This window comes from Nostoc sp. NZL (assembly GCF_015714705.1).
In the GTDB taxonomy this organism is placed as follows: domain Bacteria; phylum Cyanobacteriota; class Cyanobacteriia; order Cyanobacteriales; family Nostocaceae; genus Nostoc; species Nostoc foliaceum_A.
Map to the genome: position 1 here is coordinate 1 of NZ_WBKL01000115.1, position 57,671 is coordinate 57,671.

Annotated in this window: 53 protein-coding genes, 1 other RNA gene and 1 pseudogene (1 of these 55 running past the window's edge); 19 read left to right on the forward strand and 36 right to left on the reverse strand. The window is 43.3% G+C overall.

Annotation, left to right across the window (positions count from 1 at the left end; all coding sequences use genetic code 11):
• Positions 1–110: 110 nt before the first annotated feature.
• The 4 genes from rnpB to groL form a co-directional block, all read right to left on the reverse strand.
• An RNA gene (gene rnpB / locus F8R90_RS15440) (RNase P RNA component class A) lies at positions 111–538 on the reverse strand.
• A 45-nt stretch (positions 539–583) separates the two neighbouring features.
• Positions 584–1,279 carry a hypothetical protein gene (locus F8R90_RS15445; protein ID WP_190892347.1) on the reverse strand — a complete coding sequence of 232 codons (696 nt, stop codon included), beginning with the start codon at positions 1,277–1,279 and terminating at the stop codon, positions 584–586.
• Positions 1,280–1,343: 64 nt separating this feature from the next.
• Complete coding sequence (gene corA, locus F8R90_RS15450; RefSeq protein ID WP_196511467.1) at positions 1,344–2,486, reverse strand: magnesium/cobalt transporter CorA; 1,143 nt, start codon at positions 2,484–2,486, stop codon at positions 1,344–1,346.
• A gap of 430 nt (positions 2,487–2,916) precedes the next feature.
• Positions 2,917–4,590, reverse strand: coding sequence for a chaperonin GroEL (groL, locus tag F8R90_RS15455; RefSeq protein WP_196511468.1), 1,674 nt, complete (start codon positions 4,588–4,590; stop codon positions 2,917–2,919).
• Positions 4,591–4,748: 158 nt separating this feature from the next.
• On the opposite strand from groL, the gene F8R90_RS15460 reads away from it, so the two are divergent.
• The gene (locus tag F8R90_RS15460; protein ID WP_190892352.1) at positions 4,749–5,831 is read left to right on the forward strand and encodes an MraY family glycosyltransferase; all 1,083 of its coding nucleotides are present in this window, start codon (positions 4,749–4,751) and stop codon (positions 5,829–5,831) included.
• Positions 5,832–6,090: 259 nt separating this feature from the next.
• Here the strand turns inward: F8R90_RS15460 and fabG are convergent, their stop codons facing one another.
• Positions 6,091–6,837, reverse strand: coding sequence for a 3-oxoacyl-[acyl-carrier-protein] reductase (gene fabG / locus F8R90_RS15465; RefSeq protein WP_190892354.1), 747 nt, complete (start codon positions 6,835–6,837; stop codon positions 6,091–6,093).
• 591 nt (positions 6,838–7,428) lie between these two features.
• Here fabG and trxA point away from each other — a divergent pair.
• From trxA to F8R90_RS15485, 4 genes are all read left to right on the forward strand, one after another.
• The gene (gene trxA, locus F8R90_RS15470; protein ID WP_190892356.1) at positions 7,429–7,746 is read left to right on the forward strand and encodes a thioredoxin; all 318 of its coding nucleotides are present in this window, start codon (positions 7,429–7,431) and stop codon (positions 7,744–7,746) included.
• Positions 7,747–7,960: 214 nt separating this feature from the next.
• Complete coding sequence (locus F8R90_RS15475; RefSeq protein ID WP_196511469.1) at positions 7,961–8,125, forward strand: hypothetical protein; 165 nt, start codon at positions 7,961–7,963, stop codon at positions 8,123–8,125.
• Positions 8,126–8,337: 212 nt separating this feature from the next.
• On the forward strand, positions 8,338–9,267 hold the full coding sequence (locus tag F8R90_RS15480) for a hypothetical protein (RefSeq protein WP_196511470.1): 930 nt from the start codon (positions 8,338–8,340) through the stop codon (positions 9,265–9,267).
• Positions 9,268–9,286: 19 nt separating this feature from the next.
• Positions 9,287–10,219: a GUN4 domain-containing protein gene (locus F8R90_RS15485; RefSeq protein ID WP_196511471.1), complete on the forward strand. Its 933-nt coding sequence runs from the start codon at positions 9,287–9,289 to the stop codon at positions 10,217–10,219.
• Here the strand turns inward: F8R90_RS15485 and F8R90_RS15490 are convergent.
• The 5 genes and pseudogenes from F8R90_RS15490 to F8R90_RS15510 form a co-directional block, all read right to left on the reverse strand.
• Positions 10,208–10,588 carry a hypothetical protein gene (locus tag F8R90_RS15490; protein WP_230966340.1) on the reverse strand — a complete coding sequence of 127 codons (381 nt, stop codon included), beginning with the start codon at positions 10,586–10,588 and terminating at the stop codon, positions 10,208–10,210. The two genes, F8R90_RS15485 and F8R90_RS15490, sit on opposite strands and share 12 nt — an antisense overlap.
• Positions 10,589–10,794: 206 nt before the next feature.
• Complete coding sequence (locus F8R90_RS15495; RefSeq protein WP_196511472.1) at positions 10,795–11,553, reverse strand: isoprenyl transferase; 759 nt, start codon at positions 11,551–11,553, stop codon at positions 10,795–10,797.
• A 17-nt stretch (positions 11,554–11,570) separates the two neighbouring features.
• A pseudogene (locus F8R90_RS15500) lies at positions 11,571–12,530 on the reverse strand (ferritin-like domain-containing protein).
• A gap of 205 nt (positions 12,531–12,735) precedes the next feature.
• Positions 12,736–12,894, reverse strand: a complete 159-nt coding sequence (locus F8R90_RS33860; RefSeq protein WP_196511522.1) for an element excision factor XisH family protein — start codon at positions 12,892–12,894, stop codon at positions 12,736–12,738.
• Positions 12,895–12,965: 71 nt separating this feature from the next.
• Positions 12,966–14,222, reverse strand: coding sequence for an alkaline phosphatase PhoX (locus F8R90_RS15510; RefSeq protein ID WP_196511473.1), 1,257 nt, complete (start codon positions 14,220–14,222; stop codon positions 12,966–12,968).
• 239 nt (positions 14,223–14,461) lie between these two features.
• On the opposite strand from F8R90_RS15510, the gene F8R90_RS15515 reads away from it, so the two are divergent.
• Complete coding sequence (locus tag F8R90_RS15515) at positions 14,462–14,860, forward strand: hypothetical protein (RefSeq protein WP_196511474.1); 399 nt, start codon at positions 14,462–14,464, stop codon at positions 14,858–14,860.
• A gap of 345 nt (positions 14,861–15,205) precedes the next feature.
• Positions 15,206–17,611, forward strand: coding sequence for a tetratricopeptide repeat protein (locus F8R90_RS15520; protein ID WP_196511475.1), 2,406 nt, complete (start codon positions 15,206–15,208; stop codon positions 17,609–17,611).
• Here F8R90_RS15520 and F8R90_RS15525 read toward each other — a convergent pair.
• From F8R90_RS15525 to F8R90_RS15535, 3 genes are all read right to left on the reverse strand, one after another.
• A complete protein-coding gene (locus tag F8R90_RS15525) occupies positions 17,578–18,192 on the reverse strand; it encodes a HEAT repeat domain-containing protein (RefSeq protein WP_196511476.1) in 615 nt (204 codons plus the stop codon). The genes F8R90_RS15520 and F8R90_RS15525 overlap by 34 nt on opposite strands.
• Before the next feature lie 62 nt (positions 18,193–18,254).
• Positions 18,255–20,249: an eCIS core domain-containing protein gene (locus tag F8R90_RS15530; RefSeq protein WP_196511477.1), complete on the reverse strand. Its 1,995-nt coding sequence runs from the start codon at positions 20,247–20,249 to the stop codon at positions 18,255–18,257.
• A gap of 206 nt (positions 20,250–20,455) precedes the next feature.
• Complete coding sequence (locus F8R90_RS15535; protein ID WP_196511478.1) at positions 20,456–22,243, reverse strand: hypothetical protein; 1,788 nt, start codon at positions 22,241–22,243, stop codon at positions 20,456–20,458.
• A gap of 73 nt (positions 22,244–22,316) precedes the next feature.
• On the opposite strand from F8R90_RS15535, the gene F8R90_RS15540 reads away from it, so the two are divergent.
• The 3 genes from F8R90_RS15540 (at position 22,317) to F8R90_RS15550 (ending at position 24,482) form a co-directional block, all read left to right on the forward strand.
• Complete coding sequence (locus F8R90_RS15540; RefSeq protein ID WP_196511479.1) at positions 22,317–22,616, forward strand: hypothetical protein; 300 nt, start codon at positions 22,317–22,319, stop codon at positions 22,614–22,616.
• A 520-nt stretch (positions 22,617–23,136) separates the two neighbouring features.
• Complete coding sequence (locus F8R90_RS15545; protein WP_196511480.1) at positions 23,137–23,793, forward strand: DUF2301 domain-containing membrane protein; 657 nt, start codon at positions 23,137–23,139, stop codon at positions 23,791–23,793.
• A gap of 158 nt (positions 23,794–23,951) precedes the next feature.
• On the forward strand, positions 23,952–24,482 hold the full coding sequence (locus F8R90_RS15550; RefSeq protein ID WP_331000663.1) for an ElyC/SanA/YdcF family protein: 531 nt from the start codon (positions 23,952–23,954) through the stop codon (positions 24,480–24,482).
• A 127-nt stretch (positions 24,483–24,609) separates the two neighbouring features.
• Here F8R90_RS15550 and F8R90_RS15555 read toward each other — a convergent pair whose 3' ends face one another.
• Entirely contained in the window at positions 24,610–25,689 is a 1,080-nt protein-coding gene (locus F8R90_RS15555) for an alpha/beta hydrolase (RefSeq protein WP_230966342.1), read from the reverse strand.
• 259 nt (positions 25,690–25,948) lie between these two features.
• On the opposite strand from F8R90_RS15555, the gene dprA reads away from it, so the two are divergent.
• Positions 25,949–27,064, forward strand: a complete 1,116-nt coding sequence (dprA, locus tag F8R90_RS15560) for a DNA-processing protein DprA (protein WP_196511483.1) — start codon at positions 25,949–25,951, stop codon at positions 27,062–27,064.
• A gap of 71 nt (positions 27,065–27,135) precedes the next feature.
• Here dprA and F8R90_RS15565 read toward each other — a convergent pair whose 3' ends face one another.
• The 4 genes from F8R90_RS15565 to F8R90_RS15580 all read right to left on the reverse strand — a co-directional run bounded on the left by F8R90_RS15565 (position 27,136) and on the right by F8R90_RS15580 (position 30,854).
• The gene (locus F8R90_RS15565; protein ID WP_196511523.1) at positions 27,136–27,669 is read right to left on the reverse strand and encodes a hypothetical protein; all 534 of its coding nucleotides are present in this window, start codon (positions 27,667–27,669) and stop codon (positions 27,136–27,138) included.
• Positions 27,670–27,776: 107 nt separating this feature from the next.
• A complete protein-coding gene (locus tag F8R90_RS15570) occupies positions 27,777–28,286 on the reverse strand; it encodes a MarR family winged helix-turn-helix transcriptional regulator (RefSeq protein ID WP_196511484.1) in 510 nt (169 codons plus the stop codon).
• A gap of 85 nt (positions 28,287–28,371) precedes the next feature.
• Positions 28,372–29,943, reverse strand: a complete 1,572-nt coding sequence (locus tag F8R90_RS15575) for a serine hydrolase (RefSeq protein WP_196511485.1) — start codon at positions 29,941–29,943, stop codon at positions 28,372–28,374.
• A gap of 170 nt (positions 29,944–30,113) precedes the next feature.
• Positions 30,114–30,854 carry an RNA methyltransferase gene (locus F8R90_RS15580; RefSeq protein WP_190892406.1) on the reverse strand — a complete coding sequence of 247 codons (741 nt, stop codon included), beginning with the start codon at positions 30,852–30,854 and terminating at the stop codon, positions 30,114–30,116.
• Between the two features lie 163 nt (positions 30,855–31,017).
• Between F8R90_RS15580 and F8R90_RS15585 the strand changes: the two genes are divergently transcribed.
• A complete protein-coding gene (locus F8R90_RS15585; protein WP_196511486.1) occupies positions 31,018–33,570 on the forward strand; it encodes a penicillin acylase family protein in 2,553 nt (850 codons plus the stop codon).
• 35 nt (positions 33,571–33,605) lie between these two features.
• Here the strand turns inward: F8R90_RS15585 and F8R90_RS15590 are convergent, their stop codons facing one another.
• From F8R90_RS15590 to F8R90_RS15605, 4 genes are all read right to left on the reverse strand, one after another.
• Complete coding sequence (locus F8R90_RS15590; RefSeq protein WP_196511487.1) at positions 33,606–34,313, reverse strand: class I SAM-dependent methyltransferase; 708 nt, start codon at positions 34,311–34,313, stop codon at positions 33,606–33,608.
• A gap of 82 nt (positions 34,314–34,395) precedes the next feature.
• The gene (locus F8R90_RS15595) at positions 34,396–34,998 is read right to left on the reverse strand and encodes a hypothetical protein (RefSeq protein WP_196511488.1); all 603 of its coding nucleotides are present in this window, start codon (positions 34,996–34,998) and stop codon (positions 34,396–34,398) included.
• A gap of 845 nt (positions 34,999–35,843) precedes the next feature.
• The gene (gene secA, locus F8R90_RS15600) at positions 35,844–38,636 is read right to left on the reverse strand and encodes a preprotein translocase subunit SecA (protein ID WP_196511489.1); all 2,793 of its coding nucleotides are present in this window, start codon (positions 38,634–38,636) and stop codon (positions 35,844–35,846) included.
• Positions 38,637–38,922: 286 nt separating this feature from the next.
• Positions 38,923–39,495, reverse strand: coding sequence for a diheme cytochrome c (locus tag F8R90_RS15605; RefSeq protein WP_230966343.1), 573 nt, complete (start codon positions 39,493–39,495; stop codon positions 38,923–38,925).
• A gap of 104 nt (positions 39,496–39,599) precedes the next feature.
• On the opposite strand from F8R90_RS15605, the gene F8R90_RS15610 reads away from it, so the two are divergent.
• Positions 39,600–39,767 carry a type II toxin-antitoxin system YhaV family toxin gene (locus F8R90_RS15610; protein WP_196511490.1) on the forward strand — a complete coding sequence of 56 codons (168 nt, stop codon included), beginning with the start codon at positions 39,600–39,602 and terminating at the stop codon, positions 39,765–39,767.
• A gap of 142 nt (positions 39,768–39,909) precedes the next feature.
• On the opposite strand, the gene F8R90_RS15615 is transcribed toward F8R90_RS15610, so the two are convergent.
• From F8R90_RS15615 to surE, 4 genes are all read right to left on the reverse strand, one after another.
• Positions 39,910–40,818, reverse strand: coding sequence for an AAA family ATPase (locus F8R90_RS15615; RefSeq protein WP_196511491.1), 909 nt, complete (start codon positions 40,816–40,818; stop codon positions 39,910–39,912).
• A gap of 122 nt (positions 40,819–40,940) precedes the next feature.
• Positions 40,941–42,023 carry a bifunctional riboflavin kinase/FAD synthetase gene (locus tag F8R90_RS15620; protein ID WP_196511492.1) on the reverse strand — a complete coding sequence of 361 codons (1,083 nt, stop codon included), beginning with the start codon at positions 42,021–42,023 and terminating at the stop codon, positions 40,941–40,943.
• 497 nt (positions 42,024–42,520) lie between these two features.
• Positions 42,521–43,417: an MBL fold metallo-hydrolase gene (locus F8R90_RS15625; protein WP_196511493.1), complete on the reverse strand. Its 897-nt coding sequence runs from the start codon at positions 43,415–43,417 to the stop codon at positions 42,521–42,523.
• Between the two features lie 287 nt (positions 43,418–43,704).
• Positions 43,705–44,502 (reverse strand): 5'/3'-nucleotidase SurE, encoded by a 798-nt coding sequence (gene surE / locus F8R90_RS15630; RefSeq protein WP_196511525.1) that lies wholly within the window; start codon positions 44,500–44,502, stop codon positions 43,705–43,707.
• Between the two features lie 344 nt (positions 44,503–44,846).
• Here surE and pheS point away from each other — a divergent pair, with 344 nt between their 5' ends.
• From pheS to F8R90_RS15645, 3 genes are read left to right on the forward strand one after another with little or no spacing between them, the layout of a single operon-like run.
• Positions 44,847–45,839 carry a phenylalanine--tRNA ligase subunit alpha gene (pheS, locus tag F8R90_RS15635; RefSeq protein WP_190892424.1) on the forward strand — a complete coding sequence of 331 codons (993 nt, stop codon included), beginning with the start codon at positions 44,847–44,849 and terminating at the stop codon, positions 45,837–45,839.
• Between the two features lie 45 nt (positions 45,840–45,884).
• Entirely contained in the window at positions 45,885–46,100 is a 216-nt protein-coding gene (locus F8R90_RS15640; protein WP_069074154.1) for a hypothetical protein, read from the forward strand.
• The gene (locus tag F8R90_RS15645) at positions 46,097–46,381 is read left to right on the forward strand and encodes a type II toxin-antitoxin system RelE/ParE family toxin (protein ID WP_196511494.1); all 285 of its coding nucleotides are present in this window, start codon (positions 46,097–46,099) and stop codon (positions 46,379–46,381) included. Before F8R90_RS15640 ends, F8R90_RS15645 begins: the two co-directional genes overlap by 4 nt.
• A 75-nt stretch (positions 46,382–46,456) precedes the next feature.
• Here F8R90_RS15645 and F8R90_RS15650 read toward each other — a convergent pair whose 3' ends face one another.
• Positions 46,457–46,615, reverse strand: a complete 159-nt coding sequence (locus tag F8R90_RS15650) for a hypothetical protein (protein ID WP_196511495.1) — start codon at positions 46,613–46,615, stop codon at positions 46,457–46,459.
• 494 nt (positions 46,616–47,109) lie between these two features.
• On the opposite strand from F8R90_RS15650, the gene F8R90_RS15655 reads away from it, so the two are divergent.
• Entirely contained in the window at positions 47,110–47,403 is a 294-nt protein-coding gene (locus tag F8R90_RS15655) for a DUF433 domain-containing protein (RefSeq protein WP_196511496.1), read from the forward strand.
• 82 nt (positions 47,404–47,485) lie between these two features.
• Here the strand turns inward: F8R90_RS15655 and F8R90_RS15660 are convergent, their stop codons facing one another.
• Positions 47,486–48,706, reverse strand: coding sequence for a chromate transporter (locus F8R90_RS15660; RefSeq protein WP_196511497.1), 1,221 nt, complete (start codon positions 48,704–48,706; stop codon positions 47,486–47,488).
• Between the two features lie 145 nt (positions 48,707–48,851).
• Here F8R90_RS15660 and F8R90_RS15665 point away from each other — a divergent pair, with 145 nt between their 5' ends.
• The gene (locus F8R90_RS15665) at positions 48,852–49,277 is read left to right on the forward strand and encodes a beta-lactamase hydrolase domain-containing protein (protein ID WP_196511498.1); all 426 of its coding nucleotides are present in this window, start codon (positions 48,852–48,854) and stop codon (positions 49,275–49,277) included.
• A 120-nt stretch (positions 49,278–49,397) separates the two neighbouring features.
• Here the strand turns inward: F8R90_RS15665 and F8R90_RS15670 are convergent, their stop codons facing one another.
• From F8R90_RS15670 to F8R90_RS15685, 4 genes are all read right to left on the reverse strand, one after another.
• On the reverse strand, positions 49,398–49,700 hold the full coding sequence (locus F8R90_RS15670; RefSeq protein WP_190892701.1) for a PadR family transcriptional regulator: 303 nt from the start codon (positions 49,698–49,700) through the stop codon (positions 49,398–49,400).
• 206 nt (positions 49,701–49,906) lie between these two features.
• Positions 49,907–51,796: a S9 family peptidase gene (locus tag F8R90_RS15675; protein WP_196511499.1), complete on the reverse strand. Its 1,890-nt coding sequence runs from the start codon at positions 51,794–51,796 to the stop codon at positions 49,907–49,909.
• A gap of 354 nt (positions 51,797–52,150) precedes the next feature.
• Positions 52,151–52,489, reverse strand: coding sequence for a hypothetical protein (locus F8R90_RS15680; protein ID WP_196511500.1), 339 nt, complete (start codon positions 52,487–52,489; stop codon positions 52,151–52,153).
• Positions 52,434–53,879, reverse strand: coding sequence for a RecQ family ATP-dependent DNA helicase (locus tag F8R90_RS15685; protein WP_196511501.1), 1,446 nt, complete (start codon positions 53,877–53,879; stop codon positions 52,434–52,436). Before F8R90_RS15685 ends, F8R90_RS15680 begins: the two co-directional genes overlap by 56 nt.
• A 164-nt stretch (positions 53,880–54,043) precedes the next feature.
• On the opposite strand from F8R90_RS15685, the gene F8R90_RS15690 reads away from it, so the two are divergent.
• Positions 54,044–54,481, forward strand: a complete 438-nt coding sequence (locus F8R90_RS15690) for a GNAT family N-acetyltransferase (protein WP_196511502.1) — start codon at positions 54,044–54,046, stop codon at positions 54,479–54,481.
• A gap of 326 nt (positions 54,482–54,807) precedes the next feature.
• Here the strand turns inward: F8R90_RS15690 and F8R90_RS15695 are convergent, their stop codons facing one another.
• The 4 genes from F8R90_RS15695 to F8R90_RS15710 all read right to left on the reverse strand — a co-directional run.
• Positions 54,808–55,479, reverse strand: coding sequence for an ester cyclase (locus tag F8R90_RS15695; protein ID WP_196511503.1), 672 nt, complete (start codon positions 55,477–55,479; stop codon positions 54,808–54,810).
• A gap of 189 nt (positions 55,480–55,668) precedes the next feature.
• Positions 55,669–56,529, reverse strand: a complete 861-nt coding sequence (gene dapF / locus F8R90_RS15700) for a diaminopimelate epimerase (protein ID WP_196511504.1) — start codon at positions 56,527–56,529, stop codon at positions 55,669–55,671.
• A 48-nt stretch (positions 56,530–56,577) separates the two neighbouring features.
• Entirely contained in the window at positions 56,578–57,057 is a 480-nt protein-coding gene (locus F8R90_RS15705; RefSeq protein ID WP_196511505.1) for a GNAT family N-acetyltransferase, read from the reverse strand.
• 132 nt (positions 57,058–57,189) lie between these two features.
• Positions 57,190–57,671, reverse strand: the 3' end of a protein-coding gene (locus tag F8R90_RS15710; RefSeq protein WP_196511506.1) for a 2-isopropylmalate synthase. It continues 1,123 nt past the right edge of the window; only the last 482 of its 1,605 coding nucleotides appear in the window; its start codon lies off the right edge, out of view — the gene reads right to left on this strand; its stop codon occupies positions 57,190–57,192.

The window sequence follows — 57,671 nt, forward strand, 5'->3', positions numbered from 1 at the left end:
AGGGGGCAGGGGGCAGGGGAAAAATACTAACTTCTGACTCCGAACTCTTAACTCCTGTACAGACGCGATTAATTGCGTCTCCTAACTCAGCACTCAGCACTAAAAAAGGGGGAGAGAGCAGGACATAAGCCGGGTTCTGTTCTCTTGTGAGGGCAGTTATCTATCTGGGACGCCTGTTACCAGACGCCTCAAGCGGCTCTCGTTGAGCGGAACTGGTAAAAGACCAACCGTAGTTCCTATCGCCTTGCTCCCAACCGGGGTTTACCGAGCCAGTACCTCTCGATACTGCTGGTGCGCTCTTACCGCACCTTTGCACCCTTACCAGATCAATTAAAAATGTAAAATTAAAAATTAAAAATTGATTGCTCATTTTACATTTTTAATTTTTAATTTTTAATTGTCCTGGCGGTATCTTTCTGTGGCACTATCCTCACGATCGCTCGCACTGGACGTTATCCAGCAAGTTTGGTCTTTCGGGAGTCCGGACTTTCCTCAAACCAGTAACTATGACTGATCTGCAACCGCCTGCGCCTACTCTCTCCTTAGATCCAGTTTACTGTTGACGTAGCATGTTGACATGGCATTACTTTTTTTTATTCCAAGGTAGAGCGTAAGTCCAAGGTAGTTTCCTAATTGTGAAAGGACAATTGATAATGCTAATGGGAGGAAAATCACGACCTGGGGCTAGACCTAAACGCACCTCAGATATCCGTAGCACCAGTTGTAAGGAAAAGTCCAACTCCTTTCTTCTGTTAATAAAGTCGTTGTACAACTTTTTTTGCCCTTTTTGTAGCCCATTGATATCAATTAGTGGTTTTTTTGCTGAATAGGTTCCAGCGACTTGATCGCGCTCGAAAACATCTTCTGCTGTTACCGTTTCAGAAAGTGTTTTCTTGGGGGCAATTAGGCTAGGACTTTGGGGTACTGCTAAGTCGCGGGTTAAGTCTGGTGATTTCCGAATTACGCGGCGCGATTGCTTGCTATGTTCAACTACTAGAGAACTGTTGTCCCAGTCAACGTATACAGCAACATTATCAGATTTATTTTCAATGCTAATTCCTAAATCTTTCAAATCGTCAATTGGGTATGAAGATTTGAGTTTAAAGGAAATCCCAATTTTATCGTCGAGATTTTGTTCTTTGAGTTGTTCGTCAACGATTCCTTTTTTAAACTCAAATTTAATTTGGTCATCTATGGATTCAACCATGCGGTTAAAAACGTAGGAAATACCGATAATATAAATCGTCAAAACTACTAAATTCTGGTCGCTACTCCTCATAACTCAGAATCTTAACTCCCGGTGCTAATGAATATATATTTGACCCACCGTCCATCTACAATCTTTAATTACGCTTGATTGTTACAGAATTTTGTAGCCAGCCCCGTCGCCAAAAAAAGAATAGCAAACCAAGTGCGATCGCTCCCATCACTGCCAAGCTAATTGGGTAGCCCCAATACCAATTCAACTCAGGCATATTATATGGCGATTTTTCAGTATTGAAATTCATACCATATATTCCTGCAACAAAAGTTAGTGGGATAAAAATTGATGAAACCACCGTTAGCACCTTCATGATTTCATTCATTTTGTTGCTCACTGCCGAAAGGTACACATCCATTAATCCAGATGCTAGCTCTCGATAAGTTTCCACCATATCCATCACTTGCACTGTATGGTCATAACAATCTCGCAGGTAGATTCGTACCTCTTCGCCAATCAGTTCGCTACCATCTCGAATTAAAGAATTAATTGCATCTCGCTGGGGCCAGATAGCACGACGCAGTTGCAGTAATTCTCGCCTAATTTTATAAATATTTTGTAGTGTTTGTGGGGTAGGTTTAACTATTACTTCCTCCTCTAACTCTTCGATTCGCTCCCCATAAAGCTCCAGTACTGGGAAAAAGCCATCAATAATTGCATCTAACACGGCGTAAGCTAAATAATCCGCTCCCTGTTTACGGATGATTCCTTTGTTTTTTTCAATCCGCGATCGCACCGCTTCAAAGCAATCATGTTCTGGTTCTTCTTGTACTGTCAACAAATAATTTTTCCCTAAGATCAAACTCACTTGTTCGCTGTGAAAACCACAAGTTCTTTCCTTTGGTACTACCATGCGAGCAATGAATAGCAATTGGTCTTCATAATCCTCTGTTTTAGGACGCTCCGGTACATTAACTATATCTTCTAAAACTAGAGGATGTAACTCAAAAACGTTACCCAATCGTTGTAATATGTCTTGACTGCCTAAACCTTGTACGTCTACCCAAGAAATTGATTCGCTATCAAGATATGGGATACATTCTTCTGGAGTTACTATTTGTTTATGGATGAAATTGGTTTGATTATAGTCAATCAAGAAAATTATCGGTGGTGGAGCATCTGCATCAATAAAAATGGTTCCAGGTATAGTCCCTGGTTGGTGATAGAACTCATCTTCATATGGTCTATTTACTACTTTGGGAAGGCGACGCAGTTTTCGTGCCATGCAATATTACCTAATAGTTATTAGTTATTAGTTATTAGTCATTGAGTAAAAATAATTGACTCGTAGCAACTGATAACTTACACACAATTTTACAAAAATTAATACAAAGAGGGCAATTTCTAGATTAAGCAATTATTTAGGTTGCTAATTTGGTCATCAACATTTTTTTGGTAGTTAGTTGTACTCATAACTAAGCACTGAAAAGTTTCATAATTACAGCTATTTTCAGTTGTAAGGGCAAAGCAATGCTGTACCCCGACAATACGTGTGCTTTAAATAGATGAAAACTGCTGTAAGTTTATTTGTGTTCAGTGAGTTACCAGCAATACAGATAACATATTGCTTCTGAATCAGCAATGGTCAGTATAAAAAAACAGTTTGCCTTGGCAAGACAAACTGCTTAAAAAATATTTATCTGGGTGAGCAGAAGTTAGAACATGCCCATGCCGCCCATGCCGCCCATGCCACCCATGCCGCCCATACCGCCCATACCGCCCATATCAGGGGCAGCAGCGGCGGATTTCTTCTCCGGCTTTTCAACAACGATCGCTTCGGTGGTTAAGACCAAACCAGCAATGGAACCAGCGTTTTGCAAAGCTGAACGCACGACTTTGGCAGGGTCGATAATCCCGGCAGCGATCAAGTCTTCAAATTCTCCGGTAGCAGCGTTGTAGCCAATGTTGAAGTCGCTATCTCGGACTTTTGAGACGATAACAGAACCTTCTGCACCAGCGTTATCTGCTATTTGACGCAAGGGAGCTTCTAGCGCTCGTTGGACTATATCAGCCCCAATTTTTTCTTCTTCGTTTTCTAAGCTGTTTTTAATCGCTTCTACCGTCTTAGCTAAGTGAATTAAGGTCGTTCCACCACCAGGAACAATACCTTCTTCCACGGCGGCTTTAGTAGCGTTCAGCGCGTCTTCAATCCGCAGTTTACGGTCTTTGAGTTCGGTTTCGGTTGCCGCACCCACTTTAATCACTGCCACACCGCCAGCGAGTTTGGCGATGCGTTCTTGCAGTTTTTCTTGATCGTACTCAGAATCGGTTTCTTCCAACTGCCTGCGAATTTGAGCAATCCGCTTTTGTACTTCTGGCTTAGTGACACTGCCAGCTACAATGGTGGTGCTTTCTTTGTCAATAGTGATTTTGCGAGCAGTTCCCAGCGCTTCTAGAGAAGCGGTATCCAAGCTTAAGCCAATTTCTTCAGAAATCAACTGTCCATCGGTGAGAATAGCAATATCTTCTAACAAAGCTTTGCGGCGATCGCCAAAGCCAGGCGCTTTAATTGCAGCCACAGCAAGTACACCCCGCGCTTTGTTCACTACCAAAGTTGCCAAAGCATCACCTTCGACATCTTCCGCGATGATCAGCAAGGGCTGACCAGAACGGGCGACTTTTTCCAACACTGGTACTAAATCTTGGATGCTGCTGATTTTTTTGTCAGTAACCAAGATGCGGGCGTTTTCAAATTCGACTATTTGCCGCTCGTTGTTGGTGACGAAGTAGGGTGAAATGTAACCCCTGTCAATCTGCATCCCCTCAACTACTTCTAGTTCTGTGGTGAGGGATTTAGATTCTTCAACGGTAATGACACCATCTTTGGTGACTTTTTCCATTGCTTGGGCTAACATTTGGCCAACTTCTTCATCGTTACCAGCAGAGACAGTTGCAACTTGAGCGATCGCACTTCCTTCTACTGGCTTGGCTACCCTGGCAATTTCTTTTACCAGTGCCTCAATAGTTTTGTCGATCCCGCGTCTCAAGCTAACCGGGTTACTACCTGCCGCGACGTTCTTCAAACCTTCCCGAATCAAGGCCTGTGCTAAAACTGTGGCAGTGGTTGTACCATCCCCAGCGACATCTTTAGTTTTTGAGGCCACTTCCTGGATGAGTCTTGCACCAGTATTTTCCAAAGGATCTTCTAATTCAATTTCCTTGGCAACAGTGATACCATCGTTGACAATTTGAGGTGCGCCAAATTTTTTCTCTAAAAGGACATTGCGACCTTTGGGCCCCAAGGTGATTTTTACGGCATCGGCAAGGGCGTTAACACCCCTTTCTAGAGCTCGCCGCGATTCCTCGTCAAATGCAATAATTTTCGCCATGTTTTATTTCTCTAGCGCTTCCATTAGACAATTTAGCACTCACAGAGCAAGAGTGCTAATCTTCCAAGCGGCTCAAGTTACAAATGGAAATAAAAAAAATTGATTAATATACAGGTGATGCTCATATTAGATACAGGCAGTAATGCTTGAATTGGGAGATGAATCTAGACAACTCCCTTAAGTTCCTTGGTATTGCCGACCCTAGCGGCACCGGCTGGTTGGCGGTAGTATTTACGTTTCTCTTGGCTTGGCTTGTAACGTGGCGTTTAATTCCGACAGTACGCAAATTCGCCTTGCGGGTAGGTTGGGCGGACCAACCCAACGCACGACGGCTCAATCGAGAACCTTTGCCCAATGCAGGGGGGCTAGCTATCTACGCAGGTGTGATTGCCGCGCTGGTATTAGCTAGCCTCTTACGACCTATCGAACTGCAAAATGTACTGGCTCAGGTGCTCACTATTCTGTTGGGGGGTTCGATATTAGTCCTTGTGGGCTTTATCGACGATCAGTTCGGCTTACCGCCCTCTGTTCGATTGTGGGCGCAAATTGTTACGGCACTGTTGCTAGTAGCTAATGGCATTAGTGTCCAAGTTATGTTTGGTACACCCATTGACTCGCTCCTGTCCATGTCGCTAACCGTGCTATGGGTGGTAGGAATTACCAACGCCATCAACTTGATGGATGGTATGGATGGCTTGGCAGGAGGAATCAGCTTTATTACCGCCATGAGTTTGTTGGGGGTTGCAGCCCAATTTAACAATCGTGCAGCGGCAATCTTGGTACTTGCAGCCTTGGGGGGTGCAGCACTAGGCTTTTTGCGCCATAACTTCCATCCATCACGGATTATTATGGGTGATGCCGGAGCATACTTTTTCGGCTATGTGCTGGCAGCAACTAGTATTTTAGGCAAACTGCAACAAAACACAGTTTATGCACTAATTCCCACGGTTTTATTTCTGTTGTTACCAGTGCTAGACACCACTCAAGTATTTGTGCGGCGGCTACTAGCAGGAAATAACCCTCTCAGTACTCCAGGGAAAGATCACCTGCATCACCGCTTACTTGCCTGGGGACTCTCCCAGCGCCATGCTGCGTTCACGCTTTGGTCAATTACCTTAGTTTTCAACTTGCTGGCAATGAGAATACAAGGCATGAGTTTGGCTGTGATGCTGGCTACCGCCAGTAGCATTATCCTTCTTTTGGGTTTTACTGTTTGGCAAAGGATACGCCAACAGCCTTAGTTGCTTGTAGGGTGAGCATTGCAATGCTAGCCCTACTATGGATTATTCTCTGTATGGCAGCGATATTTATGACGGGCTATTCGGTCATACACAATTGTGCCTTGATCTAATTTTAGATTTTAAATTTTGGATTTTAGATTGAAAATTCAATTGCCCTGAGTTCGCGCAGGTGCACTTTGCTTGTGTCGTTGCAACTTCAGTCGCCAGATAAAATCGGTGCGTTACACCGAAGGCTAACGCACGCTACGAAAATTACTATTTAGGCCATCACCATGCCACCATCGACGTTAAAGACTTGTCCGGTGATGTAGTTGGCGGCGGGATCGGCAGCGAGGAAACGCACCATCCCAGCGACTTCTTCGGGCTGACCGAAGCGACCGAGGGGGATGTATTTCAGAATATCTTCGGGGTTGTTGAGATCGCTGGTCATGTCGGTGGTGATGAATCCAGGCGCGACGGCGTTAACGGTGATACCGCGTGTAGCTAGTTCTTTGGCAACGCTTTTGGTGAATCCGATTACACCTGCTTTGGCGGCGCTGTAATTAGACTGACCTGGGTTGCCCATTTGCCCAGCAACGGAGGTAATGTTGATGATCCGTCCCGATCGCTGCTTCAGCATGATTTTACTGACGGCGCGTGTACATAAGAAAACACCAGTTAAATTAAGGTCTATCACAGCTTGCCAATCTTCTGGCTTCAAACGCAAAAGCAGTGTGTCGCGCGTAATACCTGCGTTATTGACCAAAATATCCACGCGGCTAAACTTTTCCATGACGGCGTTAACTAGTGCGTCTACTTGATCGCTTTTAGAAACGTCAGCCTGGATAGCGATCGCCTGACCTCCCGCATTTGTAATTTCTGTAACAACTGCCTCAGCAGCTGCACTCGAACTGGCATAATTGACAACTGCGATCGCTCCCTGTGTGGCTAATTCAACTGCGATCGCTCGGCCAATTCCTCGTGATGCACCTGTGACAATTGCGACTTTATCTTGTAATAGTGTCATTTAATGTTCCTCAATCTTAGAAATACCGCGCTAATTATCTTAGGGTGATTTAGGGAACATCTGAATATTGTCTCGATCAAATATCTATAGTTATTTCTCTGTTATCTAGATGAATAACTTGAAGCAATACAAGTAAATCGGCGTAAATAATTGTCGCGGGGATAAGGCAAGAGGCAATAGTTATAAGGGTTAAAACCCTTGTTCATTTTTCTTCATATAGTTTGATTTTATTGTGCCAACTTACTTATTGTTGATTTAATTTATAGCTGGGATGCCGAGTAGCCTGTCGTCATCGCCCGACTGCATAGACTAGGAAGTGTTGCAGCTACAACCGTCGTAGACATTACTTTCGTGAATGCCCTGTATAGTTAGTTATTTGATTGGTCAGCATAAGTTTAAATACATATCTAATGCATATACACAAACGAGAATAATATATATATTTTATTATAATTATTTAAGATTTTTGTTTGTAAATCAATCTACATTGACTAATCTAATCCTTTCCCAACAAAAACCCATAAACCTATACCGATTTTATTTTCTAAGAATTACTATTGAAACAAACAATTGAAAATCGGTGTCTGTCACATGGCAACTAAAAAGCAATTTAACAGCTTTGAAGAGATGCTGTCTGCTTCTGATGTACCTGTATTAGTAGATTTTTACGCTGACTGGTGTGGCCCATGCCAAATGATGGTGCCAATTTTAGAGCAAGTCAATGCCCAACTCAAGGATCGCCTACGAATTGTCAAAATTGACACGGAAAAATACACTGATTTAGCCACGCAGTATAAAATTGCCTCTCTCCCAACCTTAGTACTGTTTAAGCAGGGTCAGCCTGTGGATCGGATAGAGGGAGTGATGCAAGCACCGCAGCTGGTTCAATATCTACAAACAAAGATTTAATACCATTAATAATTTGGATTTTAGCTGCCAGAGGCGCGAAAGATCGCGTCTTTTTTAGTGGGGCGCACAGCTAGCTGTAGCCCTACAAATCACCGAGTAAAATCTTAAGTAAATGTTAAGCATATCTACTTATACGTCTAGAGAAAGTAGTTTAGAAATTGAGGCGGCTATATTGTATAGATATAACAAAATATCTTGACAAGCAAAGCAATCTATGAGTAAGAAGCAGGAAAGGCCTGACAAATCCTATATTTGGGTAAATATTGATTTTGATAAAGTTCAACATAGAATAAATGCGGTGACTGGCCAGATTGAGCGGGTTATACAAAAGCACCAACTTTCAAATCAAGCTGGTAAATCAGGCAAAAGAAATAATTAGGTTATCTGTAGGGCGATGCCTACGATGGGCTTAGGGTTATTCACTTTGTTTTTAGTGTAGCGATTGATTGCACTAGTTTTGGACAACAGATTTTGGACAAAGCAACTATATTTTTGTAAAACACCAATATTATTCGATAATCGTCCACCGAATTTCTACTTATTTATTAGTAATTATTTTATCCTCGACACTCCTAAAAAGGAGTGTTATTTTTGGGAGGATATCTGCTTGCTAATTATGCTGTGAAAGGGTGTGAAGAAATGATGGGATGGCTATTTGGAAGCCTTGTTAAACAATTTGAAGGTGCAGCTAAAGAAGTTGTAAGAGAGAGTAGTAAAGAAATAGCTGACTTGTTTGATGACAAACTTTATCCTTTAGCCGACAAGCTTGATTATATAGCTCAAGAAAGCATTAATCATGCAATAGAAAGAACTGAGGAATTAGAAAGTAAGGTTAAAGCTGACATTGAATATCTGTTGAATACAGCAGATGAAAAAGTTAAATATAACCTGGAGAAAATAGATAAAATTCGTGAAAAAGCCCTCACGGAGACTATTAGTAAAACTAATTTTTATCTAGAAAACAGAATTAATCAAATGTCATTAGCTGTAATGCAGGCGATTAGCTTGTCTCAAAACAGCATTGAGCAGAGTTTGCAGAGAATAGAATATTTGGAAAATAAGTTATTTCAAGATGCTAATCAAATAGTTGATAAAATATCCAAACTCATAGATGGCAAACTTGAACTAATTCGGAATGAGTTAAAAAAATATTTAATTCACGGTTTACCCAGTCCTCTTGATAAATGTAGACAAAGGCTCAAAATAGCATGGAAGCCGGGTGGTCTATTTTCTGATATTGAGCTTTATGAGTTAAGCGAGTGCTATGAACTGAGTAAGCTAGATGAGAAAACATCTATTGACGAGGTATTAAAGATTTATGGACAATTACAACAAAATGCCGCTATGATGGCTGCTTTAGTAAGAAATTCTCCAGAATTGAAAAACCGAGCTATTAAAAACTGGATAAAATATGGTTTGCTTTGTAAATTTTGGCGTAGAATAATGAACAATTATGACTTTGAAAATAATTTCATATTAGAGTATAAGTCTTCACAAATATTTTTAATAGATAATCAATAAAATAAACAAACTTTTATTTATGTTCAAAGCAGGTAATGATAGCTGGAAAACACCATTAGGTTATTACGAAAAAGCAATTGAAGAACTCAGGCGTAGCCGTGAAGAGTTGCAGGATATGAAAGCAAATAATAATAATTTGCATAATATTGAATCAAATCTTGCAAGCTTTCAAACGGAAATAAAGGAATTAAAATCTGAGCTTCAGACTATGCAGGAACGATTGGCAAATACTGAAGAAACGGCAATAAAAGCTCAGATAAATTTAGCTGAGACTCAAAAAGCCTCACTAGCTGCTCAAGCTGAACTACAAGCTTTGAAAGAAATTATGACTGATGAACAAAAGTCGAATTATAGAATTATCGAAGAATTAGTTCAAATTAAAGAGCAAATATCTCAATTGCCATCTCAAGTTGTGGAGACAGATTCGCAAACATCAATTATTAAATCTTTATCAGATGTGCAGTTACATCTGTCTCAATTGGCAACAGAATTAACTCTTGTATCTCATACTTCTGGTATTGATTACAGAAAATTGCAGGAATTCCTAGCAGAACAAAAATGGCAGGAAGCTGATAAAGAAACCTACTGTACTATGCTCAAAATATGTGAGCGTGAAGAAGAAAGCTGGTTAGATGATGGAGAAATAAAAAGATTTCCTCGTCATGACCTTTATATTATTAATAAGCTCTGGGTTCAATATAGTGAAGGTAGATTCGGTTTTAGCGCCCAACAACGTATTTGGCAAGCCAAAAAAGATTGTAAGCGCTTTGCTTATAAAGTTGGATGGCTAGCAAGTCTTGCCAATAATGAATGGGTTAAATATGAAGAATATACTTTCAGTTTAGACGCACCTAAAGGACACTTTCCATCTATATCTCGGTTAGTGGGTTTAGATTCTACAAACCTTGGTGGGGTTCAGCATCGAGTAAAGATTTTTTTGTCACGATACTAGTACTTGACTACTAAAGATAGCCTGGTTCTCTGTAAGGATGTACAACGTATCGGCAGGATAAGCAATGAAATGGATGATGCTGGTTTCAGGCATGGGGCGATAGTTTGCCATTGCAAGGAGGGTATCGACCATACCACCAAAGCTTAAACCGTTTTCATCGGGTGCAAAGATTGGTTTTGTAAACAGAAAGCTTGCCCATAGATTCCTGTGGCTGAAAAGGTCAGTAATTACTTCTTCACCATCAAACTCATTGAACCGACGCTGCCAAACCAAGGCAGCAAAGAGTTCTTGGGGAGAATAGGATTTCGCAATCGATTGGATTTTGCCTAAATCAAGCATCACATTGACGGTAAGTAATATTTTTAACAAAACATTTGTAACTACCCTTGCAGTTTATTTACCCAGTGGCTGCTATTCTTATAGTTACTTCGGTCTGTCATAGCAGATAGATTATCCTCAATAATGTTTTAATTTATGAGCGCTCATATACCATCGTGGTAATGTGGGTGCTTTTACTTTATCGCTCATGGCAAAAATCCGGTTGAATTTTGAGGCGATGTCTGGTGTTTAATACACTAAGCTGACAGTGAAGCTTTAACTTGACCAAAACGGCGATCGCGACTTTGGTAGCTCAACAAAGCCTGATAAAATGCTTCTCTATTAAAATCTGGCCAAAGAATATCGGTGAAATACATCTCTGTATACGCCATTTGCCATAAGAGAAAATTACTCAATCGCATCTCACCACTGGTACGAATCAGCAAATCGGGTTCTGGAGTATCTGCTGTGTAGAGATGTTGTTCTACAAGACTTTCATTCACTTCTTGGGGACTGAGTTCGCCCTGTTGCACGAGTTGAGCGACTTGACGACAAACTCTGGTAATTTCGTTGCGGCTACCGTAGTTGACTGCAACAGTGAAGTGGATTGCTTGATTGTTCAACGTCTCTGTCATTGAACGTTCCATTTCCGTCTGTAGAGACTTGGGTAAAGCGGATAAATCTCCAATAAACGAGATTCGTACTCCTTCACGATGCATCTGAGCTAACTCGCGGTGTAGTAATCGCTCAAACAACAGCATCAGAAAATTCACTTCTTCAACGGGACGCTGCCAATTTTCTGTTGAGAAAGCATAGGCTGTCAACGCTTTAACTCCCCAATCCTTGCAGCAACGCAATAGTTCTTTGAGCGTTTTTGCTCCTTGGCGATGTCCGGCGATGCGCGGTAATCCTCGACTGTTTGCCCATCGTCCGTTACCATCCATGATCACGGCGATATGTTGGGGTATTTTTTGGGGGTTTAAATTGGTGGGTAAATTTGATTTGTTATTTGTCATTTGTCCTTTATTTTTAACTAATTTCTAATTTCAAATAAATCTTGCAAATACTCTGGTGTGAGGCTATTATTCCAACTCCACAAACGATGCATTGTGTAGGTGAAGGTGAAGAAGAGAGTTGTTTTGTTGGTTAATGACCAAGCATTCCAGTTGAGGGTAGCCATCATTCGGCGGAGAGTACGCATGAGGTTATTACGCTGATAGTTTTGCGTTAGCGAAGCTCACCGAAGGTATCGCGTTTTGATCAGCGTGCGTCCAATTCGCATCAACCCAGTATCAGGAAAAGCCCAGACTCCAAACCCCCAGAATTTGGTCATGTGGTTGATTTCATCCTGTGCTAGTTCCTCTAAAACATCCTGGAGTGCGCCAGTAGTGTGAGCCATCAACCAAATATAAAGACAGGTAGCACCGTATTCTGTGGCAATGCGGTGTAAACCGTGGCGATATAAGTCTTCGTAAGCGTCATCTGTAGGAAGATAGCTTCTAACAGTCCGAAGTTTTGGAGTAATTTTCTCGCCTGTTAATTGGGTGTAGATTTTGATTAATGCAGGTGTGTGCTGACGTTCTTCCTTTTCCCACAAACCAAGTTCTAGCAGTTCACCATCTTCACCGACAGTTCCACCAACAAACCGAGCCATTTGAGGATGCAATTTTTCCAAATACTGCCGACTTGTTTGGGTATAGCCGCGAATCGGAGCTTCTGTGTCCATCGCACCTATCAAGATAGATAAAAATACCTCTGCATCTAAGCCGATAATTTGATTGCGGTTAATCGTTTGCCAATCAATGGGTTTCCAGGGACGCGGTTGGGGATTAGCAAACTGTATCAGTAAATCTTCTAGACGGTCATGTAGTTTTTCGACTGTAATATATTTGTTTATGAGTGAATCAATGCGGCGCTGTGTTTGCGAGTAATGAGGACTGGAATAGCTTTGACCTGCTAAGTCTTCTGCGATTGGGCTGTTGTTCTTAAGCATATTTTTATACTTAAATTTTTATCTCTATGCCCAATAGCCTAAGCGATCGCACTTTGTTTTGTCAGTCGGCTGAAGTCGGCAGTTTTATGTGATGCAGTTGCAAAAGTCGGGGAAAAAGTCTTTAGTGTCGTTGTAGTAACCTGCAATTATAAATGCCTAAATCTGCAATCAAGGTATTTTCAAACCAGGATTAACGGACTCTTAATCAGCAACGCCAGACATACTGTCCCAGTACTTTTTCTAAATTTTTTACGTCAGACTGTCTGACAAAACTTTTCACTTCAACAACAATTCTTTGAAATCCCTTCTCGGCACTTATAAGGCGTTCTGCTCCCAAATCAGCCGATAAACTCTTTTTCCCGATTTGAAGTCACGATAAGAGCCTAGTCAGGGCGATCGCTCTCTCCCCTGACTAGGCTGAAACAGGACGTAGCGTTACCAGGGCCCCCAGATAGCAAAGGTTATTCCTGGACTCTGTGTGTTGACAAACATCGTCTGACCATCGGGAGAGAAGCAGACACCGGCGAACTCTGATGTGTTGAGGGCATTCTTAGCAAACTTATAAAGACTGCCACTAGGAGTAATGCCCAGAATGTAATCCGTTCCATCCCCATCTTCACAGAGGAAGATGTCCCGGTTGGGGAAAACCACAAGATTGTCTGGATTGTCTAGGACACTAGAATTGTTGGGTTCAATATAGAGTTCAACGCTATTATTAGCGGGCGAATAACGCCAAATCTGCCCATTTCCAGAACTACTACCACTCTTGCAGGTGAAGTAGACATAACCACCACCATAAAAGATGCCTTCCCCACCTGAAAACCTGGCGGCACCGCTGTTATACCCTGCTGTTCTGACAGTATCAGATGTGGGATCAGGATTGCTAATCTGTACCCAGTTCACTGTCCTAGGCGTATTTTTTGGGAAACCCGTAGCTGTGTTGATTCCAGACGACCCTATAATCCTTAAAGCGTATAGCGAGCCGCCAGCACTCAGGTTGTTGGTTTGGTTGGGAATGAAGCGGTAGAAAAGCCCATCACTCCGGTCTTCTGTCATGTAGATATACCCTGTGTTGGGGTCTACAGCAGCAGCCTCGTGATTAAAACGCCCCATAGCGGTTAGTGGGACGGGGGTGACAAAAGTATTTGCACTACTAGGAACTTCAAACACATAACCATGCTTCTTGCCGTTATTGGTTTCAAAAGTTTCCTCGCAGGTTAACCATGACCCTGAAGGCGTAGGGCCACCGGCACAGTTACGAATAGTTCCCGCTAGAACACCCCGATGTTCTACCAGGTTACGGGAAGAATTAACAACCAATTTAGTACAACCGCCCCTCCCATTTGTGTTGTATTTGCTGCCATTGGGAGCGCCCACACCATTGCCAGAAGTACCGAGTTCATGATTGCGAATTAGAATCGTATTGCCATTAGACCCGGCAAAAGCACCCATACCATCGTGACCACCCGGTACTAAGTAACCATCATTCATCGTTTGGCCTGTTTCGGACAGTCTGCGGTAAGTGAATCCTGATGGCAAATCTAATACTCCGTTGGGGTCGGTCACTAAATTGCCGTAGGGACCCGCAGCGATCGCAGGTTTAGCATAGAATGCTTGCAAAGGAGATAGAAGGACAGCACCTGTAGCAGATGCCCCTGCCAGGGTAAAAAACTGACGTCTCGATAGATTCAATGTATACTCCCTGATATTTTGGATGAGGCTTAATTTGTTGCAAATAGCTAGCCTCAATTATCTAGGAAGAGTAAGTTTTTCAAATTAATAAGAGGTTAAAAAAAGATTATTCAATGCATTGAAGTAATACAAATTTATAAACTTATCTCCTTAATGTTTTTTCTTCGGCAAGCGATTATTCGTATGTAATAAGTGAAGTTCCGATTCTATCGTTACAATTATGTAAAATTAATCCAAAAATGACAAAGCTACAAATTGGCTCTCCATCAGAAACAATAATAGACGCTCACAAATACTGGAACGCCACTGGTATTTATCTAGAAATAGGAGCAAGTTATAAGTTTGAAGTACAAGGAGAACAGTTTTGGTATGATGCCAAGATTAGAAGTGATGCAGACGGATATATAAAACCGTGGCTACGTTGGGCTGAGATGTTCCGCAGAAAACCAAACAATAACTGGTTTTCCCTAATTGGAAATATTGGTCAGTCTGGTGAACAAGAGTTCTTAATTGGAAAAAAATTGGAGGAACATAAAGCTACTTCAAGTGGGGAGTTGTTTTGTTATGCCAATGATGTTCCAATTATGTATTTTAACAATCGTGGAACTTTAATTTTGACTATTACAAGATTGAGCTAATTGACAAACGTATTAAAGAACTGGTGATGCTGAATTAAGTTTTTGGGCCGGTAAAGTAGCTTTTGCAAGAGGTCTACTGTGCGTAAGCGTTCGCGTAGCGACAAAAGTATGATCATCGCTCATACTGGCTTTTTCGTGGCACTTGGCAACTAAAACGAGACTTTAATACTTACCGTTGGAATAAACAGCAATCCTTTCAAGAACTTGCTGCTAAATTTTGAATAAAGTTTGTAAAAGTCGGGAAAAAAGTCGGATTTACAGAATCTTATCCGAAAACTCCCGCAACATAACTGTAGAGTGATTTATAGTTGTCCCTAAAATCTGAACTCCCCTCGTCGTTACACAATGGACGCTGAAGCAGCATTAGCATGGTTAGATGCCACAATTCCCCCGCAGACTGGGGAACGGTTGAGCGATTTGCAAAAAGTGATTCTTGTGCAAGTTTGGTTAGGTAGAAAATACTTAGATATCGCTCATTCTTACGGTTGTACGGAAGGACACGCCAAGGATGCTGGTTCTCAGTTATGGAAGCTGCTTTCTAAAGTTTTGCGGGAAAAAATTACCAAAAGTAATTGTCGCGCTACTTTAGAGCGAGTTCTGAGAAAAACTACTGCTATATCATCCAGTCTGATTGATTACTCGCGATCGCCACATCCCACCCCAAAATTAGAGGATACCAATTTTATTGGACGAACAACAGCGATCGCTCACCTGAATACTTTGGTAAATCAAGGATCGAAAGTGATTGTTATCCAAGGTGAAGGCGGTTTAGGGAAAACCACTCTAGCGCAGCAATATCTTCAAACTCAGGGGTTTGACTTGGTTTTAGAACTGCTGATGGCGAAGGAAACGCAGAATATCACCCCCGCAGAACGAGTAGTAGAGGAATGGCTCAAACAAGATTTTGATCAAGAACCTGGGGTAGAATTTGGCGTAACTTTGGGACGACTCAAGCGCCAACTCCACAATCGGCGGATTGGGGTGTTAATCGACAATCTAGAACCTGCATTGGATCAACAAGGTGGGTTAATTGCTTCCCATCGCAACTATGTAGAACTATTGCGGGTGTTGGCTGATGCTAGAGTACAATCTGTTACCTTGATTACTAGCCGCGATCGCCTTTGTGAACCTGGGCTAAATGTGAATCACTATCGGCTTCCTGGCTTAGATCAAAGCGCATGGCAACAGTTTTTTAGCAACCGTGGGTTAGTCATCAACTTGCCAACCTTGCAAATCATGCATCGCACCTATGGCGGTAATGCTAAAGCAATGGGAATTCTCTGCGGTTCAATTCAGGAGGATTTCGACGGCGACATGGCTCTTTATTGGCAAGAAAATCATGCCGATCCTTTAGCAGTAACCGACTTAAAAAATTTAGCGGTTAGTCAAATCAATCGTCTGCAAACCCTCGACCCCCAAGCTTATCGCTTACTTTGCCGTTTGGGATGTTATCGTTACCAAGATATACCGTCCATCCCATCACAAGGGTTGTTTTGTTTACTTTGGGATGTCCCACCTGCTGAACATCGCCAAATCATCGCCTCCTTGAGAAATCGGTCTTTGGTGGAGTGTGATAAGGGTGAATATTGGTTGCATCCCGTGATTCGGAAAGAAGCGATCGCGCGTTTACGCCCCAGCGATGAATGGGAAATTGCCAACCACAAAGCCGCAGAATTTTGGACAACTAGTGTTAAACAAATTGAAACCTTTAAAGATGCTTTGCAAGCTCTGGAAGCATATTATCATTATATAGAAATTAATGAGTTTGAGTTAGCAGGTAAGGTAGTTTTAAAAAGCAGAAATAACCAATGGCAGCAGTTTTTGCCTCTTGGTAGTACGTTGTATCGTATGGGTTTAATTCAACCGATACTTGCGGCAATTAATCAAGTTGTTAACAATCTTGAAAACGACCAAAATCTCAGCGAACTTTATAATATACTGGGTGATTTATATTGGATAACAGGTAAAATTAGTCAAGCGATCGCCTGTCAAGAAAAGACTATTGCTCTGGCAACGCAAACACTCAAATCACTTGTACCTCAGCCAGAAAATAAACATCCAGTTTACTATCTGAGGATGCTAGAGGTAGATTCTTTATTAAGTATTGGTCTTTACAAAATAGATTTGTGGGAACTAGAGGCAGCCACGAATTTATTTCAACAAGTAATTTACCTAGCCCAAAATACTGAGCATCATCGCTGGGCAGAGAAAGCATCAGTTTGTTTAGCTTTGGTGTATTCTTATTTAGGTTTGCGTGATGCCTCCTTTGCATTAGCAGATGTAGCTTATCAGAATATTACAAACGAAAAACTCGTAGAACAAACTGGGCGATTTGTCTATTTCATGCAAATTTTGGGTCAAACCTACGTCAATTTAGGAGATTTTTCCCAAGCAAATCAAATATTTCACCAAGCTTTGACCTTTGCTGAAGAAAGTCACTATATGCAGGTAAAAGCAAAAATACTCAATGGTTTAGCAGAAATTAATCGGCAACAAGCAGATGTTGAATTAGCCCTAGTTCATCATAGAGAAGCCATCGAACTTTTGGATAAAATAGGTGCTAAGTGTGATTTAGCTGAAGCTTATTTTCAATTGGGTTTAACTTATCAGAAGATGGTAAAGCCTGATGAAAGTCAAATGAATTTTAATAGAGCAATTCAGCTATTTACTGAAATCAAAGCTCCGAAGCAAGTTGAAAAAATTTTAACCTGTGCGGCTCAAAGCTGTGTTAACCATTCCTGCCATTGTTGAGCTGCTTTGTCTCGTTCTGACTCTGGCCCGGCGGGATCATAACTTCCCAAATTCTGCCACAACTGATTCCAGTCCTGCCCTTGGGGTAGTTTACTTACCACAGCCTTAACAATCAAAAAAGCTCGTTCACGAGTGAGGTCATTAGGTGCTTGCAAAAGAGGAATTACCAAAGGCAAAACTTCTTTTCCCCCTCGCATTAGAGGATACATCGAGGCTGTGTAAGGATTGTGCAGGATGTCAGGGTAATCATCAAGGGTGGTAACCAAAGCAGGTAATGAGCGTTTATCTCCTAATTGGTGTAAAGCAGTGGCAGCACGGGCACGCACTTCTGGATTAGTATCATGGGTGGCTTGGAACAAAGCATCGGCACTGGCAGGATCAGCAATTTCGCTCAGTCCTTCAGCTGCAAGACGACGGGTACGGGGGTTGGAATGAGTCAAGGCTTCCAACAAAATGGGGGTAGCTTGTTTGCCTAAACTGATCAATTCACCCAGAGCCAAACCGCTAGTGTCTTGATCTGTAGAGTAGAGCCGTACTTTGATCTGCTCCATAGGTGTGGCGGTAGCGTCTTGATTATTCATATACAAATTTCCTCCAATGACGAGTATCAAAACTGTCACGAATATTCCTGCCGTTCTCCAGATCACGGTGTCGCTCCTCCCGCTGCTGGTGCGGCTGGCACTGCTGCTGGCACATGCTCAAAGCTCAAAACGACCCGGCGATTGCCCCGACGATTTGCTTCTGTATCTTGGTTAGTAGTGGCATCAGGGGTAAAGTCTTCGGTTGATCCAGAGCCAATAGTGACAGCACTAATTTGAGCTTCAGCTACACCCTTAGCACGCAGGGCTGCTCCTACTGCCTGCGCTCTGCGTAAAGATAGCTCCAAGTTGTGCCGAGAAGCACCGCCGCGCCTGTCAGCGAAGCCTTCGGGAGTTACTTTTACATCAGGGAAGCGCCGCAGGTAATCTAAGAATGTATCAATCTTGCCTGTTTCGCTGGAACTCAGTTGGTCGCTGTCGAAATCAAAGTAAAAAATAACTGGTTCGTGTACGTAAAAATCTCGATGCTTATCCAAAGCCGCATCAAAAGTGGCGGATTGCCCATCCTGTACTGATGCATGTTCATTCTGAACCACGCCAGACCGGATCTGAAGTCCCCATTTGAGAGCACCATAAGTTGTCATCGTGTCTTCGCCCTTCGCCACTGTCTCGAAATCAAAATTGATATCAGGGTTGGCTGGGTTGATTGACGAGTACCCAGGTGCATCAGTTAGCTCTGCATCTTTAATATCAGTCGGGTCATCGGAACGTTTGTAACCAATAGTGGCTCCACCTGCACCACTGGAAGAAGGTCGGGAAAGTCCAGGAGTTGCGGGATTAGGTTGGGCTGGGTCGTTGCCAAAGGGGTACTGAGCAGGTAAAGCACTTCCTGCTGGGGCATTGGTTCCTACACCACCGTGGGCAGGTGCATCATTGTGCAGTGCGTCTGTGAAATATCCGCCTTCAACTCCCGTGGCAGCATCAGCAGTGGTACGGAGGCTAGCACCACGAGCAGCAGGCAAAGATTGAGGTTCCACATTACTAGTACCCGCAGCATTTGTCAGTCGCACAATCTGAATTAGTCCAATCTGGTTGGAGTAGGGAGCGGTAACAGAAGGGTGAAATCGGATCGTTATGGGTAGGTTTGACCCACCCGTTGTAGCATTCACTTGAAATGAACCGTGAGTAACGTCGTATGTGGGGTTAATTGCCCGTTGAATTAATTTTCTCTGGGCTGTACCTGTCTGCTGCACCACATGAGTCAGTTCATGGGCAGTCAATGCATCATTACCGGGTGATTTGCCTGCACCAAAGAAAATGTTTTGCTGGTGCGTAAATGCCTGGGCATTCAAATCTTGATTCATCTGCACCGCTTGAGTGCCTGTATGTACCCGCACTTGACTAAAATCGGTGCCAAAGCGGGGTTCCATAAAGGAGCGCACTGCATCTGGTAAAGGGCTTCCTCCACTTTCACTAGTGTTTAGCCGACTCTCAAAATTTTCCCCAGTCTGGAAGCTGTCATTGGTAGCGAGTTGTAGCGATCGCTTGGTTTGTAATTCTTCTGGTAAAATCTCTCTTTGGATAGGTGCATTAAAAAGTTTAGTTTGTAATTCCTCTTCTGGCATCGCCTCTCGTTGCACTAAGGGAGTTATCGCAGCTGCTAGAGGCTTAGTTTGCACTTGGTCTTGAGTCTGTTTATCCTGTAAACCTATTGGCTCTGGTTTAGCCATTCGCATAATCTTATTGGCAACTCGGTCGGCTTCCTGCTCATAATGGTCATCTGGCGCACCAACCGTGAGTTTTGTCTGCGGACGATGCAAGGATATGCGACTAATATCATGACTAAGAGGCTGTTGTTTGACAGCTTCTGGTTGCAAGAATTGCTCATCAACAGACTGCACTTCTTGAAGGTCAGTTGATGCCTCAGTTAGTCTTTGGATTGGAGGATTATTTGTTTGTAAACCAAAGCCACGCGTTGGAGAAGCCAGTGTGGGAATAGTTGATAAGGCAAGGGACGGATTTATAAAAGTTGATATACCTGTTTTCTGGTGCTGAACTATGCCTAGACGCCCAGGAGCTTGTCGTCCATCATTGCTCATGTCACCCTTCCTTCATTTATAGCGAAACCAAGGCATCTTATTAACACACATCATACAATTTGTCTAATTGCGATCGCTATCGACTTAGGTAGAAATTATCTAGCCTAGCCTTGAGGGATAGTTAACGTTTGTAACCACAGCTTAAGCTCTATTATTAAAATATCAAGAGCGATCGCAACGATGTGTTACACGGTTAGGCACTAGCGTTAGCGCTGCATAGTTAGACCCAACGAGTTCGATAGCACAGAGCGCATACCCTGTACCGTCTGACGCATCTGCTGTAGCTCCTCTATTGTCTGGTGAACAATCGGATTCGCGGCTCCCTGCCCACCGTATGCGCTGCCAGGTATCCGCCCCGCAGTGATGAAGTAGATTTGGTTCGGTGATGCTTTGTACACAAGCCCACCTGAGCGTCCAAAGTTGGCAAGCTGGAAGGTCTGATACGGGATGTAGTAGGTGACACCACCCTCACGCTGACCTGACTTCTGGTTGTGCCTGCCCTCGACGCGCTCTCGTGCTTGGGTAGCATGTCCGGCTGCCTCCTCTTCCGTTCGTCCCAATCCGATGGTGGTGTCGATTTGCACGGTGAGCACATCTACATCGCCCAGCAAACCTGCGATGATTGAGTAACCCTGTCCGCCTTTCTGACGGTCGGCAGCAGCGCCTAACTGGTCTAGCGAGTTGCGTAGTGTGTCGCGAGCCTGTAGATACTCTCTCATTTTGGCTTCAAGGATCTGTAGCGCGTTGAACATCGCCGTTTGCGCTCCGCGCAGTTGGGATACATTGACGCTGATCGCGGCCTCGCGAGTCTGGGCATTTGCCTGAGCGATCTGGGACTCAATCTGGTTGGTTTCCTCACGGTACCACTCTTGGCTGATTGCTGTGGCGATGGAATCCGGGCTAATGGTGCCCAATGCCTGCTGCCCCAGACTAGTCAACCCTTGACCCAAGGTATTACTGGCAGCCGCTGTTGCTGCTGTACCCATCCCTGCTACACCGCCGATTGCTGACAACACCTTTAGTCCGGTTGACAGTCGGCTCTGCATTGTCGAGACCCTGGCCGAGATGGCGCTCCGCTGGGCAGCTAATTCCGGGTTCGCCTCGCGTGGGATGATGCCGGAGTTAAGGTTACTCAATGCAGAATTCAGCTCGTGTACAGCTTGCCTCGCATTACCCTGAGCAGCATTGAAATCGTTGCCTTTCTGTATCAGGGTGTCGTGATTCTGCTGTACATCTAAACGCATTGTTTCAGCGTTGCCTCTGACTCCCCCTGCCGACTCCTGAGCACTTCTAGCACCAGTGGCCGCACCGACAATCTGCTCGGCACGGTAGGACGCTGACTGGTTAGGGTCTACGACCCCCATAGCTTCAAGGTGAATCATCTGCCCTTCAACGCGACCATAGTCTAATCGGACTTGCTGCAACTGTTGCTGAAAGGTCGAGAGCGTCCGGCCCTGCTCGCCGATATTGACAAGGTAGTCCGATAGCGCCGCGATCGCTGTTTCATTGGCGGAGATTTCGTCCCCGGAGACGGTACCAGTGCGCCCGCCATTCTGCATGTTCTGGCGGTACCCTTCGATCTCGGTCATTTTGCTTTGTGCAGCGCTTCCGTCTGAGATATTGTTGACCTGCATCGCTGGCGGTGGTTGCTGCTGCATCTGCTCACGTTGGTCTTGCTCACCAAAGTCGGCGAAATCCCGCAGGTCTTCGGCTTGATCGCGCTGGATACTATACCCCTTCTGCTGCACTACATGAGTTAACTCATTATTGCCTGGTGACTTCCCTGACCCAAAGTAAATATCACTTTGAGTCTGTTCTTTTGGTAAAATCTCCCGTTGCACAGCAGAATCAGGCATCGACATGACTTGATTTGCCATCATCTCAGCTTCTTGCTCATACTGGTCTCCTGGTTCTCCAACCGTGAGTTTTGCCTGTGGACGACGCAACGGTATGCTACTAATGTCGTGACTAAGGGGCTTTTCTTTGAGCGCCAAGGATTGCTCATCCGCAGATTGCGCCTCTTGAAGGTCTGGTGCTATCTCAGTTACTGTTTGGGGCACAGTAGTATTGATTTGTGAACCAAAGCCGCGGATTGGATTCGCTAGTGTTGGAGTATCTTGCGAGGCAAGGGAAGGATTCGTAAAAGTAGATGCGGCTGATTTCTTACGCCCAATTATGCGATCGCTCATCTCACTCTACCTTGGATTCACAAGGCGTGTTTTTGAAGCAAATTATACACTTTGTCTAATTGCGATCGCTATCGACTTAAGTGTAAATTATTTTGTTAAGCGATCGCACATCCTCATCCACAAAGAGCTATATCTGACAACAAACCGAGGAAGCGTCTACACTTTTGTAATTATTTAGATAAGTGCGATCACCCACGGTAGGCGCTTGCGCCATCGCTCATCTCATCTTCCTATATCAATTAAGTATGGGGTTATCTGATTGCTAAAATTTTATGTTCACTAAATTTAAAATTTGTCAATATCTACTGGCTACAACTAAAGTCTAATTTTAGAATCAAGTCCTCAGTTAAACTAGAGACTATACAAACCATTTCTAATTACTAGTAGACTGTGGCGGAAGTTTATCTACCTTTAACAAGGAAATTTTGCCTCTTGTTAGTATGGTTAATTGAGATGGTAGCTGGATTTACGCCGTGTTTTAATAGTTGTGATGTCTTTCGCTCTCCAAGGAAATCCGATCAAATGATAGAGATAATTCATCAGCTACAGTGTCTTTCAAGACAACCAATACTACAAAAATGGCTTAAGAGTTTAGGGATTGTGACACTAAGTTCGGCTGATTGCCCATAATAATAAAAGTAACCCTTCAGCAATTTCTCGTTGTACTCTATTAGTAAATCATAACTATATTTTTAACTATGACTACGCAAACACTACCTCCACCAGAAATTTATCAAGGCCAGTTTGGGGAATTTACAATTACTCCAAGCGATCGCACTGGCGTAATTATCTACCGCGCTGGGTTAATGGTAGCAGCACTAAGCTTTGCCATAGGCAGCGCTTTGGTTTTGCTCAACAATAACCAAGCTGTTTCTACCGCAATTACACCTCTATATACTTGTTTTAGTCTCGCTCTTGGTGTAAGTTTATTTACCATTCATATCTACATGGCATCGCTGCACCGAATGTTGCAAATTTTTTGGGCGATCGGTAGTATAGCATCAGTGATTCTGGCAATCTCTAGTAGTGAACCTTTGGCTTTCACTGTTTACAATCAGCCTCTTACCTTATTTGGAGTTGGTTTTATCTTCGTTGCTTTGACAGGTATTTATTTTAAAGAGGCTTTTTGCTTCAATCGCCTGGAAACCAAAGTATTAACCCTAATAGTACCGCTACTGTTGTTAGGACATTTGGTGGGAATTTTACCAACTCAGGTGGAAAGTATTTTATTAGGAATTTGGGCAACGTTGTTTTTAGTCTTTGCCCTGCGAAAGACAGTGCAAGTAATTCCTGCTGATATTGGAGATAAATCTGTCTTTACCTACTTGAAAGAACAACGTTTAGCTAAGGGTTAATGCAGACAAAAAAACGTCGGCGTCAAAAATTTCCAAAAATCAAACTAATAAAACGCCAAGAAATGTGGACACTTACGGCTCAGGGGTGGGCGATTGCAATCGCTTTGATTGCTTATTTAATTTTTTTCACTATTACTCACGTACACTCATTTCTCGCCGTGACTTCCCCTATTAAATCAGCAGAAGTATTGGTTGTTGAAGGATGGCTACCAGATTATGCCATACAACAAGCTTTGACTGAATTTAAAAACGGTTCTTATCGTCTAGTAATTACCACCGGAGGCTCAATAGAAAAAGGAAATTATCTTAGTGAATACAAGAACTTTGCAGAAGTGTCAGCCGCTACCTTCAAAAAACTCGGTTTAGAATCAGAGAAGGTGGTAGCTGTTCCGACACCTGTGGTAATTAAGGATCGTAGTTATGCATCTGCTGCCGAATTTAATCGCTGGCTATCTGATTCAAATTTAAATCTACAATCAATTAATGTTTTTTCCTTGGACGTTCACACCCGTAGAAGTTGGTTGCTGTTCAAAAAACTCCTTACCCCTAACATCAAAGTTGGTGCGATTGCTGCCAAAACACAAGATTATGATCCAGACAAATGGTGGGATTATAGCCAAGGTGTACGGACAATTATTGATGAAGGCATAGCTTATATTTATGCGCGGTTTTTGAATTGGAAAGCCTAAAAGTGATAATTCGTAATTCGTAATTCGTAATTCGTAATTTTGAGTTACGAATTACGAATTATGCTAGATAAAGTAATTTCGGTGGGATCAAGTGCTTTTACTATAGGCAATTAGACAGACATCATAATTAGTTTTCCAGGATTTGTAATAATGCTTGTCGGTAAATTTTAAGTCCTTCTGCGTTCAGATGGTCGCCATCGCTCGTTAAATTCTCTTTAAGAGCATTATTCTCATACAATGGTGCTAGTCCTGCTGCTGCAACTGGTACTTTTTCTATTTCAGCAACTTGATTAATCAGAGCATTAATTTGTTCAACTCTAGAAAATGGGGCTGCTACAGTTGGATCTGAGCTTGCTGCAACTGTTGAATAAAAAGCCGGAATAAGAAAAATCTCTTTATTTCCCATTGTGCGGATAAGTGCGATCGCTTCTTGCAGATTTTTGGTAAACAACTCATCACTAATTCCATACCAAGCATCATTTCCACCTACGGCAATAATAGCTTTTTCGCATTTAATCTTAGTAGGAATTAAACTTTTCAGTTGTTCTAGTAATGAGATTGTACTCAATCCATTTAACCCAAAATTAAAAGTGCCCTCACCAAGAGTATTACCAAGTCCAGCCGAAATAGAATCGCCAAATAAGCAACCTGAAAACTGTTTATCTTGGGCAGCAAGTGTTTGATATTGTAGGGCAATTCTTCCTAAAGGGGAAGAACTTACATTGTCCTTTGGAGGTGCATCAGCAGAACTAGAAGAGGAATTTGCCAGTCCAACTAGCTTAGAAATTTTTGACACATCAACAACTAATTGATTACTAGGATATGCTTCTAAAAAGCTGATTAATCCTAGACCTTCTGGTGATCTTGCTCCGATGATAATGGCAGATCGTAGGGCTGGTATACTGGCTTGATCGCGACGGGCGATCGCTTGGGATGCAAAAGATAAAATTTGCTTGCCCATTCCTGTATTGAGCAGCTTATCTAAAGCCACAATATTAAGAGACATTTTCACCTGAAGAGCATCTTGAAACTTCTGTTTCTCTTTAGCACTGAGGTAATCTAGGAAAGATTGCAGATCGGCAGAAGCCTTTTGCGTTTTGTCATAGTTGCGTATATCTGCCACAGGGATCGATTGCTCAAACAATCCATATCTGACAGTAACTTTCTCAGCTGCCAAACTAGGCAACAAACCAAGGCCACTGTGCAACAGTAAAAATATTAAGCACCCAGATAGGCTTATTAAAAAACGATAGAAATATTTCATCACAGAAGATAAGAGGATAGATAGTCAATAGTTAATAGTCAAGAGTCAAGTGTCAAAAGTCAAGGGGAATTGGGAAAGAGGTCTTTGTAGAGACGGCGATTCATCGCGTCTCTTGCCTTAACCGAACAGCATTGCCCCCATCCCCCTCAACAGCCAAGCCCAATTTGGGAATACTCAATCCAGTGGGCGTGAGGATAGAACGGTGGTAGAAGAAAGCGCATATTGGTTAGCTTGGGCGCAAATTTCGGGAATTGGCCCAGTATTATTGCGACGACTGCAACAGCATTTTGGCACGCTGGCAACTGCTTGGAACGCTACCAAGGTACAGTTGGGAGAAGTAGAAGGTTTTGGTTTTCAAACACTAGAAAAAGTAGTACAACAGCGATCGCGTTTACACCCAGAACAACTATTCACTAAGCATCAGCAGGAAAATTCCCATTTCTGGACACCAGCAGATGCAGATTATCCCCGCTTACTGCTAGAGACTCCAAGCCCACCGCCGATTTTGTACTATCGCGGTGAAGTTGAACTGCAAGAAAATCTCGGACAAAAACCGATGGTTGGGATTGTCGGTACACGCCAACCCTCAGAATACGGTATCCGTTGGACTCGCCAAATTAGCACAGCTTTGGCTAAAAATGGCTTTACAGTTGTTTCTGGGATGGCAGAAGGAATTGACACAGAAAGCCACATCGCCGCCATGAAAGCAGGTGGACGCACGATCGCAGTTTTGGGAACTGGTGTAGATGTAATTTATCCTCATAAAAATCGGGATTTGTATAAGCAAATTTTGACGGCTGGATTAGTTGTAAGTGAGTACCCCACAAAAACTCCACCCGATCGCACCCACTTTCCCCGTCGCAACCGGATTATTGCAGGTTTAAGCCGCGCTATTTTGGTAATGGAAGCACCTTTAAAATCTGGTGCGTTGATTACTGCTACCTACGCAAATGAATTTGGCAGAGATGTCTATGCACTGCCTGGAAGAGTAGACGATCACCCATCCCAAGGGTGCTTAAAGTTACTGAATCAGGGAGCTTCTTTCATCCTTAAAGAATTAGATGAACTGTTAACAATGCTGGGAGCAATACCACAAATTGATGCAGTCGAGGCTTCCACAGCACCAGAACAGTTAATGCCAACTTTATCGCCAGAATTGCAAACGGTTATGGATGCACTCGCAAGTGAAGCTTTACCCTTCGATTTTATTGTTCAACAAACCAGCATGGCTGCTGGTGCAGTTTCCGGTGCGTTGTTACAGTTGGAACTTATGGGTTTAGTTTGGCAGTTACCAGGAATGCGGTATCAAAAAAGTTAAGAATTAAAAGATAACAGTATAGTTTAGCTTTTAGAAACAAAAAGCTAGTGGCGATCGCACTTTCGATTTTTCTAGCTGCTTGATGAGGTAGATGTCTCTGGAGCTTTCACCACTCTTCTACCCCAAGGTTTGAGGACTGAAATGCCGATGATGCCAAGTATACAGAGAGTTTGAATTGCACCACCAATCAGGACTCCATTCAAGTCAAACATGTACAATGGATTGTTCAATGCTTGCTCCCGTGCCACATCTGAAATACCTGTCACCGCATTAACCCACGGGCCTAGCCATATAGTTCCTACCACAATCAAAGTAACTGTGGCAATCCATTTGACAATTACCCAGTAATGTTTGAAGAATCCCCAAACGGTGAGCCAACAGAGGAGTCCTCCTGTTAACAAAGATAGATTTGCAGAGGGAATAACCACAAAATCATCAAGCAATTTCAAGGTTGTGTTAATGGCATATAGTTCATCACCATTGGTAATATTGGCATTTTTCAACGCGATCGCAACCATACATAGAGCAGATCCAAACCAAATGCTACCAGAAGCGACATGAGCAGAGAGTAACCAGTTTTTCTGTTTAACGTTGAGTTTGGGCATAAAGTCTCCAGATTTAGCCAAGATTAATTAATTAGCTTCCATATAATATGGTTCCTTATTATAATAGGATAAAATTTCCTAACTTCAAAGGTATTTACCTGTTTAAGTTAAAAATCTCGTATCGCTGGTACTCCTGCCTGTAGCTTAGACAAGAGTTGTATCAGCGTCTTCTGCTCAGTCAGGCTTAGATGAGCTATCAGTCCAGTAGTTCGACAAAAATGATCTGGCAGCATCTTTGTCAAATTCTGTTGCCCTTGCTCGGTCAGTTGCACGATTAAACGGCGTCTATCTTCTGGGTGTGGTTGTCGCTTCACCCATCCATCCCGTTCCAAACCGTCTAATAATCCAGTTATAGTTCCACGGGTTACACCAGCACGTTCAGCACATTCTGAAGGTGTTAAGTGCTGACCATTTGCTCGGAATAATTGCATAAGAACTGTAAATTTACCCATAGACAGCTGATGGCGAGCTAAATGGGCATCCAATCCGGCATAAACAAGGGCTGTAGTTTTCAAAAAGGCTAAACAAGTCTCCACTGCGGAAATGTTTAACTCAGGAAACTGTGTAGCAAGTTCCTCTAATTCATCCTTTGGTGGAACTTCAGGAGAAACAAACATAAATTTGCAAGCATTAGTTGACTAGCTTACTATATGCTGCCTTAGTAAATCTTGCTGTGGCAATTCCACATTTAAAAATTTTAATTTATCTTGGGGGATAATACTGCGGATTCATAACTGGAGATTGATAACCACTTGGGGGTACTGTACTTCCCATACTGTTGGGTACAGGATTCACAACAGGAGGCTGATAAACGTTCATAGGTACGCTGCCTGTTGTATTGTTTGGTAAAGCCGGACTCACACCCTGGGGCTGATAACCGTTTGCAGGTGTAGTGCTTATACTGTTGGGTGTAACAGCATTTTGGCTAAACTCTTCGTAAGCAGCACGAGAAATTGAGCTAATCAGTTTTTCGGCGCGAGGGTCATTATTGGGGCGTTGTACCATGACAGCTGCTACGTAGCGCTTGCCAGTTGGAACAATAATTAAACCTGCATCTGCCAGCATAGTACCAATATCGCCCGTTTTATGATATACTCTCGCGCCTGTTCCCAAACCAGATGGTAGCAGAGTGTTTCTCTGAGTGCGACGCAAGATATCGAGCATTAAATCGCGTGATGGCATACTCACTAAATTCCCTTGACTCACAATAGCCATCAAATTTCCCAATTCTTTGGGAGTAGTGGTATTTGTTCCTTGCAAATCTGGGAGTTGATTACGAATTATTGTGTTTGTCAATCCCCAGTTTCGGAAACGCTGGTTTAAAGCCTCAATTCCTCCCAATCGAGCAATCAGCATATTTGTCGCCGTGTTGTCGCTGATTGTAACCATTTTTGTGGCGACTTCCAGAGCGGCGTACTGGGTTCCGGCTGGTTTGTATTGCAGATTTCCAGAACCGCCAGCAACCATATCCTGTTGCATCGTCAGCATTTCATCCAGGCGAATTTTCCCTGCGTCCACATCCTGGAAAAAGGCAATTAAAATCGGCACCTTAATTGTGCTAGCCGATGGGAAACTGGTAGAACCATTGACATCTACATAATTACCAGTATCTAAATCTACTATGAAAACTCCCGGTGTAAGATTTGGGTTGGTCGCCGCCAAATTTTGTACGGCATTTTTCAAAGAGCTAATTTCCTGGGATAAGTACAGACTGGAAGATGTAGCTGGGGGAGTTTGGGTAGGTTGCGGCTGCGATCGCGCTACATTCGCCACATTACTATTAGATTGCGGCGCAGAATTTGTGCTGATGCGATTAGCCGGGTCTAATACCGACAATGCGGTGCCAACAATTGCACCCATCCCAACACCCACAATCAATAACCGCACAACATACAACAAGGTTTTGGCCATTGGCTTTAACCGCGTCTTCCGTGATGAACGCCTGCCTATTTTTGGCTTTTCCATTCGCACTGTTTTCACCATCACAGCACCTGGTCGAAAGGGAGGAATTTTTCCCTTCCCAGTAGGTATTGGTTTTACTGCCGTTGGCATGACTAACCCCGATTTTGCCCTGCGTGTAGCACCAGGGGTTGGGGGAGGACTGATGCGATTTTTTGGGCGTGCTAATGCCGTTTCTCTGCCAGTGGCACCTTGCTGCTGCTGGCTCTTTTTCACTTTCTTCTGCGCCACTTTTTGAACCTTTTGTGGACGCTGGCGGCCATTTAAGGGTTGACGCCGCGAGAAAGCTGTTAGTTCGTCACTTGACTCTGACACAGTTACTCCTTGTGACCCACTTGACTGTTTTCTTGCAGACTCCTAACCCAAAACTTATTTAAGCAATATTAATACTCAAATTCCACTTTGCCACTAAGTAGCATTTTTGTGTTTAGTTTAAGCCATATTAAATATTTTGGGGGATGATTGCGTACATATTAAACGAATAATTACAATTTTTCACCATCCCTCTGGTTTTTAAGGGCCCATTCTACTTGCTGTAAAATTCCTCGCAGCATGTACACTTCCCCTGTTTTCAGGTGAGCGCGATTATATAGTTGGCGGAATTTTTCCATGCGGCTAGCTGCCGTATGGGGATATACATAACCAATTTTTAATAATAATGATTCTAATTGCTGGTAATATCCTTCCACAACATCTAAGGGTGCGAGTTCAGTTTGGGTTAAGGTTTGAGTCTTAGGTTGCTGGGCACATTGTGACAATTCATAACAGCAAATTGCTACGGCGGTAGCCAAATTTAGGGCTACATAATCTGGACTCGTGGGAATGCCAACAAATCTCTGGGCATAATTTAATTCTTCATTGCTTAATCCCCGGTCTTCCCTGCCAAAAATTAGTGCTGCGGGTTCTTCTGGTTCCTCCAGCAGCCAGGGTAGTGCAGTGCGGGGGTTTTCTAAAGGTGTTTCCCAACTCCGAACGCGACCAGTAGTAGCGATCGCGCGTACACATCCATGCAATGCTTCTGGTAAGGTCGGCACTAATACCGCAGATTCTATAATTTCCTGAGCATGAACAGCCATCATCAAAGCTTCCGTCGATAGCGGATCGCATTGGGGGTTCACTAATACTAAATTATATAGCCCGAAATTTTTCATTACCCTGGCGATCGCGCCGATATTTATCGGCCCAGCTGGTTCTACCAACACAATTCTTAATCCAGCCAAGCCCATTTTTTGCCTCCTGCGATCGCACCAGATAATATTTACAGGCGAATTCTCAGCGTTGTGGTTCTGCTGAAGAGTTTCCTTGAAATCATTTTAGCTGTGTAAGTGAATGCCTGTGTTAGGTCTGATGTAATATCAACGTTGTAATATCGCGTGATTTCACTCAACAATGCCACAGCCAGCCCAAATAAAAAGCTTTAGGAAACGTTGGTTTCCTCGGATTATCAAAAGAACTTTAATTGTGCTGTTAGTGCTGGGGCTATTGTTAGCGGGATTCGCCACTTACACTGTGCGCCAATCCTTTGCTCAAGAGAGTGGCACAATTCAACTACCTGAACTCAAAGCTGAAGTAACCGTCCAGCGAGATAAATGGGGAATTCCCCACATTTATGCTGCCAACTCCCACGATTTATTTATGGCGCAAGGTTATATCCACGCCCAAGACCGTTTTTGGCAAATGGATTTTTGGCGACACATCGGTTCTGGGCGACTCTCAGAAATGTTTGGTTCCTCTCAGGTTAATACTGACAGATATCTGCGGACAATGGGTTGGGCAAGGGTGGCACAACAAGAAATTCAAGAAATTAATGCAGAGATGAAGGCATACCTGGAAGCTTATGCCGATGGTGTCAATGCTTATCTTGCAGAGCATCAAGGCAACGCCCTAAGTCTAGAATACGCTGTGCTAAAATTCCTCAATCCTGGATATAAGCCAGAACCTTGGCAAATACTGCATTCTCTGACTTGGGGAAAGGTGATGGCTTACGATTTGGGTACAAATTTCCAGAGCGAAATTGAACGTGCCATCCTGCTTAAAACCCTTACTCCTGCTCAATTAGAAGAACTTTATCCACCGTATCCTCAAGACTTGCCAGCGATTTTACCTGAGTTCGCAAAAGGGAAAACAGGAGAGGATGAAAATCCTGATGAGACAACATTTACCACCTTTGGTATTGAGGAGGTAATAGAGTCAATTACCAAGCCGATGATGGCTTTAGAACAACTCATAGGGCCCACGGGAATCGGTATTGGTTCCAATAACTGGGTAATATCCGGTCAGCGCACGGTTACAGGTAAGCCAATTTTGGCAAATGACCCCCACTTAGGTGTACAAATACCCTCTATATGGTACGAGGTTGGTTTGCACTGTACATCTAAGAGTGCAGAATGTCCTTACAACGTTACTGGCTTTTCCTTTGCGGGAATGATCGGGGTAGTTATCGGTCATAGCGATCGCATTGCCTGGGGTGTTACCAATGTGCTATCTGATGTAATGGATTTATACATTGAGAAACTCAATCCAAACAACCCCAATCAGTATCAGGTAAATGGCAAATGGGTTGATATGAAACTCGTACAAGAGACGATTCAAGTCGCGGGAAGTCAGCCGATTGTGCAAACAGTGCGCTATACCCGACATGGCCCGATTCTCTCAGATGTTTCGCCTAATCTGAAGCAATTCCAGCCAAGTCAGCCCTTAGAAGTACCGCAAAACTACGCCGTAGCCCTGCGCTGGACAGCCCTAGAACCTTCCAAATTAGGGTATGCCATTCCCCAAATCAATCGCGCCCAAAACTGGCAGGAATTCCGCACTGCTGCCAGTAACTATGATGTCCCCGCGCAAAACTTGGTCTACGCTGACGTTGATGGCAACATTGGCTACCAAATGCCTGGTAAATTCCCCATTCGTGCCAAGGGAAATGGACGTTATCCCGTTCCTGGTTGGACGGATGAATATGAGTGGCAAGGCTATATTGACTTTGAGCAGTTACCCAAAAGTTTCAATCCATCTCAAGGCTATATTGCTACTGCCAATAATTTAGCGATGCGTAAATATCCTTATTTAATTACCGCAGACTGGGTTTATGGCTATCGGGCACAGCGCATCGTTGAGATGATTTCACAACAAACCGAACCGATTTCCCTGGAAGATGTACAGCAGATACAGGGTGACGATCGCAATCTCAATGCACAAACATTAGTACCGCTACTGCAATCTATCACTGTTGACACACCCCGCTTGCAAGCAGCCCAAAAACTTCTACAAGATTGGAATTTGCAGTTGGGAATGACATCGCCTGTTGCTGCCCTATTTGAAGTATTCTGGAAATACTTGCTAGCAGATACGTTTCACGATCAGTTGCCTGTAAGGTACTTTCCGAATGGAGGCGATCGCTGGTATGCTGTGGTAGCAAATCTGGTAAAACAGCCCAATAGTTCTTGGTGGGATAATCGCAACACCCCAGAAGTTGAGAACCGCGACCAAATCCTGCGGCAATCTTTTACAAAAGCTGTGGATGAACTAGAACGTATTCAAAGCAAAGACCCGAAAAACTGGAATTGGGGCAAACTACACACTGTGACTTTTCGTAATGCCACCCTGGGTAAATCTGGGGTTGCACCGATTGAAGCTTTATTTAATCGTGGTGCTTTTGCTACGGCTGGTAACGGCGAAACAGTGAATGCTAACCGCTGGAGAGCAAATAAATCCTTTGAGGTAACTGATATTCCTTCACTGCGGATGATTGTAGATTTGGGAAATTTGGATAACTCAGTCGCTATTCACACCCCTGGACAGTCAGGCCATGCCTTCCATAACCACTACAATGACATGGTTGACTCTTGGCGCAAAATTGAATACCACCCAATGCTGTGGGAACAAAAAAATGTTACAAATAACACTACTGCGACATTGAAGTTAATTCCAAAATTGGCAAAGTAAAGGGCAATTACGAATTACGAATTACGAATTACGAATTACAAATTAGTCGGTCGATAACCACCAAAAACAGCAAAGCTAAAATTTTTGTACCAGCAATCCACATTTTGGAACCCAGCCGCTTCTAGCCAGCGAAGTTGAATATCAAGGGTTGCCATGCGATCGTATTCCATGCGTTTTTGTGCAGCTTTAAGATCCTCCTCTGAGATCCCCTTAGCGCGGACAGAATCTAGCCAGTGTTGACGGTAAAGTTTTTCTAAACCAGGGGTTTTACCCATAACTTGATCGGCGTTGACAAACATTCCTCCAGGATTGAGGACATCATAAATCCGTTGATAAAGAAGTTCTTTGTCAAAATCTGACAGATGATGAATCGATAAGGCAGAGATTATAAGGTCATAGGAATCACCTAAATCAGTCTCAACGTAGTCACCGATTAAGATTTTGGGAGATTTACCCATCTTGCTAAATCGAAACTTAGCTTTCTCTAACATCTCAGGGGCTAAGTCCAGCAAGGTGAACTCTGCATTAGGAAAGACGGACTGCACCATACCTGAGTAAAGTCCAGTACCAGCACCTAAATCCAGAACCTTCAGCCGTGTAGTACGTAGGCGTAGCCCGTCGTAGACATCGCTTGATATAATTTCAACGGCTGTTTTGTAAAAGTCATCAAAACAGGGAATTAAGATCCGACGTAGGTTATCGTAATCTACTGCGGCAGAATTAAAAGCTTCTTGAATATTCATTATTTAATTTTTAATATGGGAAAACACTTCTTGTGGAGTCAAACCCAAATACGAAGTGTTTCCCCTATCACACTAGAGCCTACTACTTGATAATCTCCAGAGAACCATTGCTTGACGTACTGAGACTACCATAGCTGGTCATATTTGCAATCAAATTTGTACCATCTAAGGTAACAGTGCCTGAAACCTGTGCATCACGAGAGGAACCACTAGAGCGATAAATTGATGAGTAGCCAGGCCCTTGATAGCGGCTATTGGATTTGCCACGGTAGGTATCACCTGTACCCGTCCACGTTAAATTCACTGTTGCAGTTTTGGAAGTCTCCGAATAGTAATCGTAAACTGTGAAAGTGCCATTCAAAGTAGCTGAGTTGAGCTTATTACTTGTGAAGGGAATGTTTTCACTAAAGCCACCACCATAAAACTGCGCTCCGGTGCAGTAATTATAGCTTGAATAGTCTAGGTAAGCCCCTGTCTGAGAAATAGGAGCGCCAGGCCCACTTTTAGTAGCACTGTCAAAACCATAAACAGATACATAGCTATAACTACAATCATCAGATTGGTAAAAAGAGGCGTAAGCATTCTGCCCCTTGATTTGGTATTTAGTAGCTGTAGCAGCTAAGGCTGGAACAGTGCTTAGACTAAGTAGTGTCAAAGCGGTTGCAATTGCTGTTGCAGTTTTCATCGTTTATTCTCCATTAGTATTTGTTTCTCACAACATTTGGACTTATGCACAGCAGAAATTCACATTCCATGAGTAATGGAACTCGATCGCTTGAGACTAATGAGATCACCTTCAGGCATTTATTTACTTGCACAGGTAAGTAAATAATCAAACATCAATGCCTGAAAAATGCTGCATTATTCTTCAGTATTTGTAGTACTCTGTAAGCCCAAAAGATGTTTTTTTTAAACGGAATTAGTTCAATGTTAGGGATGTGCTTACTATTCAACTTCCTAGCACAAGATTAAAACCCGACTGTAGTCTTTATACAGTCTGACTTTTTCTAATTAGCAAAAGTTTTAAAGCTGTATGTCGAGACTAATTATCAAATATAACAGCCTCCTTATAACCTGATAGGTGATTTATGATATTTGTATAGTAGCATACAACTTGCTAGACAGAAGATGCGAAATACATAATTTGTAATCATCATGTAATCAGCAATTTTACAAAGAAAGGCAGAGGGCAGTTCTTGCAAAAGGCAGGAGGAAAGAAGTATTAACAGAAACTTTCCTTATCTACGAGAGGCTGCGCCAACAACAGAATTGTATTGAAACGCCCTCTTCCATGATGCAAAGCGTCGACAGCCTAAATAGGAGTTGCGCGTGGCTACCTCCTGTTTCCTGCATGTCAATCCCACCCCTCACAATAACCCTAAGCCTCTTTCATTACTCTGGATAGAGAATAAAACAGTGTTTTCAGGATTTTACTGAAAACACTGTTTTTCAAACGATGTATCAAAACGCAAAAGCGCTAAGAAATCTTTATCTCTTAGCGCCTTTGTGTAAGATATTTTCTCTAACTTTCTACACCATCTCAGATGAAGCTTGCACCATCGGTTGCGGCTGCGGCTGGAACATGAACAACGAGTACACAACATCTCGGCGGATGTTAACCATCATATCCAAGAAGAGTTCGTAACCCTCGCTCTTGTATTCAATCAACGGGTCTTTTTGCCCATAACCACGCAATCCTACTGATTCGCGTAAGGCATCCATTTGTTGCAGGTGTTCCCGCCATAAGGTATCAATGCGTTGCAAGATAAAGAAGCGTTCAGCTTGGCGCATGAGTCCGGGTTGAACTTGGTCAATCTGTGCTTCTTTGAGATCGTAAGCAATTCGTACCTGTTCGTGGAGGAAGGCTTTAATCTCGCTGACTGTCATATCTTCTAATTGACTCGCTTGCAAATCCGCTAGCAAATAGACAAATTCTTTGACTTTCTCAACCAGCTTTTCTAACTCCCACTCTTCCGAGGGCAAGTCTACGTTGATGTAGTAGTCAACGATGTCATCCATCGTTTTTTCAGCGTATTTAATCACCTGTTCTTTCAAGTCTTGACCTTCTAACACCCGCCGACGTTCAGCGTAAATAGCACGACGTTGATTATTCATCACCTCGTCATACTCAAATACCTGCTTACGGATGTCATAGTAGTAGGTTTCAACTTTTTTCTGTGCGCCTTCCAAACTGCGGGTAAGCATCCCAGATTCGATGGGCATATCTTCTTCCACTTGGAAAGCATTCATTAACCCAGCAACGCGATCGCCACCAAAAATCCGCAGTAGGTTATCCTCTAAACTGAGGAAGAATCTCGTTGTTCCAGGGTCGCCTTGTCTACCTGCACGTCCGCGCAACTGGTTATCAATCCGCCGCGATTCGTGGCGTTCTGTACCAATTACGTGCAAACCACCGATTCCCACTACCTCATCATGTTCGCGGGTAGTAAATTGTTCATATTCCTGTTTAACGCGGTTGTAAGCCTCCCGCAATTTTAGAATCACAGGGTCGTCGATGGGAGCTTTTTCGGCAGCCACAGCTACCTTGTCTTCAGCTTCCAATTCCGGTAAACTGCGATCGCCATATTCACGCACCGCAATTTCTACTGCATCTTTGAGTAGTTTTTCTGTTTCTTTTGTCAATTGGGTAGGGAAAATTTCTGGTGAAGCCCGCCAAGTTTTGACTTTTTTACCGGGGACAAAACCTTGACCACCACCATGTCCTGTAGGCAATCCGGCTGGTCTTTGCACGCCAAAGCTATCTTCATCTTCTGGCATGACGATTCGGGGCATGAAGTATTCCCGCAGTTTCAGACGTGCCATATATTCGGAGTTACCACCCAGAATGATGTCTGTACCTCTACCAGCCATGTTAGTAGCAATGGTCACAGCACCTTTTCGTCCAGCTTGGGCGACGATTTCCGCCTCACGCTCGACGTTTTCTGGTCGGGCGTTGAGTAATTCATGGGGAATTTCTAGTTGCTTCAGCAGTCGGCTGAGAAGTTCGGATTTTTCCACACTAGTGGTTCCTACTAATACAGGTCTGCCGAGTTCGTGCATTTCGGCACATTCCCTTGCGATCGCACCCCACTTGCCTGGTTCTGTCTTAAAGACCATATCAGACAAGTCTTCGCGTCTGCGATCGCGGTTGGTGGGAATTACCGCAACTTCCAATTTGTAAATCTTTTCAAATTCCGGTTCTTCTGTTTTTGCTGTTCCGGTCATTCCGCCAAGTTTCGGATACAGCAAGAACAGATTTTGATAAGTAATTGTCGCTAGAGTTTGAGTTTCTGGCTGAATTTCTACGTGTTCTTTGGCTTCAATCGCTTGGTGTAGTCCATCACTCCAACGCCGTCCGGGTAGCACCCGACCGGTAAATTCATCCACAATTACCACTTCGTCATTGCGGACGATGTAATTTACATCCTTGAGGAAAAGTTCTTTGGCTTTAATTGCATTGAAAACGAAATGCGCCCAAGGATCTTCTGGGTCAAATAAATCTGTGACTCCCAAAAGATTTTCGGCTTCCGCAAACCCTTCATCTGTCAATAGCACGTTACGAGCTTTTTCATCCACATCATAATGCTCGTCTTTTTTGAGTGTGAATGCGATTTCAGCAGCTTGCAGATACTTTTCTGTAGGTCTTTCCACCTGCCCGGAAATAATTAGCGGTGTCCGCGCCTCATCAATTAAAATCGAGTCTACCTCGTCAATCACGCAATAATTGAACGGGCGTTGCACCACATCTGCCATTGATGTCGCCATGTTATCCCGCAGGTAGTCAAACCCTACCTCGCTGTTGGTGACATAGGTGATATCGCACTCGTAATTTTTCTGGCGTTCACTGGGAGTCATGCTTGACTGGATTAGTCCAACACTCAGCCCCAAGAACCGATGCACCTGTCCCATCCATTCAGCATCCCGACGAGCCAGGTAATCGTTTACAGTGACAACGTGTACACCTTTACCAGTAAGACCATTTAAGTAACTCGGTAAGGTTGCTACAAGCGTTTTACCCTCACCGGTTTTCATTTCGGCAATTTGCCCGACATGCAAAATGATCCCGCCAAGGAGTTGGACATCAAAGTGCCGCAAGCCTAAGACTCGCCGTCCTGCTTCCCGGACGACCGCGTAAGCTTCTGGCAATAGGTCATCCAGGGCTTCGCCTTTGGCAAGCCGTTGTTTAAATTCGACGGTTTTACCTTTTAACTCCTCATCGGAAAGAGCCTTAATTTCTTCCTCTAGAAGGTTAATTTCAGTAACAGAAGGTTGATATTTTTTAAGCTTACGAGCGTTGGGGTCGCCCAACAAAAGTTTTAACATGGCAGATTATAGAACTGAATCAAGGGGGATGGGAATTAAAGGATCGGCATTGATTATAAACATTTAACCCAACCCAACCTTCTTGGTTGTGGATGGGTGTCAAATGAGAATTAACTCAAAAACAGGAGAAAAACTAGGCAATCAGTGTACTAAATGATTGGTTTTAACTCTTATCTTATATTTAGTCTTTCTTCATAGTATCATTTTGCCCCCAGATGGGGCCAGAGAAGGAGTGGGGGAATAGAGTTATGAATTTTTCAACTCCTCACTCCTAACTTTTAGCTCCTCACTTCCATTCTGCTGTCAGGCGGCGGAAATTGAAATCACTAGCGCTGGGATGACAGCTGACACAGCTACCAAGCTGGACGGGACGTGGTAACTTAACTCCTGGATGCAAAGCTTTGAAATAACGCGAGTTGTTAAGGCGATAGGGTGTTTCTTCGTCGTCTCGCTGGACACGGGAGAAAGTCGAAAGATATTTCCATACCAAGATGCGCGGCGGATCGACTAAAGGCTTTAGTTGTGCGCCGTAGTGCTGCGAGTCTTGCAGGAGATTTTTCCAAGTTTGGGTGGGTAAAACGGCTGGTGGTAAGCCGATGTGGCATGTGGAGCAGTTTTCCAAATACAGTTCTTGCCCTAATTGGTACTGTGCAGGTACTACGTCAACAGTGCCAATTTCGGCGGTGGGAGTAGCACTTTGGGCATTAGTTGCCAAGGCTAGAAGCCAACCCATAGCTAGGCTCCATGTGACAATTACCAGAAGTAAACCGAAAAATTGGCGTTTAAATTGGCGTTCGGCGCTTTGCTGTAGTGCTTGGCGATCGCCATCACGGATTTTGCGCTTAACAAAAATTGACATTCCTCACATTCCCAGATATTTAGAAGTGGCGCTTGTGCTAATCATAGGACTTACGCAGTCTTGGCAGTGTTTCAGATTTTGCGTAAGTACTTTCGATAAACAACATGGCAATGAAAGCGATCGCAATTTTGTGGCTGAGTTTTCCGCGTAAAGAAGGTGCGAGGGATGACTGTTATGAGTTATTGACTAAAATGGTAGCGCGAGGAACTTTCCCTGATAGTTTGGATGAATTGATAGCAGAGTCTGAACTGACGCAGGATGAACCGGAGTAAAGGCGCAAACAAATAATGTACTTAATAAAGTAAAACACGACTAAGAGAACAACTACAAAAATGGAGAGGCATCGAACTCACATTAACATGTACAAATTGAAGCAAGATAAGGAATCTAAAGTTTAGATTCCTTATCTTGCATTTAAGGAATAGAAACCGATCGCAATAACCGCTCAACAACAGTTCTTGCATTCCGTCCTCCTCTTGGGATAAGGCGATGGCAAAGAACATGAGGGACGAGAAATTTCACATCATCGGGAATAGCATAATCACGCCCTAATAGAAAAGCTAGCGCTTGGGCAGCCCGTTGTAATGCTAATGTGCCACGCGGACTAACACCAAGGGCGATTTCCTCATCTTGGCGTGTTGCCCGCACCAATTCGAGGATGTACTGTTGCAAAGAGGTTGCCACTTTTACTTGAGAGCAGAGGTAACGCAATTCCTGTACTTCTGCCAAGGTAATACAAGGCTGCAAATCAGCAACCTTCACACCATTTTGGAGATTTTGCAGCATTTGGAGTTCTTCTGCCTCGGAAGGATAGCCCAAACTCAGCGACAACATGAACCGATCCATTTGCGCTTCCGGCAGGGGAAAAGTACCTTGATACTCAATAGGGTTTTGAGTGGCAATCACAAAAAAGGGCTGGGGAACTGCACCAGAGACACCATCTACTGTTACCTGATGTTCTTCCATGACTTCTAGTAAAGCTGACTGAGTGCGGGGTGTAGCGCGGTTAATTTCGTCAGCTAGGAGAATATTGGTAAAGACTGGCCCAGGAAGAAAAGTAAATTCGCCGCTTTTTGGGTTCCAGATGTTAGTGCCAGTAATGTCAGTTGGCAGTAAATCGGGGGTACATTGTAGCCGTTGAAACTTACCATCCAACGAACGAGCTAGAGATTTAGCGAGTAGGGTTTTACCAACACCAGGGACATCTTCTAGCAGGGCATGACCACCACCTAGCAAGGCTACTAGCACTAAGCGTATCGCTTCAGCTTTACCAACGATGGTAAGAGCCAGATTTTGTGTTAAAGCGTCAATTTTTTCTCTCATGCAGTGCGGGGAGTGGGGAGTAGGGAATGGGGAGTTGGGAATGGAGATTGGATGATTCCCAATGCCCCATTCCCTAAATACATTGTTCCCACTCAGAACTGCTAACTCCTAACTCTTAACTTTTAACTTTGCGCTCCAGCCCTCAAAACTTCTTTAGCAACAATGCAGTCAAGTTGAATTTGTGTTTTCAAGGCTTCTAGAGAAACAAATTTTTGTTCAGGGCGCAAAAATTTCACTAGTTCCACAGCCAGTTTTTTGCCATACAAATCACCAGACCAATCGAACAGATGTACTTCAGCAGATGAATAGGTACCATTTACAGTTGGGCGGCTACCAATATTCATTACGCCTAAGATTTCACTAGGAGCGACATCTGATGTTTCACTGAGACTGAAAACGCGGACAGCATAGACTCCTTGGCGGGGCAAAAACTTTTCTTTTGGTAATTGCAGGTTGGCGGTGGGAAAACCAATTGTTCTGCCCAATTGTTGACCTTGAACGACAATACCAAAGAGAGTGTAGGGTCTTCCTAGTAGTAGATTTGCGTTTTCGATGTCGCCGTGCTCAAGGTTTTGGCGGATCAATGAAGTGCTAATGCGGGCATCCTGAGTCGGAGTAGTACTGACGCAACTGCTTTGGGTGGGCGAGTCACCTGTATAAGTTTGTAAGGGAACGATGGTAACGGGGATATTGTGCTTGGCGGCGATTAATTGCAAATCTTTGGCAGTACCACTGCGCTTTTCGCCAAAACAAAAATCCTGCCCGATGCTAATTCGCTGGCATCGCAGTTGTTGCACAAGAATTTTTTCGACGAATTCTTCGGGGGTCAAAGCAGATAATTCTTTGTCAAAGGGTAGTAGTACTAGTTGTTCTACCCCAAGCGATCGCAATTGTTGGACTTTTTCATCCAGTGGCGTTAACAAAGTCCGGGGCTGCCCCGTAAAAAATTCCTGTGGATGGGGGTCAAAGGTGACTACTGTTGAGTAGGTATATTCTTGATTTGTCAGTTGTCCGTTGTTAGTAGTTAGTTGCGGACTACTGGCTACTGAGAACTGACCACCAGCGTGCAAGACTGGTTGAATTACCCTTTGGTGGCCAAGATGAACACCATCAAACTTGCCAAGGGCAACAGCAGTCGGCGTTAGTAGCCCTTCGCTCGAAGAAGCAACCCACACAGAACACCCATTTTGAGACAAATTTAGCACGTGGATTCTGAAATTTTAGGTTTATTTTAGCTATCAGCAGGAAGCTACCTTATGGTAAACCGCCTTGAGGAGGACATTCACCAACTGCCCATGAGGTCTTGTGCAATCAGCCAGGGTGTTGATGTCACACCTTTTAGCTATCAGCCAAAAGCCTAACTCACGGTAAGTCGCCCAAGATGGGATCTTGTGCAATTAGCTATCAAGCTAATTGCTAAGTCCAGATAACTGCAAATACCAGAGCTAAAAAGGCTCTAGTTTCGTGTTGAGGCTGCAAAGAAGGTTTTACCCGACCATCACCCCAAGAGAGAGTATTTGTGGGTGTCTAGGCTGTGTTGGTGAATCTATAAAGTATGTCCTCCTGTTGTCGCCCTTATCCTGTGGCGCTCTGACAACTCTGGGCAGCGCTGTCTCACCGTGCAGCCACAGGTACGCTCTCGCGCTGAAAGCTTCTGATCACCAATCTAATCTAAAATCTACAATTCCTCCGATCGCAATCTTTAAGTAGAAAATTTACTAACAGGAAAAGATTCTGATAAGGAAACTGAGGTGGGAACCTGAAGTACCATTCCTTCCCGTGCCATAATAGCACCTGGAAATTTCTCAGATGCTTGTTTCCCGACACGATCCAAAAAGTCGTCATTGTGCGCGGGGTCGTGGTGATAAATCACCAGAGTTTTGACGTTAGCAGCTTGTGCCACTTTCACAGCTTCTTGCCAAGTAGAATGTCCCCAGCCAATTTTTGGGGTTTTTGAGCAATGGTATTCTTCGTCTGTGTATGTGGAATCGTAAATCAGAATGTCAGCATTACGAGCTAGCCACAGCACATTATCATCGAGTCGGTCAGGAAAATGTTCTGTATCGGTGATATAAGCAGCAGCACCACCACGCCAGTTGACGCGGTATCCTACGGCTTCACCTGGATGGTTTAAAGGTGCTGTTTCTACAGTAACGTCATCGATGTGGATTGGTTGCCCCGGTCGAATGTCGTAGAACTTTAAATTGGCTTGCATAATCTGCAAGGGTACGGGAAAGTTCGGGTGTAACATTTGATCATTGAGGCGCTGTTCTATGGTAGAACCATCAGGTGCGATCGCGCCGTAAATATGAAAGTCATTCCCTTTTACAAACCCTGGCGTAAAGAAGGGAAAACCTTGCATGTGATCCCAGTGAGAGTGGGTAAAAAATATGTGAGCTTCTAACGGCATTTGGCGCAACAGAGATTGCCCCAAAACATGTAGTCCAGTGCCAGCATCGAAAACTAAGCGTTTATCGCCCGCTTGCATTGATATGCAAGGGGTATTACCGCCGTAACGAACAGTGTGTGGCCCTGGGCTGGGGATGCTGCCGCGAACGCCCCAAAATTGTACGGTAAATTGATTCTCTATCCTAGACATGGGTGTTGCTTGCTGGACTGAGCGGGCGATAATTGGAAGAATTGTTACTTATTTTGTCTAAGTTTATGCTGCCTCACCAATTTTGCTAGAGGGAGGATTTCTTGGTAAAACAGCATACCCTGTTTCTAGCTGATTGTGTAAATGTGGATGAGATACTATCCAGTAGAATTTTCCAGCTTTTGGGGTATATGTGTATCACTTATTTCAAGAGTGCCCCTACGTTATAGCCTACATTTTTCTCAGATGCATTTGAATAACTCTACTTTTATCCTGATAAATCAAATGATTCACTGAAAATTGAATTCCCACTCAGATAATTTATCTAATCCAGTTGCGTAAGTAAGATTGTATTGTAACGGAGTTATACTGATGTAGTTTTTACGTACAACATGCACATCTAACGGTACATTTTGCGGCAGATTTGATCCGGTTGGGGGTTCTACATCCTCAATTACCTCTCCGGTTAACCAGTAGTACGTTTTTCCACGAGGATCAACTCGTTTATCAAACACATCAATGTAATGCCGTAGGCCTTGACGGGTAAGAGTAACTCCGGCAATTTCTTCCCATTTGACCGCAGGAATATTGACGTTGAGCAACATTAAATCTGGCAGCGGTTTTTGGGCTAACTGGTCTACGAGAACTGTGGCAAACTTAGCAGCAGCTTGAAAGTCTTTAGATGTGTGACTTATCAGACTCAGCGCTACACTGGGAATGCCTTCAATTAGACCTTCCATTGCCGCAGAAACGGTGCCAGAATACAGAATTTCAGTTCCCAAATTCGCACCTTGATTAATACCAGAGAGAACCAAATCTGGGGGAGTTTCCAGCAAAGCCCACAGCGCCAATTTGACGCAATCTGAAGGCGTACCATCGCAAGCCCAAGCTTTGATAGCAGGATGAAAAATCCCTTCAACAATTTCGGCGCGAATGGGTTGGTGTAAAGTTAACCCGTGTCCAGTTGCCGATCGCTCTCGATCTGGGCAAACTACACTCACATCATGGCCTGCCTCTGCCAAGTAGTTGGCTAAGGTACGAATCCCCAAGGCAGAAATCCCGTCATCGTTGCTAATTAATAATTTCATAGTCATTGGTCATTCGTTATTAGTTATTAGTTGTTTGTTATTAGCCATTTGTCAATGTCTGAGGTCACAAGCAGCAAAAAAATATTTATACTCACTAGTACACTGTGGCAAAAGTTTGACTACCTTTAAGACAAGTTGCTCAATCCCCAAGTCTTGTTAATTGAGATGTTAGCTGGATTGACGCGCCCGCTGTACTAGCCCAATCTTCTCTAACTAATAAACAGAGGTTTGGTTTTGACCCTCACTTTTGGCTAATGTTAATGGTATGGCTCTGAGTTGATTTATCGACCAGTTCACAGCTTTTGACTATAGACTAATGACTAAAGACCAATGACTAATAACTAATGACTAGCAATTTAGAAGCTCAACTTTTAGCACTGCGGCAGGAAGGAGAAAAAGCGATCGCAGCCGCCGATACCCTAGAACGTCTGGAAGAACTCAGAGTTAACTATCTGGGTAAAAAAGGCGAGCTGGGAGCACTGTTGCGAAGTATGGGGCAGATGAGTGCAGAGGAACGACCAAAAATTGGAGCGATCGCTAATACAGTCAAAGAATCCCTGCAAACTAGTCTAGACCAGCAACGCGTCGCCCTGGAATCCGCACAAATTCAGCTACAGCTAGAGGCGGAAACTCTTGATGTAACTATGCCGGGAATTTACAGCCCCCAAGGTCGTATTCATCCCCTCAATGGAATTATTGACCGGGCGCTGGATATTTTTGTTGGTATGGGCTACACCGTGGCTCAAGGGCCAGAGATGGAAACAGATTATTATAATTTTGAGGCTTTGAATACCCCGCCTGATCACCCTGCCCGTGATATGCAGGATACCTTCTACCTGCCAGATGGGAATCTTCTACGGACTCATACCTCGTCAGTACAAATTCGTTATATGGAAAGAGAAGAACCACCGATTCGGGTTGTTGCTCCAGGGCGAGTTTATCGGCGAGATAATGTAGACGCGACTCATTCAGCGGTATTTCATCAAATAGAACTTTTAGCCATTGACGAAGGGCTAACTTTTACAGACCTCAAAGGCACAATTAAGGTATTTTTACAAGCAATATTTGGCGATTTGCCAATTCGCTTCCGCGCCAGTTATTTCCCCTTTACTGAACCCTCCGCTGAGGTGGATTTGCAGTGGAATGGGCGCTGGCTGGAGGTGATGGGCTGCGGTATGGTCGATCCAAATGTACTTAAGTCTGTGGGTTATGATCCAGAAGTTTATACTGGGTTTGCTGCCGGTTTTGGTGTAGAACGCTTTGCAATGGTGTTACACCAAATCGATGATATTCGTCGGTTGTATGCTAGCGATTTGCGCTTTTTGCAGCAATTTTAGGACTTATGTAATAGTTATGTACTGCAAGCAAGGTAATAATAAATAATGACCTCAGTTTCCAGGTTAGATCAAGTTCTAGAAAGCATCGAAGATTTATCAGTAGATGAACAAGAAACATTAATTGATCTGATAAGTCATCGGTTGGCAGAACGGCGGCGTTCTGAAATTGCTGCTAATATCGCTCAAGCACAAGTAGAATATCAGACGGGTAAAGTGTTCCGTGGAACTGTTACTCAAATCATGGATGAGTTACGCAAGTGAGAACTGTAGTTCTGGCATCATCGTTTAAACGAGCATTTAAGCGATTGGTACGACGACAGCCAGAATTACAAGAGCGAATTGAAGAGCGGTTAGCATTACTAACCGCCGATCCATTTGATCCATTGTTGCAGACTCATAAACTTAAAGGCAAACTGTCTGGAGCTTGGGCGTGTTCAGTTGACTATGATTGTCGCATTGTCTTTAACTTTGTGCAAAATATAGAATCTGGTGAAGAAGAAATTTTGCTAATTGATATCGGCACTCATTATGAAGTGTACTGAATTGTAGGTGCTGTTGAAGAAACCAGATTTGCAGGAAATAGTGCAATCGCTTCTACTATTTTCCCAGAGTTACAGCTAACCGCAGAGCAAGTACTCAAAACTGGATAAAGCAATGCGGTTAAAAGGCAGACAGGCGAAGTGATTTGAGAGGTGCGATCGCGCAGTTTTTTTGCCTGGTAGCGGCTTGTAAATTTTCGATCGCGTACAACATTGCTGCACAGTAATTCTTATCATACTACCTCTAGCTAACTCAGCGTGGATATAGCCTGATTGACAGGATTAGATTGTAAGGTTGCTGTTGGTGATAAATATCTAAAGACTATGGGAATACTAAAGTCTGATGGTGGAAAATTTGACTGCCTTAAGCTGAGGCAGCAATTTGGGCTGAAGATTTGTCACATTTAGAAGCCTTCGATATAGCACTTAAAGCGAAAGTTGAGTATGAATAAGCCAAAAAATAGGGTGTAATATTTTTGTGTTTTGGTACACTGGCTTCTTGGTGTATACGTTTGCTAGATTGAAAATATTCAGGTGGTTGGTGAATGATAATAACCACCATTTTGAGACTTTATTTAACTATTCCTGAATGACCGGGGATATCTGCCAAAAGTTCAAATCTGCCGCCTAAGTATTTTGCGAGAAATTCCTCTGCGATCGCACCAGCCTCCTACTGACCATAACTATTGGTAAACTAAAGACAACGCCAGTTATGCTGAGTGATTCGTTATATGTTTGCTGAAACCTCCTCACGCTACGTGACCCGCAACCCTGAAATTTTAAGTGGAGAGCCAATTATTATAGGTACTCGCACATCTGTTCGTGTCATTGTCGGTTTGTGGCGGTTGGGGATTATGCCAGAAAAAATCCTGAGCCATTTGCCACATTTGACGCTTGCACAAGTATTTGATGCTTTGAGTTTTTATCTCGAGCATCAGGCAGAGATTAATGAATACATTGAGCGAAACCAAGTACCCGATGAATTAATACATCCATCTGTAAAAGCTATATTGGGCAAGTCGTGACAGTTTTTGCTGCACTTTACAGCGATGAGGATATGTCCGCGTTGGTTGCTACACTATTGCACGGTTTGGATATCATAACTCACTATATTGAGCCGAATAGTATGCGTGAAGCAAGTCCGATTGCTCCTCCTGCTAGCACTAACCAAGCTGAATTAATTTTAAATCGAAACACAGCGATCACACTCAAAACTGCCATAGTAATTGTTAACCAATCTACTAGCGCAGCTCGTCCTAATGTATAGGTAACTCCTGCCATTAATCCTAAAGAAGCCGCATTCACACCATCCAGAAATCCACTTGCCCAGGAAGATTGACGCAATTTAGGAACCCAAGGATTAACCAGCCACACCAGCATAAAAGCTGGCAAGAAAATACCGATTGTACCAGCTATCGCTCCGGCATTTCCTGCTAGCAAATACCCAATAAATGTTGCAGTGGTGAAAACAGGCCCCGGTGTAAACTGACCGATCGCTACAGCATCTAAAAGCTGTTGTGATGTCAACCACTGATTGCGCTCGACTAAATCCCGTTGCAGAAATGCCAGCAATACATAACCACTACCATAGAGAACACATCCAATTTTGAGAAAAAAGACAAAGACGTTAATCCAAGTGACTGATGTCACTGCTGCTGTCGTACTACCAACCTGCGCCAGAATACCTGAAATAGGTAACAGGAATGCTCCGCTTGTATGTCCTCTGGCTTGCCAATTCTTGAGTAGCATGACAGCGATACCTAGTAATATCAGCACCAAAATTTCATTCAATCCAGCTAAGTACGCTATAATCGCAGCCATCCCTGCAATGATCGTTGGCATGTCTTTGGCTGCCTTTTTCCCCAGATTCCACACAGCCTGAATCACGATCGCAATAATTACAGGTTTAATTCCATAGAGCAGCCATTCTACCTGGGGAACTGTTTGATAACGATCATAAATGGCGGCTAATGCCCAAACAATTAGCATCGCAGGTAAAATAAAGCAGCTACCCGCAACTACTAAACCACGCCATCCGGCTCGTTCGTAGCCAATGTGAATGGCTAATTCCGTCGAGTTGGGGCCTGGAATCAAATTCGTAATTCCGAGCAAATCTAGCAGTTTCTCGCGGCTCATCCACTGACGACGATTCACCACTTCATTGTCCATCATGGCGATATGGGCAGCAGGACCACCAAAAGCGATCGCCCCCAATCGCAAAAACACCGCCGCCAGTTCCCTTAATCGCTGCTTTTGTTGTTTGGGAGTCAGAGCATTATAGGAAATCACTTCTTGCTCTTTCTGGATATCCTCAGCTTCCTGCGCCACTATGGTTTTCCTGATTAATTGATGATATTGACAAAATTAATATATCGAATTTCGATAACGGAAATCTATATACTTAGAAGTTAGTCTGTGTTACTATGCCGTTGACTAGTAAACACGGTAATTCTATCGAGATTAGGGGGTATGTATGAGTGATGTCAAGAAAGTGAGCGAGGAGTTTTCGGCAGGTGGACAGCCAACCCCAGAGACACTAAAACAGCTTGCTGATGAAGGATATAAGTCTGTGGTGAATCTGCGATCGCCCAATGAAGTTGGAGCGTTAGCAGACGAACAGCAACAAGCAAAAGCCGCAGGTCTTGAATATGTTAATGTTCCACTCAATTCAACTTCAGCCAACGACAACTTGACTGCAACAGTTCTCTCAGAACTAGAGAAATTGCCGACTCCTGTATATTTTCATTGTGGTGTAGGTGGACGAGCCAGCGCCTTAGCGCTCATTGCCTTTGCAACCCATCAAAAGCTGAAACGTGAACAGGTTTTGGCAAGAGCAAAGGAACTTGATATCAACCTAAACCAACCTCATCTCCAGAAGTTTTTAGAAAGCCTATCGTGAGTAGTGGTGAGTTAGGAGTTGTAGAGACCCGATTAATCGCGTCTGTACTGAATTATGAGTTAAGAGTTAGGAGTTAGGAGTTAAAAGTTTTCCCCAATCTGCCCTACTCCCTACTCACCACTATTTCTCGAACAATTCGCCAAATAATTCCCGTACCTTTTCTTTTGCGTCTTCTAGAGTCATTTTTCCTAAATCGGTAGCCCGATATAGTCGTCGGCTCTGCCGCCCCGATCTCTCCTCAACGGAATATAGATATCCCTTGCGCTCCATATCATGCAGCATTGGATAGAGTGTCCCAGCACTGAGTTTATAGCCGTGACGTGCCAGTTCTTCAATAATACCTAGCCCAAAAATTTGCTCCTGAACTGCATGATGCAGAATGTGAAGCCGAATCAAGCTTGAGTAGAATTCTCTTCCATCCATTGGGCAAGGCTTTTGCGACACTTAGAATTTCATTTTCGCTTATATCGCACTGGTTCAAATCTACCGCCTAAATATTTGGCGAGAAACTCTTGTGCGATCGCATCCCTCGCTCAAGCCATTTTCTAACATGGCAAACCAGCCTGCTGCTGACCAATTGAAAATATTAAGGTGGTCAGTAAATTACACTAACCACCATGCGTGAGACTTTATTTAACTATTCCTGAATGACCGGGGATATCTGCTAAAGGTTCAAATCTGCCACCTAAATATTGGGCGAGAAACTCCTCTGCGATCGCAAAAAAGTGCAAGCGATTTTCTGGTCTGGCAAAACCATGCCCTTCATCTGTGTAAAGTGCATATTGCACCGGCAAACCAGCTTGCTGCATTGCGTTGACAATTTGATCGCTTTCTGATTGTTTCACTCGCGGATCATTTGCACCTTGACCGATAAGTAAAGGTTTTTGAATTCGGTCAGCAAAGAATAAAGGCGATCGCGATTTCAAAAATTCCTCTTCTGTATCCAAGTTACCGACACGATGATAAAGCATTGCCTTGAGTGGTTCCCAATAAGGCGGTATAGTTCCTATCAGCGTAATTAGATTACTCGGCCCCACAATATCCACACCAGCGGCAAAAACTTCTGGTGTAAAAGTTAACCCCACTAGAGTGGCGTAACCACCATAAGAACCACCCATAATGGCAATCTTTTGCGGATCGGAAATACCTTGTTCCACTAGCCAGTTCACACTGTCAATCAAGTCGTCGTGCATCTTAGCAGCCCATTCTCGATTTCCAGCATTCAAAAATGCTTTGCCGTAGCCAGTGGAACCGCGAAAGTTTACTTGTAAAACAGCATAACCCCGGTTAGCTAGCCATTGCGCTGTAGGAGAGAAACCCCAAACATCCCGCGCCCAAGGGCCACCGTGAACCAGCAGTACTGTTGGTAAATTTTGCGTAGGTATTCCCACAGGGGTTGTTAGGTAACTGTGGATAGTTAAGCCATCCCGTGCTTCATAGGAAATCGGTTGCATTGAAGCTAACTGCAACGTTTCGAGTTTGGGTTGGTTACTAAAAAGGAAAGTGCTAGTTTTTGACTCTCGGTTGTAGGCATAGTAATAAACTGGCCCATCGTCAGTTCTATAAGCTACTAGCCAGGTTTTATCTTCCAAGTCGCGGCTAATTACAGAGAATTCTCCAGGACGCAGCTTGGCGATTTCTTCAAAATCAGCGGCGATACTTTGGTCAATTACCTGCCATTCCTGTTTGTCTTTGTAAAAAGAAACTGCTTGGATAACTCGCGTTAATGGTTGAATGATTATCCCCACAACATCATACTGCTGGTCTTCAGCAATGACGATTTCTTGACGGGTGTCTAGGTCAACAGCTAGCAGACGTTTAGCGTTAGCATCGTGATTCCCTTGAATATAAAGGGTTTTACCATCATCTGAGAAGCTAACAGAATTGCCTTCCTCCTCTGGCCCCCAGTGGCGGAGAATTTCCCACTGTTTCTCTGGCATTTTCTGTAATAAGAGGTCATAACCACCATCGGGTGTGCTAGCTGTCGCTGCACGTATTTGGAAATCAGCGTCAGATGTCCAACTGATAATATTACCGGGGTTGTTAGTGTCGAACTCTACTGCACCATTTTTTAGGTTGATGCGATAAACGTCAAACTTTTGGGGATTGTTTAAGTTCAACGCTACCAGCACTTCATCTGGAAATTTTGGCTCCAGTTCTACGAGTTCGGCTTTCACACCCTGGAATGGCGTTAAGTCACGCACAATCTTGGAGTGAATATTAACCAAGTGGAGGTGAAAGTTCTCGTCGCCATCCGAGTCTTGCATATAAATCAACTGGTCAGCGTTATAAGTCCAGAAGAAAATGCGGATACCGCGCTTTTTGTCGACAGTTAGTATTTGGTCGTCTTCTTGTCCTATAGTTCGCAACCATACCTGCAAGACATTTTTCTCATCAGGGGCGATATATGCCAAGTACTTACCATCAGGCGAGAGTTGTGGGCTAGTTTTTTCGGGATTCCCAAACAGAATTTCGCGCGGAATCAGCGGTGGTAGGGAGGGTGCTTGAGCAGATGACATATTTTTATCCTCTACTTGACCAAATAATTACTAATTCGTAATTCGTAATTCGTAATTAAAGAGGGTACAAGCCTCTACCAAATCAAAGATTTGGTGGTGCAACAATTCAGTGGTGGGTTCAGAGCAAGCATTGTAACTACGAATTACGAATTATAAATTACGAATTATGTTGACTACTCTATTGTCACTTGGTGGAGAAAATGACAATTCATCCTATTGGGTGAACCTAGAATAGTACGGGAACGCCTGAAGGTAAAAGAGCGCCCCCATGTAGAGACGCAATTTATTGCGTCTAAAAGACAGGCACATTAGAGAGACGCGATAAATCGCCGTCTCTACAGACGAATTTACTCATCAATTATTCTCGGCGATGAGTCTTTGATATTCGTAAATGAGTCTTTGATATTCGGCGACGAGTCTTTGATACTCGTGAATGAGTCTTTGATACTCGTGAACGAGTCTTTGATACTCGTGAACGAGCCTTTGATACTCGGCGACGAGTCTTTTATACTCGTGAACGAGTCTTTGATATTCGGCGACGAGTCTTTTATACTCGTGAACGAGCCTTTGATACTCGGCGACGAGTCTTTGATACTCGTGAACGAGTCTTTTATACTCGCTGACGAGTCTTTGATACTCATTGACGGCAATTATCGCAATGTCCGCAACGCAGGTTAGCGGCTTCTTTGTCAAAACCAAAGGCGTTTAACAAAAACTGCCAACGACACTGCTTAGTTGTCAGGTATTGATGCATCTGTTTAGCAGCGTGTAATTGTGTTGGTGGCTGATTTCCCGCTTTTTGAGCAATGGTGTAATGAAAAGGGTCAAGCCAGTTTAGCTGACCACTGCTGTGGAGTAATGCCAGCGCTGTAGCACCTCCGGGAAATTTTCGGGTTACTGCATTCACTTCTCCCTGTTTCGGTAATTTTTTCACAAGTTGCTGCGCTATTTGTTGTTGCGATCGCATTTGTTCGTGAAAAAACTGCTGTCTTTGCTTATCCTCTGGGTCTAACCATCCCGTAGGTTCACTCACCAATGTCAACGCCTCTGCCGGTTTCCCATCCCTTCCAGCGCGGCCAATTTCTTGCACATATTCAGATAGCAGATGTGGTGCGTGAAAGTGGGCAACCCAACGAACATTACTTTTATTAATCCCCATGCCAAACGCACAGGTACAGACAACAAAGGGCATTTTACCACTTAACCAGCTTGCTTCTACTGCACGGCGTTCTGTTGCACCCAATCCCGCATGATAACTAGCTGTGGCATAACCCATCTCTGCTAACCATTCAGCTAAATCTTCACTATCTCTCCTAGTGCGAACATAAACTAATCCCGATTGTTGCGGTCTATTTTGAATAAACTTTAATAACTGCTGTTTCCTACCTCGTGGTGTCCAAGCTATGCGAACGCTGGGATGCAAGTTAGGACGGTATGGATTCAAGCGAAAAATCTCTGGTTGCTGTAATTGTAAAACTGTTTGAATAATTTTTTGGGCTGAGGGGTCAGCAGTAGCAGTAAAAGCGGCGATACTGATTTTTGTTCCTGGTGGTTTTGATTTTAGCAATGCAGGACGTACCGCCCCTAATCTGCGGTAAGCTGGGCGAAAAGTATCACCCCACTGCACTAAACAATGGGCTTCATCTAAAATTAAGCCATTAATTTGCAATTGTGGGTGAGACAATGTTTCCCACACAGGTGCACTTAGCAAAGTTTCTGGTGACAAATACAGTAATCTTAGCTGTTGACGTTCTAAAGCTTGCAGAGTTACACGGCGTTGAGATGAAGACAATTCGCTATGCAAAAGTGCTGCTTTTTGGTGGCTTTCTCGTAGTTCCTGTACTTGATTTTCCATCAACGCCACCAAGGGCGAGACTACTAAAGTTAATCCTGTTTGTAGGAGTGCAGGGAGTTGAAAACAAATCGACTTACCTCCACCTGTGGGCATAATAATCAGTGCATCTTTTTGCGCCAATAAACTGCTGACAATTTCTCCTTGTGGTGGACGAAAATCTTCATAACCCCAGATTTTTTGAAAAGCTGCGCGAACTTCTTGCCAAGATTTTGTTGTAGGCTGATTCATAATCAATGCTAGATGCATATATATCCTTGAATACTGAAATATAGCCTTTATTATCCAGCTAATGGTTCAGTAATTTCATCATCTAACACTGCAACCCGCTGACCGAAATAATGAATTATAATTAGTTATTGTTTTCCGACGGATTAAATAAAAGATGTAGCCGGATGAACGAAGAATTAAAACACAAGTTTTACATCAGCACTGATAAATCTAAATTAGATATTCAAATGATTCATGATTTTTTAGAAACTTCCTATTGGGCTGAAAACATCCCATTAGCTACTGTTGAAAAGTCAATAAAATATTCTTTCTGTTTTGGACTTTATGAAGGCAATCAACAAGTTGGCTTTGCGAGAGTCATCACTGATTATGCAACTTCTGCGTTATTAAAAGATGTTTTTATTCTGGAGCCTTATCGAGGACAGGGTTTAGGAAAATGGTTTGTAGAATATATTTTGGAATATCCAGAACTGCAAGACGTGCAAAGGTGGTTGTTAGGTACAAAAGATGCTCATGGACTTTATCGCCGTTATGGTTTTAAAAATTTGATAGAGCCGGAAAAAATCATGATGCGTCTAAATCCAAATGCTGATCAAGCATAAATGAAGAGTGCTGAGTATGGTAAACGTGAGTTCGATAAACTTCTCCCTACCTTGAACTAAAGTTCAAGCCTGTCCCGTTCCGACTCGGAGAGGGAAGGTTTTGCGTAGTAAAACCAGGGAGAGGTATTTTTTTAGGGATAATTAGATGGACACTATATGAATCTTCGAACTCACGTTAAGTAAGTGGATATTTTAAAAGTATTAGGTGATTATAAGTCGCTACTAGACAAACAAAGTCTGCGCAAGTGGACTAAGACAAAATCAAGTGTTTGGTAACTTGCGGATGGAGGTTTGGTCTGTATAGTCGTAACTTCTAGTCGCCAAAGCTACTGATTTTGGGAATGGAAGGGACAACCACCTGCCGTTAATTTCTGAAGAAAGACACTATTATCAAAATAATGCTCTAAAGACTCAATCTTTAAGTCATCAGTCACACGAGCAATACTAACTCCTACGATTTCTATTGTTTCTCCTGTGGGTGCATAGTCTTTATAGGAGCCATTAAATGTCCCCCAATGTCGCCACTTAAAGGTAACATTAGGCGGCCCCGAAAGGATTTCTGTTAATTCCCAAAGGAAGCCATTAGGAAAGGCTGTATGAAAAACTTGAAATGACGATTCAAAGGTTTCTGTTTCAGAGCTATACTGCTCACTTTCACCCAAAAACAGGTTATAAGTACCTTCAACTGCAACATCCTGAGCAGTGAATTGTTGTCCTCCATTGGTACTCATTTTAAACTTATCAGTAACAATCGAAAGCCACTGTTGAGGATTAGATTTATTAGAAGCTTCCATCTCAAAATTTCGGACTAAGTTTTGTGCGATCGCTTCTAAAGAACCTTCAGGATGCTGGAATTTACTCTCTTGATGAAGAAATTCATTGGTGTATGAATAATCAGGGCGTTTTCCTTCTCGCCACTGTACTTCTTCATCATGAGCAATGACTATATCTCTATCTTGTACCCAGAGTGGCAATTCTGTTGTTTTCTCGCTACTCATACAAGCTAATTGACTATAAACATCGTTTCTTAGAATAAGATTTTATGGATATAAGTAAATCGAAAAATCTCAAAAAGTAAACAATATTCATAATAAACCCAGTATGCTTGACTTTTTGCACAAATCAGAATATTGGCAACACAGATGCTTCTTGACCTAGAAACTTATCCTATCGGATTTAGAAGCTTTTTAGTCTGTAAACAATTCTGCTGATAATTCACCTTCAGCAACCTTTGTCACAGAACCTGTCATCGAAATTGTCAAATCATCGTTAACTTGGATCAAAATTTCTCCACCAGGCATTTGCACAGTAATAGAGGAATCGCATAAACCAAGTTTATGTGCAACAGCCGCTGCTGCACTGCTGCTACTACCTGAAGCTAAAGTGTAGCCAGCGCCCCTCTCCCAAATTTCAATTTGGATAGTATTTCGGTTCAAGACTTTCATGAATTGAACATTGGTACGGTTTGGAAAAAGGGGATGAACCTCTAATATTGGCCCATACTGTTTGGCAATGGCGGGCTTGATTTCAGCTAGAGGAATCACACAGTGGGGATTGCCAATAGTCGCTGCACAAAAGGTAAAAGTTTCATCGCTAACACTGATTTTTTCTTCAATTACTTCTCTGCGTAGGTGTAGCCCGCCGTAGGCATCGCCAACTACTGGGATATCATTACTCCAAAAGCTAACTTTTCCCATCTCTACCTGAACCGTTTTCCCTGCATCTTGAATAACCGATTGAACCAATCCACCCACAGTTTCAATTGAGAAAGACTCTTCGCTAACAAGACCTCTATCCCAGAGGTAGCGAGAAAAAATCCGCAGTCCATTGCCACTCTTTTCAGCCTCACTCCCGTCTGGGTTGAAGATGCGTAATGCAAACTGGGCTGTTTCGGACGCTAACGGCCCCAACAAGATGCCATCTGAGCCAATTCCAAAATTCCGATGGCAAATTGTTTTAATTTTTTCAGGAGTGAGCGGAAATAATAAATCTTGGGGATTAATAACTAGATAGTCGTTACCAAGAGCATGATATTTGTAGAACTTCATCAATTTAGGCTAATCACACATTACTACAAGGCAAAAAAATTGCTGTATTTAAATCAAATCTAATTCCATTACATTCCCTTCAGAGAAACCGATACTGGAGTAAACGGGTTTACCTGATGGCGAAGCGTTAAGAACTACTCGCGTGCAACCGATCGCTTTTAAATATTCAATTGCTCTATTAGTTAGGTCTTTAGCAATGCCTTGTCTGCGGTAAGATTGTTCAACATAAACGCCCCAAATATATCCAAATTTGCGGTATTCATCTTTGAAAACATTCGGGTATAAACCTGCAAAAAGTTGACAACTAACAGAACCCACAACTGTATTATCAACCTCTGCAACAAAAGCCTTGTAAAACAAATCTCGACGCGCCTCTTCTATGAATTTGAGGGTAATGTTCTGCCACTCCAGAAGGATATTACTCTCATCAACACCAATATCTAGCCACATTTGGTAAGAGTATTTTGCAATCAGTGAGTCTTCTTTAGTGATGGCTTCTCTGATAGTGATATGTTTTTCTGTCAGCATAATTTTCCAACAAATTTTCCGAACTTACACATAACTCCTCCCCAAAGTTGGAGAGGAGTTATTTAACATCAGCTAAAAATTAGGTGCAGTGCTTTTATGATGGGCAAGTTAAACCAGTCACCAGATCCCATCTCAGACTTTCTGTGCTGATACTTCCTCTGGCTTTTCTTGACTTTGCAAAGATGCATACAGCCTATTCAATGCATTTACATAAGCTTGCGCGGATGCCACGATGATATCTGTGTTAGCTGCATGACCAGAAAACACTTTAGATTCATAACGTAAACGAATCGTCACTTCGCCAATGGCATCAATACCGGCTGTTACTGACTGAACAGAAAACTCAATCAACTGGTTGGGCACATTCACCACACGGTTGATGGCTTTGTAAACTGCATCCACTGGCCCAGTACCGATCGCAGCATCGGTTAATTCTTCACCTTCTGGGGTACGCAGGGTAACTGTAGCGGTGGGACGGGCGTTGCTACCACAGGAAACTTGCACCAATTCTACTCGGAACAAATCGGGTGCTTGTTGGATTTCATCGTTAACGATCGCTTCCAAATCCCAATCAGAAATATCTTTCTTTTTATCTGCTACTTCTTTGAATCTGA

What these genes read in the sequence shown, in the direction of transcription:
- F8R90_RS15695 (WP_196511503.1), bottom strand. Translation starts at nt 55,479, where the DNA reads ATGAGTAGCGAGAAAACAACAGAATTGCCACTCTGGGTACAAGATAGA.
- F8R90_RS15705 (WP_196511505.1), bottom strand. Translation starts at nt 57,057, where the DNA reads ATGCTGACAGAAAAACATATCACTATCAGAGAAGCCATCACTAAAGAA.
- F8R90_RS15530 (WP_196511477.1), bottom strand. Translation starts at nt 20,249, where the DNA reads ATGAGCAATGATGGACGACAAGCTCCTGGGCGTCTAGGCATAGTTCAG.
- F8R90_RS15690 (WP_196511502.1), top strand. Translation starts at nt 54,044, where the DNA reads ATGAACGAAGAATTAAAACACAAGTTTTACATCAGCACTGATAAATCT.
- F8R90_RS15585 (WP_196511486.1), top strand. Translation starts at nt 31,018, where the DNA reads ATGCCACAGCCAGCCCAAATAAAAAGCTTTAGGAAACGTTGGTTTCCT.
- groL (WP_196511468.1), bottom strand. Translation starts at nt 4,590, where the DNA reads ATGGCGAAAATTATTGCATTTGACGAGGAATCGCGGCGAGCTCTAGAA.
- dapF (WP_196511504.1), bottom strand. Translation starts at nt 56,529, where the DNA reads ATGAAGTTCTACAAATATCATGCTCTTGGTAACGACTATCTAGTTATT.
- F8R90_RS15650 (WP_196511495.1), bottom strand. Translation starts at nt 46,615, where the DNA reads ATGATAAGAATTACTGTGCAGCAATGTTGTACGCGATCGAAAATTTAC.
- F8R90_RS15640 (WP_069074154.1), top strand. Translation starts at nt 45,885, where the DNA reads ATGACCTCAGTTTCCAGGTTAGATCAAGTTCTAGAAAGCATCGAAGAT.
- F8R90_RS15625 (WP_196511493.1), bottom strand. Translation starts at nt 43,417, where the DNA reads ATGTCTAGGATAGAGAATCAATTTACCGTACAATTTTGGGGCGTTCGC.
- F8R90_RS15610 (WP_196511490.1), top strand. Translation starts at nt 39,600, where the DNA reads ATGGCAATGAAAGCGATCGCAATTTTGTGGCTGAGTTTTCCGCGTAAA.
- secA (WP_196511489.1), bottom strand. Translation starts at nt 38,636, where the DNA reads ATGTTAAAACTTTTGTTGGGCGACCCCAACGCTCGTAAGCTTAAAAAA.
- F8R90_RS15670 (WP_190892701.1), bottom strand. Translation starts at nt 49,700, where the DNA reads ATGGATGGAAGAGAATTCTACTCAAGCTTGATTCGGCTTCACATTCTG.
- F8R90_RS15685 (WP_196511501.1), bottom strand. Translation starts at nt 53,879, where the DNA reads ATGAATCAGCCTACAACAAAATCTTGGCAAGAAGTTCGCGCAGCTTTT.
- F8R90_RS15605 (WP_230966343.1), bottom strand. Translation starts at nt 39,495, where the DNA reads ATGTCAATTTTTGTTAAGCGCAAAATCCGTGATGGCGATCGCCAAGCA.
- F8R90_RS15525 (WP_196511476.1), bottom strand. Translation starts at nt 18,192, where the DNA reads ATGAATAATCAAGACGCTACCGCCACACCTATGGAGCAGATCAAAGTA.
- F8R90_RS15665 (WP_196511498.1), top strand. Translation starts at nt 48,852, where the DNA reads ATGAGTGATGTCAAGAAAGTGAGCGAGGAGTTTTCGGCAGGTGGACAG.
- pheS (WP_190892424.1), top strand. Translation starts at nt 44,847, where the DNA reads ATGACTAGCAATTTAGAAGCTCAACTTTTAGCACTGCGGCAGGAAGGA.
- F8R90_RS15570 (WP_196511484.1), bottom strand. Translation starts at nt 28,286, where the DNA reads ATGTTTGTTTCTCCTGAAGTTCCACCAAAGGATGAATTAGAGGAACTT.
- F8R90_RS15565 (WP_196511523.1), bottom strand. Translation starts at nt 27,669, where the DNA reads ATGCCCAAACTCAACGTTAAACAGAAAAACTGGTTACTCTCTGCTCAT.
- F8R90_RS15475 (WP_196511469.1), top strand. Translation starts at nt 7,961, where the DNA reads ATGAGTAAGAAGCAGGAAAGGCCTGACAAATCCTATATTTGGGTAAAT.
- trxA (WP_190892356.1), top strand. Translation starts at nt 7,429, where the DNA reads ATGGCAACTAAAAAGCAATTTAACAGCTTTGAAGAGATGCTGTCTGCT.
- F8R90_RS15580 (WP_190892406.1), bottom strand. Translation starts at nt 30,854, where the DNA reads ATGGGCTTGGCTGGATTAAGAATTGTGTTGGTAGAACCAGCTGGGCCG.
- F8R90_RS15595 (WP_196511488.1), bottom strand. Translation starts at nt 34,998, where the DNA reads ATGAAAACTGCAACAGCAATTGCAACCGCTTTGACACTACTTAGTCTA.
- fabG (WP_190892354.1), bottom strand. Translation starts at nt 6,837, where the DNA reads ATGACACTATTACAAGATAAAGTCGCAATTGTCACAGGTGCATCACGA.
- surE (WP_196511525.1), bottom strand. Translation starts at nt 44,502, where the DNA reads ATGAAATTATTAATTAGCAACGATGACGGGATTTCTGCCTTGGGGATT.
- F8R90_RS15460 (WP_190892352.1), top strand. Translation starts at nt 4,749, where the DNA reads ATGAATCTAGACAACTCCCTTAAGTTCCTTGGTATTGCCGACCCTAGC.
- F8R90_RS15545 (WP_196511480.1), top strand. Translation starts at nt 23,137, where the DNA reads ATGACTACGCAAACACTACCTCCACCAGAAATTTATCAAGGCCAGTTT.
- F8R90_RS15485 (WP_196511471.1), top strand. Translation starts at nt 9,287, where the DNA reads ATGTTCAAAGCAGGTAATGATAGCTGGAAAACACCATTAGGTTATTAC.
- F8R90_RS15515 (WP_196511474.1), top strand. Translation starts at nt 14,462, where the DNA reads ATGACAAAGCTACAAATTGGCTCTCCATCAGAAACAATAATAGACGCT.
- F8R90_RS15590 (WP_196511487.1), bottom strand. Translation starts at nt 34,313, where the DNA reads ATGAATATTCAAGAAGCTTTTAATTCTGCCGCAGTAGATTACGATAAC.
- F8R90_RS15675 (WP_196511499.1), bottom strand. Translation starts at nt 51,796, where the DNA reads ATGTCATCTGCTCAAGCACCCTCCCTACCACCGCTGATTCCGCGCGAA.
- F8R90_RS15520 (WP_196511475.1), top strand. Translation starts at nt 15,206, where the DNA reads ATGGACGCTGAAGCAGCATTAGCATGGTTAGATGCCACAATTCCCCCG.
- F8R90_RS15495 (WP_196511472.1), bottom strand. Translation starts at nt 11,553, where the DNA reads ATGACAAATAACAAATCAAATTTACCCACCAATTTAAACCCCCAAAAA.
- corA (WP_196511467.1), bottom strand. Translation starts at nt 2,486, where the DNA reads ATGGCACGAAAACTGCGTCGCCTTCCCAAAGTAGTAAATAGACCATAT.
- F8R90_RS15655 (WP_196511496.1), top strand. Translation starts at nt 47,110, where the DNA reads ATGTTTGCTGAAACCTCCTCACGCTACGTGACCCGCAACCCTGAAATT.
- F8R90_RS15445 (WP_190892347.1), bottom strand. Translation starts at nt 1,279, where the DNA reads ATGAGGAGTAGCGACCAGAATTTAGTAGTTTTGACGATTTATATTATC.
- F8R90_RS15615 (WP_196511491.1), bottom strand. Translation starts at nt 40,818, where the DNA reads ATGAGAGAAAAAATTGACGCTTTAACACAAAATCTGGCTCTTACCATC.